At 69.2% G+C, this 57,671-nt stretch carries 42 protein-coding genes, 1 tRNA gene and 2 pseudogenes; 31 read left to right on the top strand and 14 right to left on the bottom strand.

Annotated elements, in window-relative coordinates; all coding sequences use genetic code 11:
- Positions 1-139: 139 nt before the first annotated feature.
- Positions 140-955 (top strand): DUF1206 domain-containing protein, encoded by an 816-nt coding sequence (locus ACZ7SW_RS15795; protein ID WP_470231103.1) that lies wholly within the window; start codon positions 140-142, stop codon positions 953-955.
- 5 nt (positions 956-960) lie between these two features.
- Here ACZ7SW_RS15795 and ACZ7SW_RS15790 read toward each other — a convergent pair whose 3' ends face one another.
- Together ACZ7SW_RS15790 and ACZ7SW_RS15785 are read right to left on the bottom strand one after the other, a co-directional pair.
- Positions 961-2,055, bottom strand: coding sequence for a carboxylate-amine ligase (locus ACZ7SW_RS15790; RefSeq protein WP_470231102.1), 1,095 nt, complete (start codon positions 2,053-2,055; stop codon positions 961-963).
- Between the two features lie 183 nt (positions 2,056-2,238).
- Complete coding sequence (locus tag ACZ7SW_RS15785; protein ID WP_470231101.1) at positions 2,239-3,108, bottom strand: serine hydrolase; 870 nt, start codon at positions 3,106-3,108, stop codon at positions 2,239-2,241.
- Between the two features lie 646 nt (positions 3,109-3,754).
- Here ACZ7SW_RS15785 and ACZ7SW_RS15780 point away from each other — a divergent pair.
- Positions 3,755-4,549, top strand: coding sequence for a maleylpyruvate isomerase family mycothiol-dependent enzyme (locus tag ACZ7SW_RS15780; protein WP_470231100.1), 795 nt, complete (start codon positions 3,755-3,757; stop codon positions 4,547-4,549).
- A 6-nt stretch (positions 4,550-4,555) separates the two neighbouring features.
- On the opposite strand, the gene ACZ7SW_RS15775 is transcribed toward ACZ7SW_RS15780, so the two are convergent.
- The gene (locus ACZ7SW_RS15775; RefSeq protein WP_470231099.1) at positions 4,556-5,350 is read right to left on the bottom strand and encodes an IclR family transcriptional regulator; all 795 of its coding nucleotides are present in this window, start codon (positions 5,348-5,350) and stop codon (positions 4,556-4,558) included.
- Positions 5,351-5,451: 101 nt separating this feature from the next.
- Here ACZ7SW_RS15775 and ACZ7SW_RS15770 point away from each other — a divergent pair, with 101 nt between their 5' ends.
- From ACZ7SW_RS15770 to ACZ7SW_RS15740, 7 genes are all read left to right on the top strand, one after another.
- Positions 5,452-6,402, top strand: coding sequence for a DUF1177 domain-containing protein (locus ACZ7SW_RS15770; protein ID WP_470231098.1), 951 nt, complete (start codon positions 5,452-5,454; stop codon positions 6,400-6,402).
- Entirely contained in the window at positions 6,399-7,739 is a 1,341-nt protein-coding gene (locus ACZ7SW_RS15765; protein ID WP_470231097.1) for a cytosine permease, read from the top strand. The genes ACZ7SW_RS15770 and ACZ7SW_RS15765 overlap by 4 nt, the downstream gene beginning before the upstream one ends.
- Positions 7,736-9,025: a M20/M25/M40 family metallo-hydrolase gene (locus ACZ7SW_RS15760; protein WP_470231096.1), complete on the top strand. Its 1,290-nt coding sequence runs from the start codon at positions 7,736-7,738 to the stop codon at positions 9,023-9,025. The genes ACZ7SW_RS15765 and ACZ7SW_RS15760 overlap by 4 nt, the downstream gene beginning before the upstream one ends.
- Positions 9,026-9,053: 28 nt before the next feature.
- Complete coding sequence (gene pepE / locus ACZ7SW_RS15755; RefSeq protein WP_470231095.1) at positions 9,054-9,788, top strand: dipeptidase PepE; 735 nt, start codon at positions 9,054-9,056, stop codon at positions 9,786-9,788.
- An 818-nt stretch (positions 9,789-10,606) separates the two neighbouring features.
- The gene (locus tag ACZ7SW_RS15750) at positions 10,607-11,893 is read left to right on the top strand and encodes an MFS transporter (RefSeq protein WP_470231094.1); all 1,287 of its coding nucleotides are present in this window, start codon (positions 10,607-10,609) and stop codon (positions 11,891-11,893) included.
- A gap of 73 nt (positions 11,894-11,966) precedes the next feature.
- Complete coding sequence (locus ACZ7SW_RS15745) at positions 11,967-12,467, top strand: MarR family winged helix-turn-helix transcriptional regulator (RefSeq protein WP_470231093.1); 501 nt, start codon at positions 11,967-11,969, stop codon at positions 12,465-12,467.
- Positions 12,468-12,554: 87 nt separating this feature from the next.
- Positions 12,555-13,259 (top strand): alpha/beta fold hydrolase, encoded by a 705-nt coding sequence (locus ACZ7SW_RS15740; RefSeq protein WP_470231092.1) that lies wholly within the window; start codon positions 12,555-12,557, stop codon positions 13,257-13,259.
- Between the two features lie 40 nt (positions 13,260-13,299).
- Here the strand turns inward: ACZ7SW_RS15740 and ACZ7SW_RS15735 are convergent, their stop codons facing one another.
- Entirely contained in the window at positions 13,300-13,665 is a 366-nt protein-coding gene (locus ACZ7SW_RS15735; RefSeq protein WP_470231091.1) for a RidA family protein, read from the bottom strand.
- Positions 13,666-14,310: 645 nt separating this feature from the next.
- Here ACZ7SW_RS15735 and ACZ7SW_RS15730 point away from each other — a divergent pair.
- From ACZ7SW_RS15730 to ACZ7SW_RS15720, 3 genes are all read left to right on the top strand, one after another.
- A complete protein-coding gene (locus ACZ7SW_RS15730; protein WP_470231090.1) occupies positions 14,311-14,739 on the top strand; it encodes a BP74-related protein in 429 nt (142 codons plus the stop codon).
- 400 nt (positions 14,740-15,139) lie between these two features.
- A complete protein-coding gene (locus ACZ7SW_RS15725) occupies positions 15,140-15,385 on the top strand; it encodes a hypothetical protein (protein ID WP_470231089.1) in 246 nt (81 codons plus the stop codon).
- Positions 15,386-16,425: 1,040 nt separating this feature from the next.
- The gene (locus tag ACZ7SW_RS15720; protein ID WP_470231088.1) at positions 16,426-18,459 is read left to right on the top strand and encodes an alpha-hydroxy-acid oxidizing protein; all 2,034 of its coding nucleotides are present in this window, start codon (positions 16,426-16,428) and stop codon (positions 18,457-18,459) included.
- Positions 18,460-18,828: 369 nt separating this feature from the next.
- Here ACZ7SW_RS15720 and ACZ7SW_RS15715 read toward each other — a convergent pair whose 3' ends face one another.
- From ACZ7SW_RS15715 to ACZ7SW_RS15700, 4 genes are all read right to left on the bottom strand, one after another.
- A complete protein-coding gene (locus tag ACZ7SW_RS15715; RefSeq protein WP_470231087.1) occupies positions 18,829-23,796 on the bottom strand; it encodes an SDR family NAD(P)-dependent oxidoreductase in 4,968 nt (1,655 codons plus the stop codon).
- A complete protein-coding gene (locus ACZ7SW_RS15710) occupies positions 23,793-25,160 on the bottom strand; it encodes an acyltransferase domain-containing protein (protein WP_470231086.1) in 1,368 nt (455 codons plus the stop codon). Before ACZ7SW_RS15710 ends, ACZ7SW_RS15715 begins: the two co-directional genes overlap by 4 nt.
- A gap of 1,349 nt (positions 25,161-26,509) precedes the next feature.
- A complete protein-coding gene (locus tag ACZ7SW_RS15705) occupies positions 26,510-26,716 on the bottom strand; it encodes a hypothetical protein (protein ID WP_470231085.1) in 207 nt (68 codons plus the stop codon).
- A 324-nt stretch (positions 26,717-27,040) separates the two neighbouring features.
- The gene (locus ACZ7SW_RS15700) at positions 27,041-28,399 is read right to left on the bottom strand and encodes a hypothetical protein (RefSeq protein WP_470231084.1); all 1,359 of its coding nucleotides are present in this window, start codon (positions 28,397-28,399) and stop codon (positions 27,041-27,043) included.
- A gap of 839 nt (positions 28,400-29,238) precedes the next feature.
- Here ACZ7SW_RS15700 and ACZ7SW_RS15695 point away from each other — a divergent pair.
- Together ACZ7SW_RS15695 and ACZ7SW_RS15690 are read left to right on the top strand one after the other, a co-directional pair.
- Positions 29,239-29,289, top strand: a pseudogene (locus tag ACZ7SW_RS15695) (hypothetical protein); the annotation flags it as partial.
- Between the two features lie 150 nt (positions 29,290-29,439).
- Positions 29,440-29,979 carry an IclR family transcriptional regulator domain-containing protein gene (locus tag ACZ7SW_RS15690; protein WP_470231308.1) on the top strand — a complete coding sequence of 180 codons (540 nt, stop codon included), beginning with the start codon at positions 29,440-29,442 and terminating at the stop codon, positions 29,977-29,979.
- Between the two features lie 540 nt (positions 29,980-30,519).
- On the opposite strand, the gene ACZ7SW_RS15685 is transcribed toward ACZ7SW_RS15690, so the two are convergent.
- Both ACZ7SW_RS15685 and ACZ7SW_RS15680 read right to left on the bottom strand, forming a co-directional pair.
- Positions 30,520-31,656: an SDR family oxidoreductase gene (locus tag ACZ7SW_RS15685; protein WP_470231083.1), complete on the bottom strand. Its 1,137-nt coding sequence runs from the start codon at positions 31,654-31,656 to the stop codon at positions 30,520-30,522.
- Entirely contained in the window at positions 31,653-39,149 is a 7,497-nt protein-coding gene (locus ACZ7SW_RS15680; RefSeq protein ID WP_470231082.1) for an SDR family NAD(P)-dependent oxidoreductase, read from the bottom strand. Before ACZ7SW_RS15680 ends, ACZ7SW_RS15685 begins: the two co-directional genes overlap by 4 nt.
- A 309-nt stretch (positions 39,150-39,458) precedes the next feature.
- Here ACZ7SW_RS15680 and ACZ7SW_RS15675 point away from each other — a divergent pair, with 309 nt between their 5' ends.
- Positions 39,459-39,950 carry an acyl-CoA dehydrogenase family protein gene (locus ACZ7SW_RS15675; RefSeq protein ID WP_470231081.1) on the top strand — a complete coding sequence of 164 codons (492 nt, stop codon included), beginning with the start codon at positions 39,459-39,461 and terminating at the stop codon, positions 39,948-39,950.
- A 287-nt stretch (positions 39,951-40,237) separates the two neighbouring features.
- On the opposite strand, the gene ACZ7SW_RS15670 is transcribed toward ACZ7SW_RS15675, so the two are convergent.
- The gene (locus ACZ7SW_RS15670; protein WP_470231080.1) at positions 40,238-41,128 is read right to left on the bottom strand and encodes a helix-turn-helix transcriptional regulator; all 891 of its coding nucleotides are present in this window, start codon (positions 41,126-41,128) and stop codon (positions 40,238-40,240) included.
- Positions 41,129-41,229: 101 nt separating this feature from the next.
- Here ACZ7SW_RS15670 and ACZ7SW_RS15665 point away from each other — a divergent pair, with 101 nt between their 5' ends.
- The 7 genes and pseudogenes from ACZ7SW_RS15665 (at position 41,230) to ACZ7SW_RS15635 (ending at position 46,013) form a co-directional block, all read left to right on the top strand.
- Positions 41,230-42,627: an MFS transporter gene (locus tag ACZ7SW_RS15665; RefSeq protein ID WP_470231079.1), complete on the top strand. Its 1,398-nt coding sequence runs from the start codon at positions 41,230-41,232 to the stop codon at positions 42,625-42,627.
- Between the two features lie 52 nt (positions 42,628-42,679).
- Positions 42,680-43,012: a carboxymuconolactone decarboxylase family protein gene (locus ACZ7SW_RS15660; RefSeq protein WP_470231078.1), complete on the top strand. Its 333-nt coding sequence runs from the start codon at positions 42,680-42,682 to the stop codon at positions 43,010-43,012.
- A gap of 27 nt (positions 43,013-43,039) precedes the next feature.
- Positions 43,040-43,807, top strand: coding sequence for an SDR family NAD(P)-dependent oxidoreductase (locus ACZ7SW_RS15655; protein ID WP_470231077.1), 768 nt, complete (start codon positions 43,040-43,042; stop codon positions 43,805-43,807).
- Between the two features lie 33 nt (positions 43,808-43,840).
- On the top strand, positions 43,841-44,863 hold the full coding sequence (locus ACZ7SW_RS15650; RefSeq protein ID WP_470231076.1) for a zinc-dependent alcohol dehydrogenase family protein: 1,023 nt from the start codon (positions 43,841-43,843) through the stop codon (positions 44,861-44,863).
- Positions 44,864-44,881: 18 nt separating this feature from the next.
- Positions 44,882-45,118, top strand: a pseudogene (locus ACZ7SW_RS15645) (cyclophilin-like fold protein); the annotation flags it as partial.
- A gap of 175 nt (positions 45,119-45,293) precedes the next feature.
- Positions 45,294-45,695 carry a (R)-mandelonitrile lyase gene (locus tag ACZ7SW_RS15640; protein ID WP_470231075.1) on the top strand — a complete coding sequence of 134 codons (402 nt, stop codon included), beginning with the start codon at positions 45,294-45,296 and terminating at the stop codon, positions 45,693-45,695.
- Positions 45,696-45,806: 111 nt separating this feature from the next.
- A complete protein-coding gene (locus ACZ7SW_RS15635; protein WP_470231074.1) occupies positions 45,807-46,013 on the top strand; it encodes a hypothetical protein in 207 nt (68 codons plus the stop codon).
- 136 nt (positions 46,014-46,149) lie between these two features.
- Here the strand turns inward: ACZ7SW_RS15635 and ACZ7SW_RS15630 are convergent, their stop codons facing one another.
- Positions 46,150-46,704, bottom strand: a complete 555-nt coding sequence (locus ACZ7SW_RS15630) for a helix-turn-helix domain-containing protein (RefSeq protein WP_470231073.1) — start codon at positions 46,702-46,704, stop codon at positions 46,150-46,152.
- A 66-nt stretch (positions 46,705-46,770) separates the two neighbouring features.
- Here ACZ7SW_RS15630 and ACZ7SW_RS15625 point away from each other — a divergent pair, with 66 nt between their 5' ends.
- Both ACZ7SW_RS15625 and ACZ7SW_RS15620 read left to right on the top strand, forming a co-directional pair.
- Entirely contained in the window at positions 46,771-47,691 is a 921-nt protein-coding gene (locus ACZ7SW_RS15625) for an alpha/beta hydrolase family protein (RefSeq protein WP_470231072.1), read from the top strand.
- A 399-nt stretch (positions 47,692-48,090) separates the two neighbouring features.
- The gene (locus tag ACZ7SW_RS15620; RefSeq protein WP_470231071.1) at positions 48,091-48,402 is read left to right on the top strand and encodes a TniQ family protein; all 312 of its coding nucleotides are present in this window, start codon (positions 48,091-48,093) and stop codon (positions 48,400-48,402) included.
- A gap of 172 nt (positions 48,403-48,574) precedes the next feature.
- Here ACZ7SW_RS15620 and ACZ7SW_RS15615 read toward each other — a convergent pair whose 3' ends face one another.
- A complete protein-coding gene (locus ACZ7SW_RS15615; protein WP_470231070.1) occupies positions 48,575-49,513 on the bottom strand; it encodes a helix-turn-helix domain-containing protein in 939 nt (312 codons plus the stop codon).
- 326 nt (positions 49,514-49,839) lie between these two features.
- Here ACZ7SW_RS15615 and ACZ7SW_RS15610 point away from each other — a divergent pair, with 326 nt between their 5' ends.
- Positions 49,840-50,343: a hypothetical protein gene (locus ACZ7SW_RS15610; RefSeq protein WP_470231069.1), complete on the top strand. Its 504-nt coding sequence runs from the start codon at positions 49,840-49,842 to the stop codon at positions 50,341-50,343.
- A 640-nt stretch (positions 50,344-50,983) separates the two neighbouring features.
- Here the strand turns inward: ACZ7SW_RS15610 and ACZ7SW_RS15605 are convergent.
- A tRNA-Leu gene (locus ACZ7SW_RS15605) sits at positions 50,984-51,057 on the bottom strand.
- 196 nt (positions 51,058-51,253) lie between these two features.
- On the opposite strand from ACZ7SW_RS15605, the gene ACZ7SW_RS15600 reads away from it, so the two are divergent.
- From ACZ7SW_RS15600 to ACZ7SW_RS15575, 6 genes are all read left to right on the top strand, one after another.
- Positions 51,254-51,868: an ANTAR domain-containing response regulator gene (locus ACZ7SW_RS15600; RefSeq protein ID WP_009079762.1), complete on the top strand. Its 615-nt coding sequence runs from the start codon at positions 51,254-51,256 to the stop codon at positions 51,866-51,868.
- Between the two features lie 606 nt (positions 51,869-52,474).
- Entirely contained in the window at positions 52,475-53,650 is a 1,176-nt protein-coding gene (locus ACZ7SW_RS15595; protein WP_470231307.1) for a branched-chain amino acid ABC transporter substrate-binding protein, read from the top strand.
- Between the two features lie 94 nt (positions 53,651-53,744).
- Positions 53,745-54,758, top strand: coding sequence for a branched-chain amino acid ABC transporter permease (locus ACZ7SW_RS15590; protein ID WP_037818218.1), 1,014 nt, complete (start codon positions 53,745-53,747; stop codon positions 54,756-54,758).
- Positions 54,755-55,900: a branched-chain amino acid ABC transporter permease gene (locus ACZ7SW_RS15585; RefSeq protein ID WP_470231068.1), complete on the top strand. Its 1,146-nt coding sequence runs from the start codon at positions 54,755-54,757 to the stop codon at positions 55,898-55,900. The genes ACZ7SW_RS15590 and ACZ7SW_RS15585 overlap by 4 nt, the downstream gene beginning before the upstream one ends.
- Positions 55,897-56,826, top strand: coding sequence for an ABC transporter ATP-binding protein (locus tag ACZ7SW_RS15580; protein WP_470231067.1), 930 nt, complete (start codon positions 55,897-55,899; stop codon positions 56,824-56,826). Before ACZ7SW_RS15585 ends, ACZ7SW_RS15580 begins: the two co-directional genes overlap by 4 nt.
- Positions 56,813-57,526: an ABC transporter ATP-binding protein gene (locus ACZ7SW_RS15575; RefSeq protein ID WP_470231066.1), complete on the top strand. Its 714-nt coding sequence runs from the start codon at positions 56,813-56,815 to the stop codon at positions 57,524-57,526. Before ACZ7SW_RS15580 ends, ACZ7SW_RS15575 begins: the two co-directional genes overlap by 14 nt.
- Positions 57,527-57,671: the final 145 nt, after the last annotated feature.

Genomic DNA, 57,671 nt, shown 5'->3' with positions numbered 1-57,671 from the left:
GCCGAGCCGACCCCTCCCGTCACGGCCCGAAACCGATCGCCGACCGCACGTGATCCGACCGTCCTCCGTGGATCTTCCCGGCTCCCGGATTGCGCCATCTGCCCCCATGGCACCGGCCCGCGGCGGGTACCCCCACCGCATGAACCGGATCACCCGCACGGTCGCCCGAGGCGAAAAGACCGACACCGCCCAGCTGCTCGGCCGGGCGGGGATGGCCTGCTACGCGCTCGTGCACCTCATCCTCGCCTATCTCGCCGTGCGAGTCGCGTTCGGCAGCGGCGAACAGACCGACCAGAAGGGCGCCTTGCAGGAAGCCGGTTCGACGGTGTTCGGCCAGGCGATGCTGTGGGTGCTCGCGGCCGGCCTGGTCGCGTTCGGGCTGTGGCAGTTCTTGATGGCCGCGACCGGATACACCTGGACCAGCGGCGGAAAGCGGACCCGCAAACGGCTCGGCGCGGCAGCACGGGGAATCGTCGTGCTCGCGCTCGGCGGCACCGCTTTCCGGCTCGCCGCGGGGACGGGCGGAGGCGGTTCGAGCGACCAGACCCAGCAGGAGTTCACCGCGAAGCTGCTCCAGCTGCCCGCCGGCCCGGCGCTGGTGGTGGCCGCCGCGGCGGTGGTGCTCGGCGTCGCCGTCGCCGCCGGGGTCAAAGGCGGGAAGCAGACCTTCCTCGAAGACCTCGACCCCGCCGGGTTGCCCGGCAAGACCCGCCGCTGGGTCGGCTGGCTGGGCACCACCGGATACCTGGCCAAGGCCGTCGTTTTCGCGGTGACCGCGTTCCTGCTGGGCTACGCCGGGTTCCACGCCGACGCGAAGCAGGCGGGCGGTTTGGACGCCAGCCTCAAGACTCTCGCCGCCCAGCCGTTCGGCACGGTGCTGCTGACTGTGGTGGCGCTAGGCCTCGCGGCGTTCGGCGTCTATTGCCTGGCTGCGGCTTGGGCGCACCGGCGTTGACCGGCTCAGCCGGTGCCCGCGAGGAGGTCGACGACGTCCTCGCCGCGCCCCCGCTCCGCGAAGCGCCGCCGTTGCCGGTCCGCGCCACCCCCTTCGGCACACAGCCGCGCGATGGCCTCCCGGGCGAACTCCAGGTCGCCAGCTGATCCCAACGCGGACGCGGTCAGCTCGACCAGATCAGCCAGCACGGTCTTCGTCGGTGCCAGATCGCCGGTGCGCGGGTGCGGGCAGCTGCCGACGACCCCGTCCCGCGACGCGCGCCAGAGCTGGGCGCGCAGCACCTCGTTCGGCAGCTCAGGCGGGGGAGAGCCGTCAGCCAGCGCCGTGGCGACCAGGCCTCGGGCCAGCACGCCGAGCAGGACCGCCTCCCTCGGGGTCGCGGCGACGTCGGCGATGCGGAACTCGATGGTCGGCTGCTTCTCCGAGAGCCGGACGTCCCAGTAGACCATCCCGCGGTCGAGGATCGCGCCCGAGCGCAGCCACGCGTCGACGATGCTTTCGTATTCGTCGAGCGAGGCGAACCGCGGCGGCGGCCCGGCCGAGGGCCAGCGGCTCCACTGCTGGTAGCGCCAGCTGCGGTATCCGGTGTCGTAGCCGTCGACGATGGCTGAATTCGCGGTCACGGTCAGCAGCGCCGGCAGCCACGGCCGGATCCGGCCCAGCACCTGGATTCCGGTCTCCTTGTCCGGGACGGCGACGTGCACGTGGCAGCCGCAACTCCGCGACGTCCGCGCGAGGGCCCCGAACTGCTCGGCGATCCGCTCGTAGCGCGGATCAGGCGTGACGCCGGGCAAACCCGCTTCCGCCACCGGCGGCGCGCCCGCGGGCAACAGCCGGCGTCCCTGCCGGCGCGCCGCCGCGGCGAGGTCCTCGCGCAATTCGCACAGCCGCTGCAGCGCCTCGTCGCGAGTCCGGCAGACGTCGGTCGCGATCTCGGCCTGCGGCTGGATGAGTTCGTGCTGCAGTTCGCCCTTGTCGCCGCCCGTTTCCGCGGCGTCGTCGACCACGTCGTCCGCTTCGGCCAAGCGGCCGTGCCGGTCGACGACGAAGAACTCCTCCTCGATGCCGAAGGTCAGCTGGTCGCCGGTCTGGTCGTTCACCGAGATTCTCCTGGGGTCGGAGCATCGGAATACCCCTGCCGGTGTGCACGCAAACGGCGTCTTCCGGCCGTCGCCGAAGCTCCCGGCCGGGTGCTTTCGGCGTCGAACGAGAAGGCGCTTTCGCGGGCGAGGTTTCGGTGAATCGCCTGGGGCGCCACTAGGTCCGCAAAGGACTGTCCCCGCTCAGGTGAGCTTGCTGTCGCCGGCGAGCGATTCCTTCAGCGCGCCGGTCGCGGCGGTGAGCGCCTTGGTCGCGGCGGCGACGTCGATGGCGTCGTCCCAGGTGCTCATGACCGCGACGGCGAAGGTCCGGGACCCGGTCCGGACCAGGCCGGTCGTGTTGAGCACCCGCCGGCCGTCGGAGGTGCCCCATCCTTGTTTGACCGCCCATTTCGCGTCCGGGAACGAGCGCGGGATCCCGAAGTGCTGGTCGAACCCGTCGGCGGCGGTGCGCGGGGCGCTTTCCAGGGCCTCGGTGAGGAATTCCCGTTCGTCGTCGGGCCGTCCCGAGGTGAGGTGCCGGTAGACCGCGACGACGTCGTCGGCCGACATCTGGGTGGAACCCCACTGGCCGGGGTCGGCGGGCGGCGAGGTGTGCGCGAGCCCGAGTTTTCCGGCCTGCCGCCGGACAATCTCCGGTCCGCCGAGCTGCTGCCAGAGACGGCTGGCGGCGCGGTCGTCGCTGGCCGAGAGCATGGCGCGGACGGCGCTGGCGTCGCTGTCGCCGGGGACTCCGGAACGATCGAGGAACTCGAGCGCGATCAGCAGTTTCACCACGGACGCGGTCGGCTGCGGCTGATCGGCTTTCCAGCTCACCTCGACGGCGCACGCGTCGAGATCGACGACCTCGATCTCGAGCCGGGGATCGTTTCCGTTGCTCAGCAACGCTTTCCTGGCTTCGGCGACCGCTCCCGGATGCTTGCCCGCCGCCGCGGCCGGAGCCGCTTTGCACGCGGCCTGCCAGTCAGTGCCACCGGAACCGACGGCCACGGCGATCGCGGCGACCACACCTCCCACGACCGCGAGCGCGGCGACCCCCACGAGCATCTTCATCGATGCGAACTCCTTCGGCGACGGTCCGCTTCCGAGGGAAGCGGGAGCGATCCCGAAGGTATTGAGACCGGGGGAACAGCAGGATCGTCCGAAGAGTCCGTCCATTCCGGCCAGTCGGCGGGCAACCCTTTCCGGGCATCGGCCATCTGGCCGATCCGGGACGCTCTGAACTGCGACGACTCGACGGCCGCCGTCGACGCCGCGAGGACGGCCGGGAGCCCGCGCGACTCGACGGCGGCGAAAGCCGGAGGACGTTCAGGCAATTCCGCTTGCCCGATCTTGCCTTTTCGCCATCGTGCGCCGAAGACCTCCTGGCCGACGCGGACTTCTCGACCCCGCGGCAGTTCCGTGCCGGGTCCGGTCCACGACCTGCTCGACAACGTGCTCGCGCTGGCCGCGGAAACCCGGGAGCGGCTGGCCGGGAGCACCGTGCTGGGAGACGCCGAACTCCTCGGCCCAGGCCGGGCAGACGACCGGGATCCTCGACGTGTCCGAACTCGGGTGCTCCGGCCGAGGACGCGACAGGACGGCCCCGGCAGAGACGTTCGAAAGATTTGTGCGGGGGCGTGTCGATCGCCGCTAGGGTCGTTCGACGCGTAGTCGAAGGCCCCGCGAAGGGGGCTGCCGAGACCCCAAGGACCGTCCCATGACTGAACTGAACGCGGACCTCGTCCGTCAAGCGATCGTCGACCACACCCGGCGGCTGGCGGAATCGGCCGTCGCGGCCGGGCCGGAGGCCGCCGTGCCGACCGCTCCGAAGTGGACCGTCGCCGACCTGGTCGCGCACGTGGGCCAGACCCAGCACTGGGTCGCGGAGATCATCGAGCGGCGCATCGCCGACCCCACCCAGTTGCCCACGGAGATGGCGACCCCGCCTTCCGACCACAGTGAGTGGCAGTCGTGGCTGTCGGAATCCGCGCGACGGGTCGCCGACGCGTGCTCTGCCGACGCGCTCGACGCGCCGGTGTTCAACGCCTCGGGGGACGCGCGGTCCGGAACGCGATTCTGGATGACCAGCATGCTCAACGAGGCGGTCGTCCATGGCTTCGACGCGGCCAGCGCGGCGAACCAGCCGCTCGAGGCCGAGGCCGACGTCGCGGCCGCGCTCATCACCAACCACCTGACGATGCTCACCTCGCCCACCTGGGAGATGCAGCGATCCGAGTCCGCGCACGCCATCCGGGGCATCGGGCAGACCCTGCAGTGGCTGGCCACCGACGCCTCAGGCGCCTGGTCCGTCGAACGACGGCCGGAGGGCGCGACGTGGCAGCCCGGAACCCGGGAAGCCGACGTGACGGTGACCGGCCCGGCGCAGTCCCTGCTGCTGCTCTTGACCCGGCGGCTCCCGCTCGCCGACCGCGAAACCGCCGCGATCACCGTCGACGGCGACCTCGAGCTCGCCCAGCACTGGCTCGACAACACCGCCCACGCCAGCGACTGAGCGCGTTCACCGGCGCGGGACCGGCCGGGAGAGCCGCAGCTCGATCAGGTCCGCGCCGCGCCGCAGCAGATCCACCCACTGCTCGGGATCGTGGTCGAAGCGCTCGGAGGACCAGCCGACGGACAGGCTGCCGTACGGTTCGCCGCGCAGGAAGACCGGCACCGCGAGCGTCGCCACGCCGGTGTCGTATTCGCCGGTGGTGAACGCCCAGCCCCGGTCGGCGACCTCGGCCAGCTGCTCGCGCAGGACGGCGAGGTCGGTGACCGTGTCCGGCGTGAACCGCGCCATCGGCCGGTCGGCGAACAGCCGGTCGCGCTCCTGCTCGGGCAGGAACGCGAAGTACGCCTTGCTGGTCGCGCCCGCGTGCGCCGGGTACAGCTCGCCGACCAGCGAATAGCCGCGCAGCCGCCCGTCGGCGCCCTCCGCGGCCAGCACGCACCGGGTGTGCGCGCCGTCGGGCAGGGACAGCAGGGCGGCGTGCCCGGTCTGGGCGGCGAGGTCGGACAGGACCGGGACCACCAGCAGGTCCAGGGCGCCGGCCCGGTCCCACAACCGGCCGAGGTGCAGCGCGGCGGGCCCGATCCGGTACCGGCGGGTGCTGTCGTCGCGGACGAGGAAACCGCGATGCGCCAGCACCGCCAGGAGCCGCTGCGCGATCGAGGTGTGCAGCCCGAACTCGCGGGCCACCGCGGTGACTCCCCACTCCGGGCGGGCGCGGTCGAACGCGAGCAGCACCTGCAGCGCGCGGTCCGCGGTCTGCGGCAGACCGGGCGGGGTGACGCGGTCGTCCGGGTCCGGCATCCCGCCATTGTGCGAATAACGGGAAATGTTTGTAAAGCCGGTGCACCCGGACCGAGTCTGGTCGGACCACCCCCGGCGGTCTGACTTCTCAGAGGAAACACATGCTCAAACACGTCCTGGAACTGCTCGAAATCCTCGACGACCCGGCGGTGACCGGGAAAGAGGCCGTCGCCTATCTCGACGCCGTCGCCGGCGGCGCGGGCAGCGGCGCGGAGATCACCACGGTCACCGGCGACGCGGGCCGGACCGACTTCGTCCGGGTGCGGGTGCCCGGCAGCCGCGGCCGCACCGCGGGCGGCGACGCGCCCACCCTCGGCGTGGTGGGCCGCCTCGGCGGAGTCGGCGCCCGGCCGGAGGTGACCGGCTTCGTGTCCGACGGGGACGGCGCGGCCGCCGTGCTGGCCGCCGCCGCCAAGCTGCTGTCCATGCGGGCTCGCGGGGACGTGCTGGCCGGCGACGTGCTGATCGGCACGCACATCTGCCCGGACGCGCCCACCTTGGCACACGACCCGGTGCCGTTCATGAACTCGCCCGTCGACATCGCCACGATGAACAGCTACGAGCTGTCCGACGAGATGGCCGCCGTGCTGTCGATCGACACCACCAAGGGCAACCGCGTGATCAACCACCGCGGGCTCGCGCTGTCCCCGACCGTCCGCAGCGGCTACATCCTGCGGGTCTCCGAGGGCCTCGGCGACCTGCTGGAGACGGTGACCGGCGCGCCGCTGGTGACCTATCCGATCACCACGCAGGACATCACGCCCTACGGCAACGGCGTCTACCACCTGAACTCGATCCTCCAGCCGGCGACCGCGACGGACGCGCCGGTCGTCGGACTGGCGATCACCTCGGCCGCGACGGTGGCCGGCTGCGCGACCGGCGCCAGCCACGAGACGGACATCGCGGCCGCCGCGCGCTACGCGGTCGAGGTCGCCAAGCAGTTCGGCGCGGGCGCGCTGCGTTTCCACGACGAGACGGAATTCGCCAACCTGCGGGCCCGCTACGGCTCGATGGCGCACCTGCAGACGCTGGGCACGGAGGTGGCCGGATGAGCACCGCGACGAAAACCGCGAAGCAGGCCAAGAAGCGGATCGGCAACGACGACTACGCGCTGCGCCGCGTTCCCGAAGACGCCCGCTACGGGTTCGGTTCGATGCTGCTGCAGTGGCTCGCGCAGTCCGGGTCGCTGTCCCAGTTCGTGCTCGGCGCGACGCTCGGCGTCGGGATGCGGTTCTCCGATGCGTTCTGGGCGTTCACTCTCGGCGCGGTGATCCTGGAGGCAGTGATCTTCCTGATCGGCCTCGCCGGGCAGCGCGAGGGGCTCACGATGACCATGCTGACCCGGTTCACCGGCTTCGGCCGCAACGGGTCCGCGCTGGTGAGCCTGGTGATCGCGATCAGCCTGGTGGGCTGGTTCGGCGTGCAGAACGGCATCTTCGGCAACAGCATGCACGCACTGGCCGGCGGACCGCCGTGGCTGTGGTGCGCGGTGTCCGGCGTGGTGCTGACGCTGCTGGTGATCTACGGCTTCAAGTACATGATGTGGCTGGCGAAGATCGCCGTGCCGCTGTTCTTCGGGCTCGTGGCGTGGAGCGTGGTCTCCACGCTGTCGGAGCATTCGCTGGGCGCGCTGATGTCGGCCGCGCCGACCGCGACGGCGATCTCCGTCCCGGCCGCGGCGACGATCATCGCCGGCGGATACATGACCGGTGCTGTGGTCGCTCCCGACATGACCCGGTTCAACCGCAAGGGCTGGCACGTCCTGCTGCAGAGTTCGGCGTCGATGGTCCTGTCCGAGTACATCGTCGGCATGACCGGCGTGCTGCTCGGGCACCTGGTCGGCAGCTCCGACGTCACCCACATCGTGCTGTCCACCTCGGGCTTCGTCGGGCTGATCGTGGTGGTGCTGGCCACCGCGAAGATCAACGACTGGAACCTGTACGGCTCTTCGCTCGGCGTGGTGAACTTCGTGCGGACCGTGTTCGGCCGCCCGCTGCACCGCGGCGTGGTCACCCTGGCGATCGGGATCGCCGGGACGGTGCTGTCCGCGGTCGGTTTCCTGCAGCACTTCACCGCTTTCCTGTCGCTGCTGGGCGTCGCGATCCCGCCGGTGGGCGGGATCATCGTGGCGGAGTACTTCCTCGTGCGCCGGCTTTCCACGCCGCTGCGCGAGAGCCGGGCGGCCGGGCGGGTGCCTGCCACGATGCCGGTCTGGGTGCCCGCCACGCTCGCGGTGTGGGCAGCGGCGTTCTGCGTCGGCAAGTTCGTGCACTGGGGCATTCCCGCGCTGAACTCGCTGCTCACCGCCGCGATCTTGTACACGGTGCTCGGCTGGGCCGGGCTGATCCGGCCGGTGGGTTCGGTGGAACTGGAGGAGGTGGCCCCGTGACCAGTGCACAGGACGAGGTGGTCGGCCTCTGCCAGGACTTGATCCGGATCGACACGTCCAACCCGGGCGCGGCCGAGCGGCCCGCCGCCGAGTACGTCGCGGAGAAACTCTCCGACGCCGGGCTCGAACCGACTCTGGTGGAAAGCGCGCCCGGCCGGGCCAGCGTGTTCGCCCGACTGTCCGGAGTGGACTCTTCGCGGCCCGCGCTGCTCCTGCACGGGCATCTGGACGTGGTGCCCGCCGACGCCGACGAGTGGAGCGTCCCGCCGTTCTCCGGGGAGATCGCCGACGGCATGCTGTGGGGCCGCGGCGCGATCGACATGAAGGACTTCGACGCGGCGATCCTCGCGCTGGCGCGGCAATTCGGCCGCACCGGCGAGAAACCGCCGCGAGACGTCGTGTTCGGCTTCCTCGCCGACGAGGAGGGCGGCGGGAAGTTCGGCTCGCACTGGCTGGCCGAGAACCGCCCTGATCTGTTCGAGGGCGTGGGCGAGGCGATCACCGAGGGCGGCGGGGTGTCGTTCGACCTCGGCAACGGCAGCAGGCTGTATCCGATCGAGTGCGCGCAGCGCGGGCAAGCGTGGCTGCGGTTGGTCGCGACCGGCCGCGCCGGGCACGGCTCCTCGCCGAACGACGAGAACGCGGTCACCGATCTGGCCGAATCGCTCGCCCGGATCGGCCGCCACCGCTTCCCGGTCCGGCTGATCGAACCGGTGCGGGCGCTGCTGGAACGCGCGGCGGAGCTGCTCGGCGTCCCCTTCGATCCGTCCGATGTGGACGGAAGCCTGGCGCGGATGGGACCGGTGGCCGACCTGGTGAACGTGATCCTGCGCAATTCGGCGAACCCGACCATGATCTCCGGCGGGTACCAGGTCAACGTCATCCCCGGCCGGGCCACCGCCGCGGTCGACGGCCGGTTCCTCCCCGGGTACGAGCAGGAACTGCTGGACACGATCGACGAGCTGCTGCTGCCGTCGGTGCGCCGCGAGTTCATCCACCGCGACATCGCGATGGAGAGCGGCTTCGACGGCCCGCTGGTCGACGCGATGTGCGCGGCCGTCACCGCGGAGGACCCCGGCGGCCACCCGGCCCCGTACTGCAACGCCGGCGGCACCGACAACAAGGCGCTGTCCGCGCTCGGCATCCGCGGCTTCGGGTTCAAAGCGCTGCGCGTCCCGCCGGAACTGCCCTACAACCGGCTGTTCCACGGCGTCGACGAACGGGTGCCGCTGGAGTCGCTGCGGTTCTCCGCCCGGGTCCTGGAACGGCTGTTGCGGACTTGCTGAACAATGGCGGGCGAACCAAGGAGAATCCGTGACTGACTTGCTGTTGCTGTCCAACTCCACCAACCACGGCCGCGGTGCGCTCGAACACGCGCTGGACGCGGTGGCCGAGGTGCTGGACGGACGCACCGAGCTGGTGTTCGTGCCGTTCGCACTGGCCGACCACGACGGCTACACCGAGCGCATCGCGACCGCGGTGGCACCGCTCGGCGTGCGGGTGCGCGGACTGCACACCGCCGCAGACCCGGTCGCCGCGGTGCGCGCGGCCCCGGCGGTGTTCACCGGCGGCGGCAACACTTTCCGCCTGCTGGCGGAGCTGTACCGCCGCGAGCTGCTGGAACCGTTGCGGGAACGGGTTTCCGCCGGAATGCCCTACCTCGGCGCGAGCGCGGGAACCAACATCGCCGGTCCCACGGTGCGCACCACCAACGACATGCCGATCGTGGAGCCGCCCAGCCTCGCCTCGCTGGGCCTGGTGCCCTTCCAGCTCAACCCGCACTACGTCGACCCCGACCCGGCCAGCAGGCACATGGGCGAGACCCGGGAGAAACGGCTCGCGGAATTCCACGAGTGCAACGACATCCCGGTGCTCGGCCTGCGCGAGGGCACGTGGCTGCGAGTACGCGGCGACTGGGCGGAGCTGGCGGGCGTGTCCACGAACGGCGGCGCACCCGGACGGCTGTTCCGGCGCGGCCGGTCCGGTGAGGACGTTTCTGGCGACGTCAGCGATCTGCTCGCTCCCACGAGCGAACCGGTGTGGGGCTGATACCGGGCTGGTTGTCTGAAGGGGAGGGCTGGGCCTGCGGGCTCAGCCCTTTCTTTGTTGCGTGGGGGATGATCGGCGTGCTCTGCCGACCCGCCGATTGCCGACCGCTGACCGCGGGTCTGCCCATCGCGGACCCGCCGCCCTGCGGTCGGCGGTCCTCGCCCCGCCGACCGCCGACCGCCGACCGCCGCCCCGCCGACCGCGGTCCTCACCCCGCCGACCGCCGCCCCGCCGACCGGTCCTCGGGTCTCGTTGTCGTGCCTGTGAAACCGATCCCGCCGCGAACCAGGCCGGTTGAGCCTGCCCCGGCCCCAGAGCGCCACTCGCGACCTGCCACGGGAACCGGCCTCCCGAGAGAATCCTGCCGTCGGCCCTCCGCCAGAAGCCCCGGGTCTCTTGTCGTGCCCGCGGAATCGATCCCGCCGCGAGCCGGGCCGGGAGGAGCCGTGCCCCGGCTCCAGGGCGCGGCCCCTGACCTGTCACGGGGACCGGCCTCCCGAGAGGATCCTGCCGCAGACCCGCCGCCCGCAGTCCCGAGGTCTCGGTGTCGTGCCCGCGGAACCAAACCCACTGCGAGCCAGGTCGGTTGAGCGTTCCCCAGCCCCAGCCCCAGCCCCAGCCCCAGCCCCAGCCCGCCACCCTTGATCTGCCCCGGAAACCAGCCTCCCCAAGGATCCCGCCGAGATAGCTTGACACAAGCATCTTAGGACAAAGATACTTCCCGGCGACCCCGCCAGTCGAGGCGGCCGGTCCGGCGACGCGGCGGGTCCGCGCAGTCCGGGCCGCCTCGCGATGGTCCGGCTCGGAAAGGAACCGCTGTGCCCGTGCTGAAGGAAGACCGCCGCCCCGGCGCACCGCTGTCCGCGTGGCAGGGAGTGCTGGCGCTCCTGGTGGTCGTGGCGGTTTCCTACGTCGACCGGGTCAATGTCTCCGTGCTGATCACCGATTCCGCCTTCACCCAGCATTTCGGGATCGCGGGCAACCGCGCCGCGCAAGGCGCCCTGATGACCCTTTTCCTGGCCGGCTACGGGATCGCGGCCATGCTGATCACCCCGTGGTACGAAGCGGTGTTCGGGGTGCGGCGCGGGCTGCTCGTCAGCCTGGTGTGCTGGGCGCTGTTCACACTCGCGTCCCCATACGCCGGGGGCGCGATGGTGCTGCTGACGCTGCGCTTCCTGCTCGGTGCCAGCGAAGGCCCGCTGTTCTCGCTGAAAACCATGTACGTCAAGGACAATTTCGCCGAAGGCACCTGGGGCAAGCCCAACGCGGTCAGTTCGATGGGCGTTTCCCTGGGCACGGCGCTGGGCATCCCGGTGATCACCTTCGCCCTCGCGCACTTCGGCTGGCACGGTTCGTTCCTCCTGCTCGCGGCCCTCAACGTGGTGGTCGGGCTGCCGTTGGTCGCCGTGTTCGTCCGGGCGACGCGGCACCGGACGGCCGCGCGGCAGCCGGCGTTGCGGCGGTTCGCCGGAGCGCTGCGCACGCCCAAACTCGGCTGGATCCTGCTGATCGAGGTGGCGACGCTCGGCTATCTGTGGGGGAGCACGTCCTGGCTTCCTTCGTATTTGCTGCAGGCGCGGCATTTCTCGCTGGCGCAGATGAGCGCGCTGTCGGCGCTGCCGTTCGTGGTCAGCCTCGGGTCCGGTTTCCTCGGCGGGTACCTCATCGACCGGATGCCGGGTCGCCGGGTGCCGCTCGTGCTGGTGATCGGCAGCGTCGGCACGGCGCTGTGCGCGACGGCCGTGACCCTCGCCGATTCGCGCTGGCTCGCCGCGGCGACGCTCATCCTCGCCAACGCGTTCTGGGGCCTGCAAGGACCGGCGATTCCGACGCTGGTGCAGCAATACGCGCCGGCGGGCACCGTCGGGAGCGCCTACGGCCTGATCAACGGCCTCGGCAATCTCGTGTCCGCGCTGCTTCCCACGTTGATGGGCGTGGCGATCGCCGCCGGCGGTGACCACGGATTCGCCGCCGGGTACGCGCTGCTCGCCGCGACGCAACTGCTCACGCTGCTCGGCGCCGTTGTCCTGCTCCGCGGCCGCGGCCCGACCGGAAAGGAACCCGCTGCGGCCGATCAGCCCGCCGTCCCGGAAGAGTCCCGTTAGGACGGACGCGGCGGCGTCGCGTGAACACCGGATAGGCTCCGTCCGCACCCTGGCGAACAAGGAGTCGATGACGATGGACACGGTCGATCAGGTGGTGGCGGACTGGGCGCGCCAACGCCCGGACCTGGACGCCTCGCCGATCGCGATCTTCGGCCGGATCCGGCGGATCGCCGACCTGGCCGCCGGCAGCCTCCGCGGATACCTGGCCTCGTACGGCCTGACCCCGGGCTCGTTCGACATCCTGTGCAACCTGCGCCGGGGCGGCCGGCCCTACCGGAAGACGCCGTCGGAACTCGCGGCCTCCGCGCTCGTCACCTCGGGCGCCCTGACCGGACGGCTGGACATGCTCGAGCGAGACGGGCTGATCCGCCGCCGCGACCACCCGGCCGACCGCAGGGTCAGCTACGCCGAACTGACCCCCGCCGGTCGCAAGCTCATCGACCGCGTCCTCGAAGGACACCTCGACCGGGAGGAATCGCTTCTCGCCGGCCTGAGCGAAGCCGACCGCAAGGACATCGAACGGACACTCGCACTGCTGGAACACACGGTCCGGGAAACGGTTCCGACGCGGTAGCCGACAGGTGTTCATTCGGGCAGACAACGAACCCGCAGAGGCTCGGCGAACCCCCGGGCCCCCGCAGCCGTGGCTAGCGTGATCATCATGAAAGACGAGAAGCCGACGACGTTCGTTCTCGTACACGGAGCCTGGCACGCCCCGTGGTGCTGGGAGCGGGTGAGCGAGCACCTGATCGCGCGCGGGCACGAGGTGATCTGCCCGTCGCTCCCGTGCGACGACGCCGAGGCAGGCCAGGACGAGTACCTCGCGGTGATCGAAGACGCGCTCCGCGGCCGGTCCGACGTCGTCCTCGTCGCGCACTCGATGAGCGGCATGGTGGCGCCGCTGGCGACCGGCAACCCGGCGGTCAGTTCCCTGATCCTGCTCGCCGCCCTGCTGCGCAAGCCCGGCACGACGTCGACGGACGACGGGGCAGCGCCGCTCGCCGAGCCGTTGCAGAAGGCTGTAGCCAGGGCCGTCGTGGACGATCTCGGACGCGTGTTCCTGGACCCGACCGACGCGACCGACGTGCTGTACCACGACTGCACCCCGGCGGACGCCGCCGACGCGGTCAGCCGATTGCGCCCCACCGTGAATATCGTGGGCCAGCAGATCTGTCCTGACCTGCCGCAGCGCCGAGTGCCCACTACGTACGTGTCTTGTCGCGACGATCGCGCGGTGAACGGCGACTGGAACGCCGCCCGGGCCCAGGACCTGCTCGGTGCCGCGGTCCGTGAGATCGACGGCGGACACTCGCCGTTCTGGTCAGCGCCGGACCAATTCGCCGCACTGCTGGTCGAACTGGCCTGAACGGATCGCTCGTCAGGCCGGTCCTCGTTCGCGGCACCGGTCAGGCGGTGTCGCCGAGCCACGCGACGACGTCGAGTTCAATGCGAAAGGGCGAGACCAGCTGCACGCCGATCGTCGTCCGGGCAGGAGGTTCGTCGGGGAACTCCTCGATCCAGACCTCGTTGTAGCCGGAGTAGTCGCCGAGGTCGGTCAGATAAGCGGTGACCTTGAGTATCTGGTCCGGCCGCGCCCCGGCCTCGGCCAGCACCCGCCGCACGTTCGCGAAGGCCGCGCGGGCCTCGTCGTGAAACGTCCCGGTCACCGGCCGCCAGCTCTCGTCGACCCCGACCTGGCCCGACAGCAGCAGAAGATCCCCCTGCCGCCGAAACGCGGGCGCGGGCGGTGGCTTGAACGCGTCGCGACTCAATTAAGCCTCCTGACGAGCGGGAGGGGAGCACCGTCCCCTCGGGCCGGATCGGTGCTCGGCCGTGCTGGCACCGGTCCGGTGCCAGCATTCCCGATCGGCGGCTCCCGGCCAAGAGTTCAACTGCGGCAGAGCGGATCGAACGGCAGCCGCGTCGCCGGGGTGGTGCCGCGTGATGGGGACCGCTCGTGGTCATCGCGCGTGCAGTGTGGCGCCCAGTCTCGTCGCGGCTCGCCCGGCGACAACGGACCTCGCGGCCGCCCACCGCCTCCGTCCGGTACCGGTTGAGGCCGGTGATCGAGCACGCCGCAGTTGTGCGGCAACGGCGTCAACTCCGCCCGCCACCGATCGCGTGCCGACGATTCCGCCAGGAATTCTGACGACACCCCGCACCCAGAAGTCCCCAGCAGCGCACGGTACGTCCGGAAACCCTGCCCGAATGAACAAAAAATGCAATTTCAGTAACTTTTCCGGCGAAGATCCACGCATATCGTAAAGACCTGAAATTGACCACTCTGATGGCTCTCATTTGTCGGGACGAATATGCAGTCAAAGTGCACGGAATCCTGATTCCTCCCCGACGGCCCGGCGCTACGGTCGGACACGGGCGGCATTCGCCCCGAGAAGGACGACAAGGAGGATCTGCACATGCGAACGCTCACTGCGGTTTTGGCGGGTACGGCGGCCATGGGCGCACTGCTGGCGGGAACCGGCCCAGCGGTCGCGGCTGCGCACACCCAGCAGACCGGCGCCCACATCGCCACGATCCAGGTCTTCTCCAGCGGTGACATCTACCGCGTCGAACTGCTCAAGCAGGCCGACGCGGACCAGGCGGTCAGACTCATGAACGGCCAGGTCGACCATCCGGGAATTCCCAACGGCGACATCGTCCGAGGTTCCTCCGGCGTCAACACCGGCTACGACTGGCACATCGACCCGGCCACCTTCCACTGGGCCGACAGCACCACCGAAGCGTGCGACGGCCAGCCGCACGAAGTCAGCAACGCCGGGGAATGGAAAGTCAAGCAGTACTGCCCGTGGACCATCAAAGTCCTCTCGGTCGTGCCGGAAAACTGATCAGGTCGAACTGGGGGCGGTCGCGGAAGCCGCCCCCAGTTCGACGCAGGCCAGCATCGTTGATGCGACCTGAAGTGTGTCTGTATAAATGACGAGAGCCGGTCACCGAACGGAGTGTCGGCGCCCGGCTCCTCATGCAACCAGCCGCGCGGCCGAGAAGCATTCGCGTCGGTTGAAAGACTCCATCGTCCCGAACCCGTCGAGCCCTGAGGCGGCGATAGTCGGTTTCGTGACGCTGTCGTCTTGATTGCAGTCGGGTGACGTAACACTCGATGCGGTTGCACTCCTCGTGCCGTGCGCGACTTGCAGGTCAGCTCTGTCGTCGAGTTGGTCGAGGTCGCAGCATGACAAGGATGCGGTTCTGCGGAATTATGCTCACTGCTGGCTTGGCGGTGGCTGGGTGCGGTGGTGCGCCGGCGATACCCAGTTCGCCGACACCGGCGAATTCACCCACCGCAACCAGCTCCACGCCCTCTCCTGGGTCGTCCGGCCCGGCGGCGACAATGACGACACCGCCGGTGTCGACCAGAACCTCGGCGAGCGCACCGGCGGTGCGAATCCCTGCGACTACCAAGACTGTCCCGGTGCGAAAGACTCCAACGCGAAAACCTCCCCAGTACGGATACCAGTGCAGGGACGGCGATGAGCTGAAGTACAACGTGTGTGCGGGGCACAAGGCGTGGGTGGACGGTCAACGCGAGTTCAGTGATTGCTTGAACAGCGGCGGAAGCTGGGACATCGACAAGCAACGTTGCGTGCATTCCTGAGCCGGGCGGTGCTGAGAGGGCGAACTGGCCGGCAGTCTGTGCTGGCGAGACGGTGACAGCGCGGCGCGGTTGCGGTGTGCGTCAATGACTGTCCACAAGGGATTCAGCGTGTCCGGCCACTGTCTCGATTCGGACTCCGCAGCAGCGGATTGGCACCAGCGAGTGCTCCCAGCGCCAGATGCGGCTCCGGTCGGCCGCCCGTCCCGGCCTCGGGTTCTGCCCGCGCTGCGCGGCTGCCCCAGTCCTCGCTGCGGGGCAGGAGCAGCCGTTCGTCCCGGTCGGGAGACGGCGTTCTCGTCGGGGTCCGCCTGCCGAACAGGTCGGCAGCGATTGAGCGAACAGGAAGTCCTGCCGAAGCTGTGGGGGATTCGAGCTCACTGGCTGACCTGCAGGAATAGGTTCTGCTCAGCTGTCCGCTACTGCGTGCAGGTGCTACGTCAGCGGAGAGCCGCGAGATGCCTGGAGACGCCCGCCCGCCGCGGACGGTTCCCGGGAACTTGTCAAGGCTGGTTTGTGCTACCCGCGGCATCCGGCAGGCCGAAATTCGCGGCCTGAGAATTATCTCCGAAATCGCGTCATGGCAAACGGACGATTCTCGGAATCCGGGACGAACCCCATCCGGCAGCTGTTCGCGTCTCAGGCGGGCGTGCCGGCGAGCTGAGGCGGATCGTCCACAACGGACTCTCTCGTGGCGGGACGGGAGCCGCTTCCCGCCGTGCGGAACCGCGCTGTCCTCCGCTGCTCGGGCGTGGTTCTCTCGAATGAGTTGCGACGGCCTACTGCTCTCGCGATACCGGATCCCGGAGCAGCGCACCGGCTCCGGCCCGGCCAACGCTTCGACCCGCCGGCAACAATCATGTCGCAGGCGAGTCGGTGGCCCTGCCAGCGGGGTGCGCACGCACGGAAGTTATGAGGAATCATGGGATATGCGGGCAGCTACCAGAGCAAGGTGCTTGCCGACGGTGGTTCACCGTTCCCGTTCACGGCTGCCGAATTGGAGGCCGCCGCGCGGGCGGCGTTGCCCGCGCGCTCTTTCGACTACATCGCGGGCGGGGCGGGCAGGGAACGGACGGTGGCGGCCAACGCGGAGGCCTTCGCCCGGTGGGGGTTGATCTACCGGGTACTTCGGGACGGCGGCGCCGGCGACGCGTCGTGCACCCTCCTGGGCACGCCGATGAGCATGCCGGTCCTGCTCGCCCCGGCCGGGCCGGCGAGCCTGGCCGATCCGCAGGGCGAGGCGGCCGTGGCACGGGCAGCCGCGAGGCTCGGCGTGGTGCAGGTGCTGTCCGCGGTGACGTCGATGCCGCTGGAGCAGGTCGCTCAGGCGGCACTCGATGGGCGGCGGTGGTTCCAGTTCGCCTGGCCCGGCGACGAGAAGCTGGCGCGTTCGCTCGTCGAACGGGCCGAAACGGCCGGCTACCGCGCGATCGTGGTGATGGGCGACTGCTACGCCGCCGGATGGCGGCCGCGCGAACTCTCCTCCGCGTTCTTCCCCTACGAGCACGGCCATGGACTGGGCAATTACCTTTCGGACGCGCGGTTCTGCGAACTGGCTGGGCTGGACGACGCGATGCCCGCACCAGAGGAGAACGACATCCGTGTCGCGGCGGCCGCCTGGAACCGGTTGTTCGCCAAGCCCTCCCTGGTCCCTCACGACCTGGATCTCCTGCGCTCGTGGACCAGCTTGCCGATCGTGGTGAAGGGCGTGTGCCGCCCCGACGAGGCCCGCGCGCTCGCCGACGCCGGCGCCGACGCACTCGTCGTGTCCAACCACGGGGGACGCCAGCTCGACAACGGCGTCGCCGCCCTTGACTGCCTGCCGGCCGTCGTCGCCGCGGTCGACGGGCGCATCCCGGTCTTGTTCGACTCCGGCGTGCGGACCGGCACTGACGTGCTGATCGCGCTGGCGTTAGGCGCGAGCGCGGTGATGATCGGCCGCAGTTGGCTGTACGGACTGGCGATCGGCGGGCAGGCCGGTGTCGAACACGTGCTGCGGTGCCTCCACGCGGAATTCGCCTCCGCGCTGACCCTCACCGGCCACCATCGTCCCGACACGCTCTCCCCGGCCGACGTGTTCCCTGTCCCGCCGTCGACGTTGCCTCCGAACATCCCTTCCCCCGCGGACGCACCCAGCGGAACCGCCACGACCACCCGGGCCGAACGGTACGGCGACGAGATCTTCAGCCATGCCGACGACGCGGAACAGGAACGGCTGCGCTTGCTGGCAGAAGCACTCGACCCGGTGACCGTCGAAGCTCTGCGACGCCTGCCGCCCATCCCCGGCCCGCGCTGCCTGGAGCTGGCTGCGGGCAGCGGAACCGTCGCGCGCTGGATGGCCGACGATCTGCCCGGCGCGACCGTCCTGGGCACCGAACTCGACCTGCGTTTCCTGGACGCCGACCGCGACAACCTGGAGTTCGTCCGCCACGACGTCACCCGCGACGACTTCCCGGAAGCGTCGTTCGACCTCATCCACGCCCGCTACCTCCTGCACCACCTGCCCGAACGCCAACACGTGCTGACCCGGCTCGCCCGCTGGCTGGCGCCTGGCGGCTGGCTTGTCGTCGAGGACCCCTCCCTGTTCCCGCTTCACTCCGCGGCCGACCCGGCATACGCCAAGGTGTCCCTCGCCGCTCTCACCGTCCTCAACCATCGGCTCGGCACCGACTGCGACCGCTGGGCGAGCTCCATTCCCGCCGCCTTGCGACACCTCGGCATGACCGACATCGAGCAGCACACCCATTGCCCCACCGCCACCGCGACCAACTCCTTCGGCCGTTTCTGGCGCCTCACCCTCCGACAACTGGCCCCGCACATCGCCGAACTGCCGAACATCACCCCGGACGACGTCAACGCCGTGATCGACAGCTTGTCCCGGCCGGGTTTCTCAGACGTGGGCATCGCGACCATCACTGTCACCGCACGGAAACACCCGCTCCGCCAACGGCCGTGATTCCCGCCAGCCTTGCGCGGCAAGAGCGTTGCCAGCTGCGAGACAGACGCTGTCGACAGCCGTCCGCGAAAGGACCGTCGACGGAAATCTCCGGTCGGTGACCACGACGTCAACGCGGTCCGCAGGACCGTGGCAGCGCGTGCCCGGGGAGGATGCTCTTGTAACAGAACCACCGGCGGGCCGCGGCAGCGCGCACCAGCATTCGGAACGGCGTATTCCCAGCGAGATCGGGACGAACCTCACGGAAGGGGAACAAGGGGGTTGTCCGAACCCCGCGCAAGCTGGTCGGAATCGACCCGTCCGGGCCGGCAAGGATCGCGCATTGAGGTCGTCGGCGATCCTGCCCGCCACTCGGCTCGGTCGATGGGCTCAGCCGGGCATGGCGCCGGGGATTCGCACTGCCCCCTTGCGATAGCCCACCAGCCCGGTGATCTCGATGACCGGAATGTTGTCGTTGTCGACGGCGACGCAGTGGTACGACTCGTCGTCAGAAGCGCCGTCGGACGCCTGTTCCGCGAATCCGTACAGATGAATAGGGGCCGCGGCGCTCGTATGGACGAAATGGTCCGGGCCCAGGCGGTGGAACGCGATGCGGCGGAAGCCTTTCAGTGCGAAGAGGTCGATGGAATTCCCGGTGCTGGTGTGAAGCGCGCAGACGCGGGCCAGGCCGTCCAGAAGAAGTGCTGGGATGCGGAAGGTACTCAATGGCGCCCGTGACAGGTGCGGCGGCGCGGAGAAGCGTCCGTAGGCGGTGTTCGCGTGCAGTGCTGTATGCGATGTGGTGACGAAGGCACCAGTCAAAGCGATGGCGGAGTTGCTGAAATAGTAGGGATCGGGCGTGGCTCCCTCGCGCACAGGGGCCAGCCCTGGGCGTGGTTCGGGCGGCGTGGGCTGAGCAGCCAGGACAACGGTGCACGTGGCGTGCGGCAGCGCGGACTGGACCAGGATCCCGCCGGGGGTGCGGATGTCGGAGGAAAAGGTGATGGCCACCTGTGTTTCCTCCGCGCTGGCGTGGGTGGCGCGCGCGGTGATCTGGAAGTCCGTGCGACCGGTGCACGGATGGGTGCGCAGGAATCTGGAGAAGACGCCGTCTTTGACGGCGATCGGGGTCAAACCGGGGTGGAGGTGGCAGGCCGCCTCCACCGCCATCTCTACGAAGAAGGTTCCGGGAACTGTGGGACGGCCGTCGACGAGGTGGTCGCTGAGGTAGCGGTCCTGGTCGACGTCGATGCGGCAGTTGAACACAGTCGCTCCGTCGCCGAGGATGCGCGGTGCCCCGCGGAACGGGCGAGGAAGCACGGAGGGGCGCGCTCTCGCGGGACTCGCCGGCCGGGCTGCCGCGCGCAGGCCGGGGAAACGGGCGTCGGCGGAGGTCATGTCCTGGTCGGTCAGCAGCACGGTATACGAGGGGTGCGGCACCAGCGCGAGCTCCGCGTCAAAGAGACGGACGCCTTGGTCGTTGCTGATGGCGCCGAGCCCGATGCGCTGCAGGTGCTCCCGCATGACTGGGTCAGACGCCAATCCTGTTTCCCGCCAAACCGGCCAGCCGATGGTGAAGTGGTCCCAGCCCTCAGCGTGCTGCTGGGCGGCGGCAGTCGCCAGATACTCGTTGGCCGCCGCGTAGTCGAGTTCGCCAGGCTGGCCGGCGAGTCCGGCGACCGACCCGAAGTTGATCCATCTCCTGGGCCTGTGCGCGCCGAGCGCTCCCAGGACGTTGGCGTGGCCGCGTGCCTTGATGTCGCGCACCAGGCGGAAGTCGTCCAGGCTCTTGCGGAGGGTGTCTCCGGGACGGTTGGCGCCGGCGGCGAAGAGCAGCAGGTCGATATCGCTGTCAGTGCCGAGGACGCGGCCGATGGCGGCGTTGACGGCATTCCGGTCGCGTACGTCGCAGGCCAGGTAAGTCACGTTCTCCTTGCCGCACAGGCTCGCCAGAGTGTCCAGGGTGGCGCAGGCGGAGCGCAGCCTGGTGGTGCGCTCGTACTCCTTGCTGGCCTCCGCGGGTGTTACGGAAGGCGTGGCTGCGCGGACGGCGCGGATGAATTCCGCACGATTCGTCTCGGCCGGCATTTCGGAGCTTCCGCCGATCTTGCTGGTGCCGAGGATCCAGATCCGGGGGGCGGCGGTTCGGGCGAGGTGGATGAGGAGTTCGGCGGTGATGCCCCGGGATCCGCCTACCGCGACGACAACACGCGGCCGGTACGGGGCTGGCTCGCCGGCCGGCGTCGGCACCGGGACGAGCCGGCGTTCCAGCCGCTGCCCTGACCGGGGGCGGACGACGACCGGGGTCATTCGCTCGGTCCGCAGTTCGCGGTCCAGCTGGGCCAGAGCCTCGGCCCCGCCGTCCATGCCGGTGATCAAGCAGAGCACCTGAGCCTCGGGCAGATCGCAGGCGAGACTGTTGGCGAATCCGGTGAACAATCCCGTTTCCGCGGTGGGCAAGCCGTGGGCGACTGCCTCGTGGACGACGATGGCCGCGCTGCCTCCGGCCAGGCTGTCGGAAGCTTCCTTCACTGTGAGGAAGGCCAGATCGTGCAGTGCCAGGAGTCGCTCACGGGCTTCTGCGTTGCCGACGGGGTGGGCCAGCACCCGGAGATGCCGCGGCTTCCACGTCAGCGATGTCAAGATCTCTCGTACGGCTTCGGGAGTCGGGTCTGGGATGTGTCGTATCCCGCTCTGGCTCCCCGCCGTGACGGCCAGTACAGCGCGGTGCCGTCCCGGTGCCGCGCCGCTCGGCAGAGCCTCCGGCGCATCGGTGAGGATCACGCAGTCCGGCGGAATCGCCGAAGTAGCGTGCGCGGCGGGCGTCGCGGCGATTGGCACGTGGTCGACCCGGTAGCTCCTGGCGCCCGTCGTTTCTGCCGGATGCGTCGGGGCCTCGAGCGTGACGCGGGTGGTGCGCGAGGTTACCGGGTCTTTCCAGCGGAGAGTTCCGGAGCGACGCTGGAGGATCTGCGCCAGCGCCGCCCAGGCCGAGTCTGCCCCCAAATAGCTGCGGGCGTCCACGCCTTGTGCGGCGATCTCGGGTGTTCCGGCCTGGTGCTGACGCGGGAGTCGGGCGAGAACCTTCAGCCGGGCCTGAGCGGCCAGGCTCTGCCGAGTCAGCGCGAAGCACACGGCTCCGTGGGCCAGTTGCGATTCCGGTGATCCGACCGCCGGCCGGACCACGCGATTCCACGCCGGCAGAGCGTTGCCGTTGGCCGCCGCTACGAGAGCGACATCGAGGCTGCCGGTAGCGAGGTAGTCGCAAGCCAGCCTGATCGCGTCGATGCCTGACGCTGTGCCCGTGTCGGTGGCGAGAACCAAGCCGTGGAAGTCCAGGGCGGCCGCGATACGGGCCGGGATGAGACCGGCCATGCCGCCCGGATAGGTGTCTTCGGTCGCTGCGGCGACATTCTTCCGGGTGCCGTCGGCCAGCGCGTCGAACGTCTCCCGTGCTGTTGTATCGGTGCCCGCGAGCTCGGCGGCCACGTGCTGTTCCAGGTCGTCCAAGGCACATCGGATGCTGTAGCGGCAGGCCTGAGCCGTCAGCCCGGTGTGCCCGGCGATGACGCCCGCCGTGTCTCTGAACGAGTCCCAGAACGCGTGGACGGACTTGTCCAGCCCGTCCACGGCGAGCAGCGCCAGGCGCTGAGCGAGATCGACGGAACTTTGGGCGGAGGGCGGCAGGCGCAGCATGTGGAAGGGGACGGCGGGGACGATGTCGTACGCCGCCGGTGCGGGAGGTGTCGTGTCCTGGCCGGTCAGCCAGCGCGCGATGGCGTCACGGGACGGGCTGCCGGGAAGTACCGCGTGCCAGCCCACGACGACCACGGGGTCGTTGTCGAGGTGGCGGCGGGGATTGCTGACGTAGGCCTGATGGTGGTCGGTGACGACCGCGTGGGCGTTGGTTCCGCCGAAGCCGAAGCAGTTGATCCCGGCAACGCGAGGTGCGCCGGAGGGAGGTTTCCAGGTCAGCGTCTTGTGCGGGATGGTCACCGAGGCCGGCAGCTTCCAGGCGGTCGGCGGCGCAGGGAAGGGATGCTGCCGGGGGATCTGGCTGTGGCGAAGACCTAGCACGGCGTGGATGACCGACAGGACTCCGGCTGCCCAGCCGGTGTGGCCGATCAGGGACTTGTTGGAGGTCAGGGCCACGGGGTTCTTGCCGAATGCTGCTGTGATCGTATCGACCTCGACGGCATCCCCTGCGGGCGTGCCGGTGCCGTGAGCGATGGTCCAGCTGACGTCGGAGAGGGGAGGGCCGCTGCGGTAGGCGCGTTCGACGGCCATTCGCTGCCCCTTGCCGTGGGGGGCGTAGATCGCCTTGCCCTTTCCGTCGCTGGAGACGCCGACCCCGGTGAGCAACCCGAGTATGCGGTCTCCGTCCGCGCGCGCCCGCTCGAGCGTCTTGAGGACGACGATGCCGGCTCCGTCGGAGAAGAGGGTGCCGTCAGCCGCAGCGTCGAATGAGCGCACCGACCCTGTGCGGCTGAAGCCTTTCATCTGGGCGAACAGGTTCACGGGACGGGGTGCGAGGGCGAACACGCCGCCGCATACTGCGATGTCGCATGTTCCGGCGCGCAACCGGCGCATGCCGACATCGATGGCGTACAACGAAGAACTGCATGCCGTGTCCACGGTGACGGTCTCGGTGTCCTGCGGCAAGGTCCCGGAGGCTGCGGCCCATGCGCTCGCCTGCGGCAATGCCTGCTCCGGCCGGTCCAGCCGGTGGCGCAGGCACGCGTTGGTCCGCTCGGCCAGTCCGGCGGACCCCGGACGGCCGGCGCAGAACTCCTCGACAGCTGCGGCGATGAACGATTCCTCGAGGTGTTGGCTGCCGTCCGTGGTGGCGCCGACGTACAGGCCCACTTTGTCGTCCGGCCGAGGCCGCTGACCCTGCCACGCCTGTGTGAGAGCGGAGCGCAGCCAGGTCGTGGCGTACTCCTCGGGACGGTCGGCGCCGTCTGTCCGCGTGGCGGTCGCGAAGCCCAGTTTCGGCACCGTGCACTTGTCGGGGCGGTCCGGATCCGGCGAGTAGTAGGTATCCAGATCCCAGCGCTGTCCTGGCTCGCTGAATGCGGGCTCGCCCTCGGTGAGCAGTCGCCACAGGGCATCGACGTCCTCGGCTCCGGGGGCGACCGCGCCGATGCCGACGATGGCGATCCCTTCGCCCGCATCGAACTGGAGGTCATGGTGGCCCGCCACGATCCGTCCCCCGTCCCCGGGGCGGCTGGCCTCATCGGAAGCTGTGGGCGGGGCGACGCGCTCCGGTGGGAGTTCTTCATCGATCGTCGCCCCGGCGACGCGCTCGCCACCCGCGATCGATACGGCGCGTCCGTCGAACTGTGGCCATCGCGTCATCGGGACCCCTCTTTCGCGGCGCTTTGCCGGTGCACTTCGTCGGCGATCAACTCCAGCGTGTGGAACCGCGTGACCGACATCTGCTGGTCCCTCGGCAGTCCGAAGCGTGTCACCACCTGGTCGAGCAGCGCGGTCTGTTTCAGCGAGTCGATCCCGAGGTCAGCTTCCAAGTCGATGTCCTCCTCGAACGCCTCCAGCGGGTAAGACAGCGCCCCCGCGTACATCTCGCGCAAAACCTCGACGATCTCCGCCGGGCTTTCCTGCCGACCTTCGGCCGGTTCGGGCGCAACTGCGACCGAACCGCTCGTGGGCGTCGCCGGAGCGGGGGCGGAGTCTGGGACGACTGCCAGGGACTCGCCGCTGTCGGGGGGAATGTCTCCGGTCGAGCCGGATTGAGGGTCAACGGCAATTGTTGGAGATTCCGGCGCGGACGGAGGGTCGGCCGGGACGCTTGACACCGGAGGCTCGTCCCAGGTGCGGGTGCGCACCGCGGGCACGGTTTGGAGGACAAGCTCGACGGTGGCGCTTCCCGCTCCGCATTCGACGAACGATGCCGCACCTCGGGAATGCACGGCCCGGACCGCCGACAGCAGCGGCACGGGGGCTACGAACTGGTCGGTCAGCAGCGCCGCCAGGTCGTCAGCGTCGGTGACGTACCTCCCGCGCAGTGGAGAGAACACGCGGTAGAGCAAGGGAAGCTGGCGGATGCCGACGATGCCCGCCCGGTAGTGCTCCACCACTCTCTCCATCAGCGGACTGTGGAAGGCGAAAGGCGAGTTCAGGCGAGTACATGCGATGCGGAGGTCTCGCGCGACGTCCGCGAGCCGCGACAGTGCCTCGCCGGAACCCGCGATGACGCTCTGCCGAGGTGCGTTGACACAGGCCAAGGTCAGTGTCGGGTCGTCCACGAGGCGCAGCACGGCTTCGGCGCGGGCTGCGTCCAGTTCGAGGGCGACCATGCCGCCGCGTCGTTTCTCCAGCCTCGCCAGCGCCGCGGAGCGGGCCAGGACCACCCGGGTGCCATCCGTGATCGAGTAACCGCCCGCGCAGGTCAGCGTGGCGATTTCCCCGAGGCTGTGTCCCATCAGCACGGTTTCGTCGGCGGTGTCCGGCCCGTGGGCCGCCCACATGGCTACCGAAGTCGCAAAGATCCCCAACTGGAGCAGGCCCGGCTCGTTGTGCATCAGTTCGCTCGTCGACGACCGCGTGTCCTCTCGGAGCAGACGGTCCAGTTGACCCTCCGACGCTGCGGAGATCCGCTCCAGAACCGAGTCCGCCGCCGTGTACCGCTGGCGCAACCGCGCCAGCGACCCAGGCCGGTAGGCGCCCTGTCCTGGAAACATGATCACCGTGAACGCTTTCACACTGGCTCCTCGTCGCGATGTCGATACGTCAAGCAGGGCAGTTGGTTGAACCGCGAACAATCGCAGCGATCTCACAACGCCCTTGCCGAGAAGTCGCCAGCGCCAGATTGTCCTTTTCGGACACTCAATGTCATCGTGATGAGCATGCGACGAGTCTCGGACATCGCAACCCTGGCACGCGCCGCATGATCTATCCACCATTGTTTCGCGGCGCGGAACGAGCGGTGCTCGCGAGAAGGTGGGGGCTCGCAACTACGAGCGGCGTATCCTCCGACAGTGGAAAACCGCAGGTCGCTTCGACGCGGTCGCGGAATCGAAAGCGGTGCATCCATACGCGGGGCTCGCCTCAAACATGATCAGCCTCGGCACCCTCGGAATCATTCTGCCGCAGGGCGCCGCCGCCGTCTCCATATTGGCATTCTTCCGAGCGCGACCCGACCGGCACTGGCGCACCGTCCTCGCGCCAGCGCTCGGAGCAGCAGGACTGCTTGCCGCCGCAGCGGCAGGAATCGGTTACACAAGCTGGCTTCGAACCAGTCGCCCTGATCGATACCGCAAGCTGGGCGCCAGGTCGAACGTCCCGAGCAGCGGTCCCGACTCGGCCAGCGCGAAAGACTGACCTGTAGGTGGATGCTGATACTTGACCAGTCAAATCTTCGCGGCTCTGTCAAATGAACGGCGTTGTCCAAAGCGTAGTGTGAGACGCCTGCGAAGCCGGAAATTCCCATCCTTCGCTGAGGCCTGGGAACGGACGTGTTCATCACAGGTCCGCCCGCATAACCGGGTAGTGGCGTCGGTTTCCCGGTCGGCGTAGCTGGCCCGCAGGCTGCGGCGGATCGAGCGCTGGACGTGAACGCTGGCCACGCAATTCGCCGTACGTCGACAGGGTGTCTCGTTTCGGCGGCAGTTATGTGCCGTTCCAGAACAGATCGAAGGACAGTGCGGGTGTTGCCGCGGAGATCGAAACGCGGACCGCGGCTCGTAGCAGCCGGATTCGTAGCCGCCAGCCGAGGGACGACCATCAGCGGGTCGGTCAGCTCCGGACCGGAGTACCGGTACCTCTCGCTCTGGTCGTAGTCCCGTTCGGCATCCGCATCCGAGCCCGGAAACAGAAACGCGCCGCTGGGCAGCGGTTCTGCCGCGGCGCCGACGCAGCCGACCGCGGTGAACGCATCGGCCGCTTCCGAGGGCCTGCGGGCAAATTCGGCGAGTCGAACGCTGGTCAAAGCGCGCACCACGTTCCGCGGTTTTGTCAGTAGCCAGTGTGTGTCGCCCTCGCCGCGGCGCACCGCTGGGCCACGACTGGCGGGCCCGAGAAACCTCAATGTGCGGCCGTCCGCCGCCGATGCTTACGGCCCGGGCGGCAGTCGCTTGAGGGTCACGTGCGCCTTGATGCCGTGCATGCCGAAAAAACTGATCGCGGCAGGGCGCGGTGCCGCGAGCCATTCGGACCAGCGGAGCGGGGTGACGGTGCCGCCGACCGCCAGCAAGCCGTCATGGACGACGGTCTGGCCGAACGAGTGAAACAACAGTTCGGCGTCGGACGACCGGAGCATCGCCGGGAATGGAGGCGGGGCGCTCAGGACGGCGAGCGGCTTCCGCATCGGGGAGCGCGGCCAGGCCGTGCGCGACCACGGGCGTGCTCGGTAATGACGTCGACCACTTCGAACTTTCCGTCCACCTCCTCGCCTAACCGGCTGCGGCCAGTGGTCATTCGAGTTGAACGCGGAAGTTCCTCGCACTGGCAGTTCCAGGCGCGCGGCAGCAACTCGTTCGAGTTCGGCGGCTGAAGTCTCTGTCTCTTCGGCGCCGCCCGGCTGAGGGCCGGACGGAACGGGTCTCTCGCGCTGCCTCCCTCCGGCCGATGCTGCCGGGGATTGTCAGGCGGGGCGGCTGGTGTGCGTGCGGGAGGTGGCGATGGACGCGTGGCGGAGCAGCCGCTGCACGCGGATGTGCCGTTGAAGGGGGCGCAGGCGTTGCCGCATGGTGGTGATGGCTTTCTCGGCGCGAGCTGAGTCCACCCAAGGGTAATGGTCGATCAAACTCTTCCAGGCTTCGCAGGCTGACTCGAGATCGCCGGTGTCGAGGTGAAGTTCGGCAAGCGCTGCCAAGGCGAGCGCGCGCGGAAGGTGGTCGGTGCTGGGGAATTCGCGCAGGGCGGCGTGGAGAGCGTTGACGGCGGCGTCACAGTCGCCCAGCAATTGGTGGACCTTGCCGGTGCAGTAGGCCAGATACGGGCGGGTGCACACTCCGACCTTCGGGAAGGCCTCCTCGCGGCCAGCGAGATCGCCGGACCGGAGCGCGTGCTGAGCGGAGGACAGGTGCCGGTGGGCTGTCTGGTGGTGACCGAGAGCGGCATGGCAGAGCGAGGCCTGGACGTGCAGCAGAGCCTCGGTCGCGGGCGGGGCGTGGCTGTCGGTGACGGCCAGTGCCGCGGTGTTGAAGGCGAGGGACCGTTCGCAGTGGTCCAGATGCATCGCCTGATCGCCGAGCGCCCACAGCCCCAATGCGTAGCGGATGGGGTCGTCGAAGTCGACGGCGAGCGTCACGGCGGCGTGGTAGTAGCGCTGGGCGAGGCCGTGGTCCTCGGCATCGGCGCCCATCAGACCGGCGACGATGGCCAGGTCGACGGCAGCGGTGATTCGCGAGCGGCGCTCGTGCGGGGGTTGCCAGGTGTGGAGTTGCTCGCCGATGTCGTGGGCGAGGTGGGCGATCAGGGCCTTGTAGGCATGGCGTCCGCCGATGGTGAGAACGGCAGTGGAAAAAGCCGGCAGCATCGGGGAGTGGGCGGCGGATTGCTCGGCGGCGCCGGTGCGGCTGGCGACGATCGGCTCGCGGCCGGTGGAACGCGGCAGTCCCGGTACCGGGAGTTCCAGTTGGTAGATCGTGCGGTGCAGCACCAGATGCTGGGTGGGGTCCAGGTCGGCGCGAGCCAGCGCGACGAGGGCCAGGACGGGGTCGGCCGGGGCGGCCGATCCTGGTTCGCCAGGGCTTTCGGAGGGGGCGAACCCGACGTCGGCAGGACTGACAAGGCGATGCAGGCGACGGGAGAGTGCCTCGGCGACGAGGCGGGAGGCCGCGCCGCGGGGTCGGGTGCCGGTCAGCCAATGGGCGACCGCGGTGCGGTCGTAGCGCACGTCGAACCCGTTCTCCGCGCCGATGACGTTGACTGCGTGGGCGAGCCCTTCGTTGGTCCAGCCGGCTTCGGCGATCCAGGCGCGAAGCCGGGTGTTGGACACGGTTTTCCGTCCGGCGTCTTTTCCGGAAAGATCGTTGTTTTTCTTCACAAAATGCCCTTCGCCCAGGGTCTTGGGGAGAAGCGTTCGCGATGTTCGACGTCTATGCTGCTGATCAAGAAGTTCAGTCGCCAGAGGAGTCGGTCGGTACCCTGCAAGTCTTTGGTGTGCACCCCCCCGCAACCCTCGGTCGATTTCGTGTTCGGCACTGTGTCGATTGTCGATGTTCCGTCCGGCGGAGGCGATCGGCTGCACTGCGGCGCACCTCCGTATCCGCGGACATCAAGCTCTCGCGCACCCGGTGCGCCACGGGGCGAGTGTACCGGGGAAATCGGAGGTGGCGCCCGTTGATCACCCCGGCGCTGCCGCGTCGTCGGCCGGCACGCGACCACGCACGCGAAGCGCAGTCGCCGGGGCGCGGGCGAGTCTTTGTGATCCGTCAGCGAATATCAATGTTGCTCAGACGGCGGGCTGTGCCGCGAGCGGCCCCGATCGTGCTCGAAGGCGGCTCGAAAGCACGACATGGCGTTCTTGCCAACTGGGGCACGTGTTCAATCTGTTGAAGATGATGAATCCTGGTTCAACGTCTTCAACGGGGGCGTCCTCGCCGAGCTGTATTCGAATCGCGGAATCTGTGCGAGGCTGTGACTTGCGGGCGCTGCTTCGACCAGACGGTTTCATTGCTGGTGAACAGCGTCTTGCGCGATCCCGGTGCTGTCTGTTGTCAAGAAAGGCCCGCGACTGTGAATTATGTCGGTGAGCACGTGATCTTGGAGGACGGGAGCCGTCCAAGGGGTCGCCTGTTGAGGCGAACCCTCGGCGTACTCCAGGCCATCCAGGCAATGGATGGGCGGGCGACATTTATCGCGATCGTCCGAAACACCGGCCTCCCGAAGAGTACTGTGCATCGAATCCTCGCCGAGCTCGTAAAGCTCGACCTGGTACGAAAGTCCGCCGATTGCTATCGGCTCGGCGGAGCGATGCGGGAAATAAATGAAATTCAATCCGGTAGGCTGACGTGCATTCGCCGTAAACTGAAGCCCATGCTGATCCAGTTGCATGAGCGGACTCGATACCTGGTGGGTCTCGCTGTGCCGGACGAGAAGACGACAAAATTCGTGGACACATTTTACAGCAGAGAGTACGGCTCATGCATCCAGCAGGTCGAAGAAATGTCTCCGCTGCATGTCAGCGCGGCCGGGAAAGTATTTCTTTCCTTTGATTATGTGCTCGCCATGGAGTTTGCGGTGAAGGTGGGCTGGAAAATCTCCGGATCCTCTGTCCGGTCGGCATGGCGTCAGTTGCAGAACGAAGCGTCCGAAATCAGGAAACGGGAAATATCGTGGAGCGCGCCCTGTCTTCCCCTGGGGATCACTGCGGCGGCCATCCCGGTGTTCGACGGCGGCAGCACTCCGGCGGCGGCGCTGAGCGTTGGCGCATACGCGGAGCGATTTGACAAGGCCGTGGCTCAAGACGTGCTGCGCAGGGCGCGGGTCTACGTCGATCAGATCGTGTGCCCGCTCCGCGGCATCGCTCGAACGCGCCCGCGAGAGCTGTCGGTGTCCAGCCGGACTGACGTGTGACGCGACTGGCCTGGTCGCCAGCCAGGACGCCGCGCTCCGCCGAGAGGCTGGGGAAGGCGCGTGAGTACGGCAATCTCGGTGTCCGCGGCAGTCGCCCGTCGAGCTTCGCCCGCCCTGGTGCGGTAAGCATGACCGACCTGTCCGGTGGGGCTGCCCGGCTCGGACAACGGCGCCCGGGACGCGAGGAGAGCGGAATCGAGGACTGAACTGCCCTCCCCGCGGCCGCCGATGGCAGAGGACTGCGCGCCAGGGGTGGGACGGGCGGGTTTTCGTTGGAGTACTGGTGTTCCGCCGCCGAGACGCATCGCTGCGTTCCCGTCCGGAACGAAGTGATCAGCGGCTCCCGCGAGCCGAGTCGCGGGTGGTCCCCGGCCGATGACGGGGATCGTCGTTCGCGAGCGTCCCTTCCCGCTAGGTGCCATGACCGGCATTGAGCCGGATGTCCCCGGCCGGCGTGGTCCCCGCGGGGCGAGTCTCGTGGGTGGGCGGCTCCGCGAGCCGCTTCCGCCCGACGGCCAGGTTCTTGGCCTCGAACCGGGTTCACCTCCTGCCCGGCCCTGGGGCAGGAAGCAGCCGATGGGTGACGAGGGCGGTGACGAGCCGGTCGAAGTAGTCGTCGTCCAGCGGCGGTTGGAGAACTCCCGCTGCTTTCAAGGCGGTTTCGGTAGCGGCCGAGCGGACGCGGGGGACGGCGGGGCGTACTCCGTCGGGGCGTGCCGTCGCCCGCGCCATGGCGGCGATCGCCAGCGCCGCCGGGCCGGAGTGCCAGTGGAGCCGCCGGTACCAATGGGCTTCGGGCCAGCTGGCCAGGTGGTATCCGGCACGGCGCAACGCGTTCCACGGCCGGGACAGCGGGACATCCCGGACGTGGTGATACACCGTCGCTCCGCGGCCTTCGCCGTCCTGGCTCAGCGCGGTGATGCCGCGGGCCACCGTGTCGACGGTGTCCATGGGAAGGGCCGCGGCGGTGGCGGGCACATGGCGCAGGGAGACGGCCGCGCGCAGCATGGCGACGAGCAGGTCGGAGTCAGGAGAGGTCGTGCCGGTTCGCCACTCGCCGGTGACGACCCCGGGCCGGTGGATGGTGACCGGGACGCCGGTGCGCGCCGCCTGCGCGAGGATCCGTTCGGCGTCGGTCTTGCTCGACATGTAGCCGGCGGCTCCCGAGGTTTCCCGGGACGGCTTCGAGTCCTCGTCCACTTCCCGGATGCCCGCCGCCTCGGCACGCAGGAACACCGCGATCGTCGAGACGAAGGCGAACCGGCACGGGGGCATGCCGAGCACCACGCGGCGGCGTGCCAGGTCGAGCAGGCGTCGGGTGCCGAAAACGTTGGCAGGGGCGGATTTCTCATGAGCTTCCCGCAGGTTGGTCGACGCCGCGCAGTGCTGGATGGTGTGCACCGCCCCGGCGAGCTCGTCGCGCAGTCCGGCGCTCAGCCCCAGGCCGGGGGCCGCCAGATCGCCGGGCACGCCGACCGCCCGAGCCAGGAGGTCCTCGCCGGCGCCGGTCGCGCGGAGGCACGTCGTCAGCCGTCGCTGCGCAGCGGCCCGATCCGGAGCGCGCACCAGGCAGTACACCGTGGTCGCGTCGTCCCGGAGCAGTTCCCGGCACATCCGGACGCCAAGGAATCCGGTGGCGCCGGTGAGCAGCACGGCGCGAGGGCTGCTCCCGCTCATGTGCTGCCGCCCGGCTTCTCGGAGTTGCCGCCGTCGGCGCGGCCAAGGCGGGCCAGAAGCCGATGGGACAGCGCGTGAATGTGCGGCGCGCCGAGGATCTCCACGGGCGGCAGCCCAGTGCCGAAGGTGTGCCGCATGGCCGAACTGATCTCGGCGGCCATCAGGGAGTCGACACCGATTTTGTCGAGTCCGCGGTCTCGGCGCAGTGCCTCGGGCGAGGTTTGCAGGATCCGGCCGAGCACCGCGCACACCATGTTCTCCACGAGCGGTTCCGCTTCGGCGTCGCTGGCCTCGGCCAACTGGTCTCGCCACTGGGGTTCGCCGGAGTCGTCGGGGGCGCCGATGAATTCGGCGGCGCGGGGCGCGCTCAGCCCGGGAAGGAATCCCGCTACGACCGGCCAGTCCACTTTCGCGATGACGACAGTGGATTCGGGGGAGGTGGCCGGTGGACGGGCCGCCGCCTGGTCGAGGGCCTTCAGGATTCGTGTCGAAGGCACTCCTGGCACGCCCGCCGCGGTCAGAGACTCGCCGATGTCGGTGCGATGCACGTAGCCGACGTCCTCGACTTGCCCCAGCTGCACGGCGAGCGACGGCGCCCCGGTGCGCCTTCGCCGCTGGGCGACAGCTTCCACGGCGAGGTTGGCCGCCGCGTACGCGGCGTGGCTGATGTTGCCGAACAGCCCGCTCACGGAGCTGTAGTGGATCTGGAAGTCGAGCGCGCGGTCCCTGGTGAGCCGCTCCAGCACCAGGGCGCCGGTCATCTTCGGGGCGAGCACCGCGCGGAGACGCTGGTCGTCCAGCTCGGGGAGCACGCCTTCGTCCATGACCATCGCCGCGTGCACCACGCCGCCGAGTCGTCGTCCGCCGTTCTCCCATTCCGCGAGAACCCGGGTCATGGCGGGCAGATCGGCCGCGTCGGCGGCGTGCGCGGTGACCTGAACCCCCTGCGCGGTCAGTTCGGCGACGAGTCGCTTGCTCTCCTCGCGTCCGGTTCCCGACCGGCCGACCAGGACGAGATGCCGGGCGCCCCGGCGGGCCAGATGCCGGGCCGTGGCCGCGCCGAATCCGGAAAGGCCCCCGGTCACGAGGTAGCCCGCCGCCGGGTCGAGCCGGGCGGGCGCCGGGCCCGACCGCACTGGCACCGGGTCGGCGAAATCCACCACCACCTTGCCGAAGTGCCGCGAACGCTGCAGGACGCGGAACGCCTCGTGGACGCGGGCAGCGGGGAAGATCTGGTGCGGCAGCGGGTGATAGGCGTCCGAGCGCGCTATTTCGCGGATGTGCCCGGCGGTGATCTCCTTGGCTTCGGCGAACATCGCGGCGACGTCCACCCCGAAGAAGGAGATGTTGCGCAGGAACGGGCCCTGGGGCAGCGTGTTGTCGTCCAGGAAGTCCCGCTTGCCGATCTCGACGAACCTGCCGTGCGGTTTGAGCAGCCGAAACCCGCGAAGCTGTGCTTCCCCGGCCACGGAGTTGAGCACGACGTCCACGCCCTCGCCGCCGGTCAGCTCGAGGACTTCGTCGGCGAACCGCGGCGTTCGCGAGTCGAGCACGTGCTCGACTCCGAGCAGGCGCAACGTCTCGCGTCTGCTCGGGGTGCCAGCGGTGGCGATCACCGTGGCGCCCGCGCGCCGGGCGAACTGGAGCGCGGTCAGCCCGACCCCGCCCGCGGCCCCGTGCACGAGCACGGTCTCCCCGGCCGTGAGCCTGGCGAGATGGGCCAGCGCGTGATGCACGGTGAAGGTGGTCACCGGCAACGTGACGGCCTCGGTGTACCGCGTTCCGTCCGGAACCGGGACGAGCTGGTCGGCCCGCAGCAGCGCGTGGGAAGCGAGCGCGCCGCCCGCCGTCACGCCGGCGACCCGGTCTCCGAGCGCGACCGAATCGACTTCGGCTCCGATCGCGACCACTCGCCCCGCGCACTCGCCGCCCAGGCCGTGGCTCGGTGCGCCGGATGCCGAGTCCTCGGAGGGCACAAGCCCCGTGGCGACCATGATGTCGTGGTAGTTCAGCGCGGCGGCGGCCACGGCCACCACGACTTCGCTGGGGCCGGGGACAGGCAGGTCGGCCGGCCGCCATTCGAGTCGATAGCGCATCCCGGGGTCGAGGTGCTCGAGCCTGAACGGCACCGCGTCGTCGACGCCGCGGTCTGCCGCCCTGACCCACGAGACGGGCTCGGAGAGCGGCCGGAGGCGAGGCACGAAGCGTCCTTCGCCGGTCAGATAGACCTCGTCCTCGTCGGACCGGGCAAGCAACTCGGTGACGAGATCGTCGACGAGCGCCGCCTCGTTCGGAACAACCGCTGGCACCGGCAGGGAGATCCGGTGCACGCTCGCGCCGAGGAGTTCGTTCGCCAGAGTCCGGCAGGCGCCCCACACCGCGGCCGAGACAGTGCTTTCCGGCACGGCCGCAGCGGTGCCGTTCCCGCCACGAGTGACGAGCCACAGGTGTACCTCGCCGGTCCCGGTGCGGCCCTCGTAGGCCGACGCGAACTCGCGCAGCACGCCGATCCGCTCTATCGCGTGTTCGGTGACCTCGGCGGGGGCGAGCTCGTCTTCATTCACTTCCGGCAGCAGCAGAACGATCTGCGGCGGGGGAGCGTGGTCGAGGACATCTGCCCAGTGCGTCCCGGCCGCCGTCGCGCGGCGCGTTTCGGGTCCGAGGGCGGCGGCGAGCCGGTCGGCCATCCCGTCCGCAGGCACGGTAGACGACTCCACGGTGACCACCAGCCATGGGCTGACGCCCGTTTCGGAGACGGTTCCGACCGCGTCGGCCGGCGCCGGGCTCGCGTCGCGGGCGGTTCGCGCGGCGAGCAGTACCGAGAAGTCCTCCCCGTCCGGGTCTGCTGGATCCCCGACCTGGACCGTATCGCCGGTAAAGCCGCACTCGCGGAGCAACTCCAGCCAGTTCGACGGGGAAAGCAGGGGAGAATCCGGCCGCAACGGGTCGGCGCCCGTGCGGTAGCTGTCCAGCATGCCGAAGACCGGTTCGAGCAGGTCCTCGTTGTGGTTCTCCAGCACGAGCAGGTGCGCGTGGTCGGCCAGCAGGGTCGCCACGGCGGAAACCGCGCCGCGGATGTCCTTGGCCGTGTGCAGCGAGTTCGCCGCCACCACGAGGTCCACACTGGACTCCGGGAACCCTTGCGCGGCAAGGTCCTCGTTGAGGTCCAGGGTCCGGTAGTCGAGGAAGTCGTGGCAGGCGAACCGTTCCCGGGCCGGGGCCAGGAACGCGGAAGAGACGTCGGTGAAAGCGAACCGGGTGCGTTCGGGAGGGAACTCCGGCAGGATCGCGGCGGTCAGCCCCCCTGTCCCCGCACCGATCTCCAGCACCCGGAGCGGGCGGCCGGGCGGCAGGCGCCGAACCAGTTCCCTGACGAACGCACGGGCGACGCCGTTCTGGCAGCGCGACATCCCGGAGAGCTCGTAGTAGCGGGCCGCCAGGGTGTCGGTCTCGGAGAACAGCAACTCGAGCGGGTCCTGCCGGTCCAGGAGCACATCGGCCATGGCGCTGCCGCAGACGGCGTAGAGCTGAAGGCTGGACGCGTCCGCCGGACTCGCTTCGACGCCCCGCTGGAAGAAGGTTTCCGGTTCCGGCGACACGATCGGCGACCAGGCATGGTCCTCGCCCGGGGCCAGGACACCGCGCCGGGTCGCGATTTCGGCCATGGCACGTACCCAGGGCACTCGCCTGGCCGGAACACCCGCGGCGGTGAGGTCCGCGACGCGGAAGGCGTCCTTGCCGGGCAGAATCTCTTGTACAGCGCGCAGGAAACAATGCGCGGCGATGTCCAGCGCGTGTTCCCGGAACACCGGCTGCCGGACGCTGTGCTGCTTGTCGGCGAAGAGCTCGATCTCGGACGCGCACGCGGCGCGGATCTCCGGCGGCGAGGCAAGTGCGGTCGAACCGGTCGTCGATCCGGGCAGCGGTATGGCCCGCAGAGTCTCGGAGAGCATCCGCGGTCCGGCCGGATCCGCGTCCGCCAGCCGCCGTAACCGAAATCCCCGCACGGCGAGCATGATCTTCCCGTGCGGGTCCGCGACGTCGAGATCCACGACCGCTTCCACGTCTCCGGCGTGGCGCAGCCGTACGTGCACGAATCCCTCGTCGGGCATCGGCGCCCAGCAGCGCACGGATTCGGCCGCGATCGGCAGCAGGGGCGCCTCGCCGGGCACGAGAGCGGCCAGCATCGGGATAGCGGCTTGGAACGCGCCGTCCAGAATCGTCGGATGCGCCAGGTGGTTCCCGACCGGGATGGTCGCGCGGTACTCGGCGAGCACGTCCGCGTCCCCGACAGCCAGTGCGGTCAAGGTCTGGAAGGCCAGGTCGTAGTGCAGGCCCCTGCGCGCACACCGCGCGTAGTGCTCGGCCGGGGCGACAGTCTCCGTCAGCCTCTCCCTGATCTCGTCGAGGGCCAGCGGCGCGAGGCCGGGGCTGGTGAGCTTGGTGAGCCAGCCCCTCGCGTGCTCCAGCCATTCGGCGCTCTCCTCGCCCCGGCTCCCGATGATCACTCTGGACTCCGGGGACACTGCTGTGTGCAGGAGCAGTTCGGCGGACGAGTCGTCGAAGGGCAGCACAAGCGCTCGCTCGATGGAAAGCCCGGTCAGTTCCGCGGGTTCGCCGATCGCCTGCCGTCCGGCGTCGAGGGCAAGGTCGATCAGGGCCGAGGCGGGCAGTACGGCGCTGTCGCCGACACGGTGTTCGCTCAGCCAGCGCTGCCGGGACGGTTCCAGCGTTCGCTGCCACGAGGGATACATCGTCTGGGCCCGATCGCCGAGCACGGGGTGCGCGGGGATGTCTTCCTCGCCACCGGCGCCGTCGACCCACCAGCTCGCCGCTCCGGACCAATGGCGTTCGCGCTGCCACGGATAGGCAGGCAACCGCACGGTGGTGCCGCGACGCGGGAACGACGCCGTCCAGTCCGCCTTGGCCCCGGCGGCCAGTGCCTTGGCGATCGCCGAGCGGACCTGCTCCGGGCCGCTCTCGTTCCTGCGGAGCGTGGGCACGACGGCGACGGGAGTGTCGCGCTGTCCCGCCGCCCGCTTCAGGTAGGTCGCGAGCACCGGATGCGGACCGATCTCGATGACGACGTCGCAGCCGGCCTCACTGTCGCCGAGCAGTGCGGCCGCGGCCTGGGCGAACCGCACCGGTTCGCGCACGTTGCGCCACCAGTACGACGCGTCCATCTCCGAGCCGTCGATCCGGCCGCCGGTGACTGTGGACAGCAGCGGCACGTCGCCCGGCTGGACGGCCAGTCCGCGCAGTCCGTCGGCGAGGGGCGCGCGGGCGATCTCCATCGCCGGGCTGTGGAACGGGTAATCCAGTGCCAGCCTGCGAAAGAACACCCCGCGCTCGGCCGCCTCGGCGCCGAACTCGTCGAGCACCGCTCCGGGACCCGAGACAGTGACGTCCTGATCGCTGTTGAGGCCGGCGAGCACCAGGTCCTCGTACCGCTCCAAAGCTTCGAGCGCCTCGGCTTCGCCCAGCCCGACCGCGGCCATGCCGCCGGTTCCCGCCGTCAAAGCCTGCGCTTGGCTGCGCGCGACGATCGTTTGGCAGGCCATGGCCCGATCAAGGATGCCCGCGCAGTAAGCCGCGGCGATCTCCCCGACGCTGTGTCCCAGCACCGAACAGGGACGGATGCCCCGGCCGGCGAGCGCGGCGGCCAACCCGGCCTGCACGACGAACAACAACGGCTGCGCGTACTCGGTGCGATCCAGCGTCCTCGCCGCTCGCGGCCGGGCCAGTTCGTCTGCCACCGACCACCCCAGCCGCGGGGTCAGCTCCGCGTCCAGTGCCCGCACTTCCTCGGTGAACCACGAGTCCGTGTCGAGCAGATCGCTTGCCATCCCGGTCCATTGGGATCCGTTGCCCGAGAAGGCGAATCCGACGGCTCCGTGCTTGACCGCGGTGTCGGCGGCGGTTCCGGGGGCCTCCCGGTCGGCTTCCGTGGAGCGCAGCGCCTCGGCGGCTTCCGCCGCGTCATGTGCCAGGACCACGATCCGGGACTCGTGCTGCTTGCGGCGGCACACGGTGGTGTACGCGACGTCGTACCACTCGTCCCGCGCGGTCTCGAGGTGCTCGGCGAGACGCCGCGCCGATTCGGCTGCCGCCTTCGGCGTTGTCCCTGTCGCGATGATCGGAAGCAGGCCGGTGCCAGGCTGGACGGATGCGGGGACCGCGGGCGGCGCGCCGAGAAGCAAATGCGCGTTGGAGCCGCCGACGCCGAACGAGTTGACTCCGACGATTCCGTTGGGGGACTGAAGCTTTCGAGCCGTCGTGACCGGTTCCAGCCCCAGGCCGGCGAAGTCGATCCCGTCGTTGAGCGGGAGCGCGTTGAGCGTCGCGGGAACGGTCCCGTGGCGCAGCACCAGAAGGGCCTTGAAAAGCCCAGCCATTCCCGCGGCGCCTTCCAGGTGCCCGAGATTCGTCTTGACGGAGCCGATCGGGAGCGGCTCGGTGCGTGCGCGGCCGAGTGCCCGGCCGAGCGCGAGACACTCCGCGGGGTCGCCCGCTGGTGTTCCGGTGCCGTGCGCTTCCACGTAATCCACCTGGTCCGGGTGGATCCCGGTGCGGGTGTAGACCCGGGAAAGCAGCTGTTCCTGCGCGTCAGTGCTGGGCAGGGCGTATCCTGTCGTGCGGCCGTCGGCGTTCAGTTCCGAGCCGAGAATCACCGCGTGCACGAGGTCCCCGTCGGCCAGCGCCGCGGCCAACGGCTTGAGCACCACGACCCCGGCGCCCTCCCCGCGGACGAAACCGTCGGCGTCGGCGGAGAAGGTATGGCACCGCCCGGTCGGCGACAGCATGGAGGCCTGCGCGTACCCGATGTAGTCCGCGGGGTCGAGCAGCAGGTTGACCGCGCCCGCCAGTGCGATCGGACTGCGCCCGGTCCACAACGCTTCGCACGCCTGATGGATCGCGGTCAACGACGACGAGCACGCCGAGTCGAGGGCGATGGACGGACCGTGCAGGTCGAACGCGTAGGACAACCGGTTGGCGATACCGCAGCCGGCGGTGCCGACGATGTTGTACGCGTTCCAGCTCTTGAGCCTGCGACGTTGGAGCTCGTCGTAACCGCGAGCGCAGAAACCCATGGCCACCGCGACGTTGTGGTCCGCGATCGTGCCGGGATCGAGCTGAGCGTCGTCGAACGCGTCCGCCGCGCACTCGAGCAGCAGCCGTTGCTGCGGGTCGATCCGCGAGGCCTCCCGGCCGGAGATTCCGAAATAGTCCGCGTCGAAATCGCTGATATTGCTGAGAAAGCCGCCCGCGAATGTGTAGGACCGTCCTGGCCGCGGGGGTCCGTCCGCGTGAAACCGCTCGAAGTCGAAGCGATCACCGGGAAGGCGGGACAGCACGTCTTCTTCTTTTCGCAGCACATCCCAGAGGTCGTCGAGCGAGTCCACCCCGCCCGGGAGGCGGCATCCCGTTCCGACGATGGCGATCGGGTCGAGATTCGCGGTTCTGGCGGTTGCCTGGATGGTCGGCGCGCTCATGCGGGGCGCCGCGTCAAGGCGTGCATCCGAATCGCCTTCTCTGCTTCCGTGGAGTGTTCCCGTCTTCGATCGGGCAACTTTATGGCCGGGAAACAGGTTCCCCAACAGACGTTCCGCGCGGTGGAACCGCGGGGCGAGCGGCCCGGCGGTCGGGCTCGTCGGCATCCATGTCGCCACCGGCAAAACAGCGTTCCGCACCGGACATAGGGCCGATCATCGTGGCGGTGCAAGTCAATTCGCGATCAACCTTGGCCCCGGGAGCAAGAACGGCGGACTCCCGCAGTTGGGCGCCGGCTCGGTCGCGACCGGTTGCTCGGCGAGCGGGAGCCGGACGGGACGGACGACAGCCGGAACGCCGTCAAGGCGAGGGTCGCCGGAGAGCGAATGGGCGTGGCCGTGCTGGCGTTGGGCATCATCGGCGAATGTCAGCGGCTTTCCCCCGGCTACGCGAAACAGCGCGAGCTGTGGGGCAAACCGATCGCCGATTTCCAGCTGATCCAGCTCAAGCTGGCGAAGATGGAGATCGCCCGGGTCACCGTGCAGAACATGGTCTTCCAGACGCTGGAGCACGTCCGGGAGAAATCGCTGCCGTCGCTCGCCGAGGCGTCGGCGATGAAGCTCTACGCGTCCGAGGCCGCCACTGAGGTGGCGATGGAAGCCGTGCAACTGTTCGGGGGCAACTGCTACATGGCCGAATACCGCGCCGAGCAGCTCGCCAGGGACGCCAAGTCTCCGATGATCTACGCCGGCAGCAACGAGATCCAAGTCACCCACATCGCCAAGGGCCTGCTCGGCCGCTGACCGGGCATCGCGAGGAGCGCGACGTGCGCGGGACGATCAGCTTCACCGATGCCGGCGACGGGGATATGGCCCAGTGCGTATGCCACGGATTTGCCGGGCTCTGACGGGATGCTCGTGCGGAGCAGTGGTTTCTGCTGTGGGCTGGGCAGGGCAAGCGCGCCGACGATCTGTTCTGCGGTCAGTTCTCAACCGGTCACGAGGTCCTCCGCGGCCGCAGTCAGGGCGGTTCTCAAGGCACGCGATTTGGCCGCGGAACTCATGCGGCGGTCTGCACCAGAGCGGCCGTCTCAGGGTGCGGTGATGGTCTCGGTGGCGGCCCAGCTGGCGAGGAGCCGGAGCGATTCCTCGGACGCGGTGTCGGGTGCGGCGGTGTAGGCGGTGAGGGTGAGGCTGGGGTCGGTGGTGAGCTGCATGGCTTCGAAGTCGAGGGCGAGTTCGCCGACCGCGGGGTGGCGGAATTCCTTGACGCCGGTGCGGTGGAGGCGGACGTCGTGGGCGGCCCAGCGGGTGCGGAAGTCGTCGCTGCGGGTGCAGAGTTCGCCGATGAGGTCGGTGAGGCTCTTGTTGTGCGGGTCGCGGCCGGCCTCGGTGCGCAGGATGGCGACGGAGGTGTGGCAGGACTTGGGGTGGTCGGGGAAGAAGTCGTGCGCGGCGGGGTCGAGGAAGCCGAAGCGGGCGAGGTTGGGCGGGGAGTGCTCGCTGCTGCGGGTGGGGCTGTCGAAGACGGGGGAGTAGAGCGCGCGGGCGAGCGGGTTGGTGGCGAGGATGTCGAGCCGCCCGTTGCGGACGAACGCGGCGGTGGTGGTCATCGAGTCGAGAATGCGCTGCACGATCGGGCTGACGCGCTGCGGGGGACGGCGCCGCTGACCGGTGCTGGGGGGCCGTCCCGCGGCGTTGGCGGTGCGGGCGAGGTCGAAGAGGTAGCCGCGTTCGGCCTCGTCGAGCTGGAGCGCGGCGGCGACGGCGTCGAGAACGCTGTCGGAGACACCGGCGAGATTGCCTTTCTCCAGGCGGGTGTAGTAGTCGGCGGAGACGCCCGCGAGCAGCGCGACCTCCTCCCGGCGCAGGCCGGGCACCCGGCGATTGCCGCCGTAGAGGGTCAGCCCGGCCTGCTCGGGCGTGATCTTGGCCCGCCGGGTGACCAGGAAGTCCCTGGCCTCGGTGCTCTTGGCGCTCATGCCCTCCACGGTACGACGGGGCCGCGAGCGGAGGGGGGTTCTGCCGGAACCCGGTACGACGCGACCTGCCGCGCGCGGAGAGACGGGCGTTGCATCGTGGGGTGACCAACACGTCCGCCTCAGCACCCGAAGTCCTCCGTCCTCGGGTGACCGGCGCGGTGTCGGGCGGCCGACCGGCCGCGGCGACGCTGGCGGCGGCGCTGCTGGGGTTTTTCGTGGTCACCTTGGACGCGGTCATCGTCAATGTCGCCCTGCCCGCGATGCGGGCCGAGCTGGGCGGCGGGATCACCGGGTCGCAGTGGGTGGTCGACGGCTACACGCTCGCGTTCGCGGGTTTTCTGCTTTCCGCCGGTTCGCTGACCGACCGGATCGGCGCGAAGCGGGCGTTCGGCTGGGGCGTGGGCCTGTTCGTGGCCGCGTCCGCGGCGTGCGGCCTGGCCCCGTCGCTGGGGCTGCTGGTGGCGTTCCGGCTGGTGCAGGGCACCGCCGCGGCGATGGTGATGCCGTCGTCGATGGCTCTGATCGGCCAGGCGTATCCCGATCCGGCGAAACGGGCGCGAGCGGTCGCGGTCTGGGCGATGGGCGGCGCATTCGCCTCCTCGGCCGGGCCCGTGCTGGGCGGTCTGCTGACGCAGGCGAGCTGGCGGTGGATCTTCCTGGTCAACGTGCCCGTCGGGGTTCTGGCGCTGGCGCTGCTGGCCCGCACGCGACGGTCGGTGCGGCGCCGGGTGCCGTTCGACTGGGCCGGGCAGGCGACCGGGGCGGTCGCGATGGCCGCGCTGGTGTTCGGGGCGATCGAAGCCGGGCGGGCTGGGTTCGCCAACCCGTCGGTGGTGGTGGCTTTCGGGCTGGCGGTTGTGGCGCTCGTCGCGTTCGTCGCCGTCCAAGCGCGGGTGGCGCATCCGATGGTGCCGCTGGCGTTGGTGCGCTCCTGGACGCTGGTGGTGTCGGTGGTGATCGGGTTCGCGTTCATGGTCGGCTACTACGGCATGCCGTTCGTGCTGAGCCTGTTTTTCCAGCACCAGGGTCTCTCGGCCGTGCAGGTCGGCGTGGTGTTCCTGCCGATGATGCTGGTCGGATTGGTGCTGACCCCGATCGTGCCGCGGGCGGTGGAACGCACGGGCGCCCGGCCGGTGGTGGCCGCGGGCTTGGTCTTGATGGTGCTGGGCCTCGCGGCGGTCGCGCTGACCGCCGGCGGCGCACCCGTCTGGGTGACCGCCGTGCTGATGGTTCTGGTCGGTTTGGGCGGGCCCACGGTCATCCCGCCGGTGATCGCGGTGCTGCTCGCTGCGGTCCCGGACCGCCAGGCCGGGACTGCCAGCGGCCTGCTCAACACCAGCCGTCAGCTCGGCGGTGCGCTCGCCGTCGCCGTGTTCGGGGCGTTGCTCGCTGCACCGGCGGGCATGGCGGCCGGGATGCGGGTCAGCTTGCTGCTGGCCGCCGGTGTCACCGCGGCGGCCGCGTTCGCCGCGTTCGCCGGGCTGCGCTCCCGGCGCTAGAAAGGGATTCGATCACGACGGTCCACATCGGACAGTCTGGAAAGGACAGACAATGACTGAGGAAAACACCGGCGGGGAGCCGTCCGGGGCGGCGAAGATGTTCGGCGATTTCGCGCCGGGGCTGGTGCGTTTCACCGACGACGTGCTGTTCGGCGAGGTGTGGAAACGCACCGAGCTGACGCCGAAGGAACGCAGCCTGGTCACCGTCGCCGCCCTGACCGCGAACGGCAACACCGAACAGCTCGTCTACCACCTGGGCCTGGCCAAGGAGAACGGCAACACCGAGGCCGAGCTGATCGAGGCGATCACCCATCTCGCGTTCTACACCGGCTGGCCGCAGGCAATGGCGGCGATGGCCGTGGCCAAGAAAGTCTTCCGCGAGTAACTACCGGATCGAGAGGCATCGACACACGTGAATCCCACTTACGATTTCACCGGGCAGGTCGCCTTCGTCACCGGCGCCGGCTCAGGCATGGGCCTTGCTGCCGCGCGGGCCTTCGCGGAGGCCGGCGCGGCGGTGACCCTGGCCGAGGCTGATGCGTCCGCGCTGGAGGCCGCCGAACGCGAACTGGCCGGAGCGGGGCACCAGGTGCTGGCGGCGCACTGCGACGTGCGCGACGAGGACCAGGTCGCCGCCGCGGTGACCGCCACGGTCGAGCGGTTCGGCAGTCTCGACCTGGCCTACAACAACGCGGGCATCCAGTCCCCGGTGACCGACGCCGCCGAGGAGACCGCGGAGATGTTCGACCGGGTCAACGACGTCAACCTGCGCGGCATCTGGGTCTGCATGAAACACGAACTGGCGCAGATGCGGACGCAGGGTTCCGGCGCGATCGTCAACTGCTCCTCGCTCGGCGGGCTGGTCGGACTGCCCGGGCGGGCCGCCTACCACGCGTCCAAGCACGGAGTCCTCGGCCTGACCCGCAGCGCCGCCCTGGAATACGCGCCGCGCGGGATCCGCGTCAACGCCATCTGCCCCGGCACCATCGAAACCCCGATGGTCACGGCCATGTTCGACGCCGGCGACCTCGACCGCGACCAGGCCGCCGCCGACCAGCCGATCGGCCGGCTCGGCACCGCGGAGGAGATGGCCGCGGCCGTGCTGTGGCTGTGCAGCCCCGGCGCGAGCTTCGTCGTCGGCGCCGCGATACCGGTCGACGGCGGTTACACCGCCCGCTGACCCACCACCGAACTCCAGAAGGGAGCGCGCACCATGCGCGGAGCAGTCATCCACGCCCCCGGCGACGTCCGTTTCGAGGATCGCGCCGACCCCGGGATCCAAGCCCCGACCGACGCGATCATCCGCATGTGCGCCACCTGCGTGTGCGGCTCGGACCTGTGGGACTACCGCGGCGTCAACCAGGTCGCCGCGCCGACCCCGATGGGCCACGAGTACGTCGGGATCGTCGAGGAAGTCGGCGGCCAGGTGAGCACGATCAAACCCGGCCAGTTCGTCATCGGCTCGTTCTTCGCCTCCGACAACACCTGCGCGATCTGCCAGGCCGGATTCCACACCTCCTGCGTGCACCGCGAGTACGTCGGCGCCGGCGGCGCGCAAGCCGAGTACCTGCGCGTCCCGCTGGCCGACGGCACCCTCGTCGCGACTCCGGAAGTCCCGTCCGACGACCTGATCCCGAGCCTGCTCGCCGCGTCCGACGTGCTCGGCACCGGCTGGTTCGGCGCCGTCGCGGCCGATGTCCGGCCCGGCGGCACGGTCGCGGTCGTCGGCGACGGCGCGGTCGGCTTGCTGGCCGTCCTGGCCGCGCGCGAACTCGGGGCGGAGCGGATCATCGCGATGAGCCGCCACGAACCCCGTCAGAAACTGGCGACCGAGTTCGGGGCCACCGACATCGTCGCCGAACGCGGCGACGCCGGCGTGGCCGCGGTCAAGGAGCTGACCGACGGGCTCGGCGCGCACAGCGTGATCGAGGCGGTCGGCACCCAGGAATCCATGATGCAGGCCATCCGCTCGGCCCGCCCCGGCGGCGCGGTCGGCTACGTCGGCGTCGCCCACGGCGTCGCCCTGCCCGGCGAAGAACTGTTCTATTCCCACGTGCGGCTGCTCGGCGGCCCCGCGCCGGTGCGCCGGTTCCTGCCGGACCTCGTCGAGCGCATCCAGACCGGGACGATCAACCCCGGCAAGGTGTTCGACCTGGAACTCCCGCTGGACCAGGTCGCCGAGGGCTACCGGGCGATGGACGAACGCCGCGCCGTCAAAACCCTGCTGCGTCCCTGAGCGCAGCCACGATCCACTATGGACATCCGGATCCTGTTGGGCGACAACGATCTGCACGGGACTCTCGAAGACTCCGTCGCAGCGCGCGAGTTCGCCGCCTTGCTCCCGCTCCACGTGACGCTCGCCGATTCCCACCGCACTGAACGCGTCGCCGACCCGCCCCGGCGGATCACCACCGCAGGGGCACCGACCGGCACCGAGGCTCGCGCAGGCGACATCGCCTACTGCGCCCCCTGGGGCAACCTCGCCCTTTCTACCGCGACTTCCCGCACTCCCGCGGGCTGGTCCGCCTCGGCACCCTCCGTGCCGGAGCCGCGGAAACCCTCGCCGCACTGGAGCCAGACACCGCGGCAACCATCACCCTCGCCGAGCCGGACGGATCCGCTCGCTGACCACACATCTATTCATACGTACCGAAAAGGAGAATCCTGTGGAACTCAGCCCCGTCAACGACACCGCCAAAGCTCCCGCCGCCCTGTTCACCGGCGACGTCTACGTCACCCCGATCAAAAAGGCACAGCCGCCTTCCCGGCTGATCGCCTCACTGGTCCGGTTCACCCCCGGAGCCCGCACCAACTGGCACTCCCACGCCTACGGCCAGACGCTGCACGTCACCGAAGGCGTCGGCTACGTCGTCAACCGCGACGGCCAAGTCATCCGGATGCGCGCCGGTGACACCGTCTGGACCCCGCCCGGAGAAGAACACTGGCACGGCGGCGCCGAGACGACCTGCATGGCCCACATCGCCATGCTCGAAGGCACCGACGACGGCGACGGCACCACCTGGCTCGAACCCGTCACCGACGAGCAATACGCCGACGCCCAGAACTGACACCGCTTCAAGCTGCTCGCCGTCTCCGCCGTCGCACTGCGGCGACGGCGAGTGTTGTTTGGGGGACAGGCTGCGCTCAAGCCCGAGGGTGCCCGCGCCGCCCTGGACCAGATGCTCGCGGCGTCTGAGGTCGGTGCCGGGCTGACGTCCAGCCAACGGTATGACGTCCGCTCGGCGGTGGCGGCCGGGAACACCGCGATCCTCCGCCTCACCTGGAGCGGTGTGATCGCGCGTGACGCAGGCCCTTTCCGCCGCGGCGACGAACTCGTCGCGCACATCGCCCAGTTCGTCGAGACCGCCGACGGCCTGATCACCTAGATCGAGACCTTCGACTGCTACGAACCATTCGACATCCAGTCGTGAACCTCCCGCGGTCGCGCTCCTCGGCATGGTGCCGTCATCGGGCAAATGCCACCGCCGCCTGGCCTGGTCGCCTTTGGCGGTCTGCGGTGGTTCAGGGTTGCCGCTGCGAGTCCTCGTCCTGTTCCGCGGCAGGGAAGAAGATCGCGGCCATCAAGTGGGGACGGCGGGAAGGGGCCGGTTCGTTGCGCCACCGCGCCTGGAAAACGGCCCGCAGTTCGCCGATCATCTCGGCGAGTTCGTTGGGGCTGAGCCAGAAGGTGTCCTGCTTGTAGCCCACCGAGTCGTTGACGGGGTTGGCGTCCGGCTGGTCGAGGTAGGCGTTGAACTCGGCGTGGAGCGCGGCCATCGAAGCGGTGAACGCGTGCCGATGGTCTTTCAGGGACATCGATTTCGCCGTGTCCTCGTCGATCACCGTCTGCTCTTGGCGCAGGCGATAGTAGCGTTCGAGAACCCCGCGCACGGGCTTCTCGTCGGTGATCTCCAGCAGCCCGGCCTCGGTCAGCAGGCGGATGTGCCGGTACGCGGTGGTCTTGGGAACGTCGGGCAGGGTCGCGCACAGGTCGGAGGCCGTGCGCACGCGCCCGCCGGACATGGCCCACACGATGCGCAGCCGGACTGGATGTAGCAGCAGATCGAGAATGTCCACCACTCCAATGGTGCCATAGTTGGTACCATTGCCAAAGTTGGCACTATTCGAGATGGGGAGGGGCTCATGCGCGAAACGGAGTTGACGGTCACGACGGACACTGGTCTCCCGGTCGCGGGAACCTGGGCGCGGCCTGCTGGGGAAGGACCGTTCCCGACCGCGGTCCTGCTGGGCGCGGGGAAGCTCGACCGGGACGGCAACACGGGCAAGACACGGGTCGCGTTCGGCCCGCCGCTGGCGCTAGCGCTGGCCGAGCAAGGAATTGCTTCCTACCGCTACGACCGCAGAGGCATAGGCCGCACGCCGGGCAACTGGGGCGACGGCGGCATCTACGGGCACCGGGACGACGCCGCCGGGGTAGTCCATGCGATCGCGGACCGGCCCGATGTCGCGACGCTCGGCCTGGTCGGCTGCAGCGAGGGGGCCGCGGTCCACGCCTCCTGGCTCGCCTCGCGTACCGATGCGCAAGCCGTCGTCCTCGTCGGCTGCGTCGCCAACGGCGGCTGGGAAGGGATCGCCTACTGGGCTGAGAGCCTGCGCGAGGACGAGATTCCCGCCCCGCTCCGATGGCTGCTCCGCCTGCGGGGCCGCGCGGCAGGCGAGCAGATCCACCACGTATGCGATCGGATCGCTGCCGGCCGCACACGGATCTACGGGTTCACGGTGCCGCTATGGCTCCGGCAGTTCGTCCTGCACGATCCGAAGCCGGACCTGGCGAAGATGCAGTTGCCGGTCCTGGCGATCACCGGCAGCAAAGATCGGCAGGTCAACCCTGGCGACCTGGAGATCATCCGCGACCTGGTGCCCGGTCCGGTCGACATCCACCGGTTCCCCGATCTCACGCACATGATGCGGTGTGACCCCGGTTCCGGCTCGCTGCGTGCGTACAAGGAGCAGCTCGTGCGGCCTGTCGAGCCGGAACTTGTCACCGAGATCGCCGAGTGGCTCGCTGCCCGGCTGCTGAACGAGGCGCAGCCGCAGACCTGAACGAGATCGGCGGCAGCTATTCAGCGAAAGCCGGAAAGAACATGTTGTGGCACAACGATCTCAGCAATCAACCCCACGCCGCCTAGCCCGCGCGTGCAGAGCCGCCCACGCTGTCATCAGCGTCGCCACATGCCTGTTCAGGCTCCGCATCTGCCGCGTTGAGTCCGCGTCGGCTCTTCTCCAGGGAAGGCAGCGCCTGAGCGTCACGCTGGCCAACTAGCATGCTCAGCTGACCAACCAAAGCACTCAGTCACACATGCCTGTCACCGAAAACATGCGATTGCTGCCACCTGGGCGGCGTGGTGCCAGGGCGGGGAGCGCGGCTTAGGCCCACGATGCCCCGCGTGGCGACGACTGCGTCCGGCTGAGGCACCGGGTCCAGGGTTCCGCTGCGGCCGCATGTGTGCGGTTGGACCGATCTCGCGATCGCCGAGACTCGCGGGCGGCTGGATTTGTCGGCTGGCTGGCGCGGGTCGTGACGCGTGGGCAGATTTTCATGGCAGCCGAGCGTGTCCGTTGTGCCTCGCGGATTCGGGTGGGGTTTGGCCGGCGTGGTGGAAGCTGGGCGTCGCCGCCGTTTGCCCGCGACACGATGTCGTCCTGGTGGGTACGTGTGCCGGGTGCGGGGTCGAGCTGCGGCGTGGATCGGCGGCTTCCGCGCTCGGTCTTCACGTAAACGGTTTCGTGCGCCGCTGCAGTGCGGGTCGGTAATCGGGAATGCCGCGGGTGATCGGCGGATCGACCAGGTGGCCGCCGCGGCGGCGCCTACCGGTACGGCTGTGTCGCAAGGAGATCCGCGCCACCGGTCTCGCCGCGGTGCAACGCACCCGCCAGGCCAACACCGTCCAGCGCGGCAAGGCGAACCGGCCGCCCGGGCAAAGCGTCAGCCAGAATCCCGGCGGCGACCGGAACCGGGCGCACCGCCGACTCGGCCCGGATCCCCTCGATCTCGCGCATCGCGCCGGCCATCTCGAACCGCCGCCGATCCGGGCGGCCGGACAGTGCCGCGCAACTGGGTGGGCGTGCATCCGGCCATCGTCCGGACCTCTTTCGCGAAGTGCGCGTGGTCGGTGTATCCGCATTCGTGTGCGATCGAGGTCATCCCGCCCTGGCGATCCTGTTCGAGCAGGCGCACGGCGTGCTGGAAACGCAGGATCCGCGCGGCGTTCTTCGGGGACACCCCGATCTGTGTCCGGAAGCGCAGTTCCAGGGTGCGGGTGCTGATCCCGAGTTCGTCGGCCAGGGCGGCGATGGGTATCGCGCCGTGAGCCCGCCGCAGGCGGTGCCAGGCGGCGTCCGTCATCGCGTCGCCGCGCTGGATCTGGAGCGCACCGAGCAGGAACTGGTCCAGGATGGCGAACCGGGACTGCCAGTCCGCCGCCTCCGCGAGCCGCTCGACGACGTCGCGTGCCGCGGGGCCGAGCAGGTCGACGAGGTCGGCCCGCATGTTCGCGAGTTCGGTCATCTTGACGTCCAACAGGGTAAACGCGGCTCTCGGGGGCAGCACCACCGCGATGCCGCTGTGCGGTCCCGCCTGGGCGAACCGCACGACCCGGTCGTGCAGGCCGAGCACCGGGACAGCCAAGCTGCGCGGCAAGGGTTTCCCGTCGAGCGTCCAGCGCAGCGGCGACTCGAAGTCGAACAGCACCACCACGAACCCGCGCGGGAACAACTGCCGCGCCGTCGGTCGCGGGGTGAAACTCCGGTACCCGGCATATCCGGCGACCGTGTCGCGCAAGGCCGCGTGCGGAGTTCCCCGCACCACCTCGCGAGGCTCGACCTGCGTTTGGTAAGCGGCCATGATGGTCCGCCAGTTTCGCATCGACACCCTCCCCTGGCATCGAAAGCTCGACAACCGGCGCAGTGCGGCAGGCTGGCGAGTTCGTTTCCGAGGATCCCACGATGATCTCCTTTTGGCCAGGACAAAGGCCGGACCCGCCAATTCCTGCCCGCTCGGCACCCTGGTCGTCCAGCGCCGCACCGCAGTGCAGGACTCTGCTGCCTGCTCATCGCGAGGGCGACGTTGATTCGCATTTTTACAAGGCCGACAGCCGATTCGGCGTTAACGTCCAAGGCAGCCCTTCGCCGAGCGCCCGCGAGTGCTCCGCGTGCGGCTATCCGGCCCGGAAAGCATCCCCGAGGAGAAATATGTCCACATTTATTCGGCGAACTCGATTCGGCCTGCTCGCGATCGCGTTGATGGGCGCGATCGGCCTGGCTGCCGCACCGGCGCAGGCCGCCGCTTCGCCGGAACTCCATTCATCTGACAGACATGCGGCGCAGCCCGCCGGCAACTACACGGGATGGGACGGATCCCGAGTCAAGGCGGCGGACAATCCGGAGGTGTATCTGGTCGTATGCGGTTCACGCAGATGGATCCCGAACCCGGCCACCTACGAAAACCTTTTTGTCGACTGGAACGGCATAGTGACAACCGATCTGAACAGCATTCCACGCGGTTATGATGTGTCCGACGGCGCCGCGCTGGCGAAAGGCCCCAGCACGGACGCCACGTTCCTGATCAGCAACGGCGTCAAGAGGTGGATCACCAGTCCGGCAGCCTTCGACCAGTATCACTTCGCCTGGCCGAAGATCCGCATTGTCGACCAGGCCTGGCTGGACGGATTGCCCCGCGCGTGCGATCTCTCCTAGAGCACGCCGGCCGTCCTGACGTGGCGGTGATCAAGTCGAGCGTTCCCTGATTCTGAGTGCTTTCACCCGCGCACTCGGCCTCGGCCGTCTTCTGGGCAGCCGGGGCCGAGTCCCGCATCGGCTCCTCCGGTCGACCGCGGTCTGTTCGCCGCCAGACGTGCCGGATCACCGCAACACCCTCGCGTGTTGCACGGATTGTCGGCTGCGCTGGCGGGCTGCGGTCCTCCCCGCCGGTGTGGGGAGCAGGGAACCTGCCGCCTTGCCGAGCAACGCCGCCCGCCTCTCAACCGAGGACGAACGCCGCCGCTGCCGGTAGGCCTCGTCGGCGCGGTCGAGCTTGGCAGCTAACTCGCCGTCCGAGAGCGCGGCGTACTCACGTCATCCTTCTTCCACGATCGCCTGGCAGGTGGGCCCACCTTGGGCGATGAGATGCGGCCGAGTACCTGGGCACGGCAAGGAATGCCGGCCTGGGGGATGCGCAAGCACAGACGGAGCGTCGCGAATCAGGTCTCGTCGAGCGGCCGCTCGAGAGTCCCTGGGGGATTCGAACTCACACAGTTTGACCTGCGGAAACGCTGTCCGGCGCGGAGACGCGAGCCGCCAGAAATTCGCTGACCTGCGAAAAGAAGAAGATTCCGGGTGCCCCCGGTGAGATTCGAACTCACACTGGACGGGTTTTGAATCCGTTGCCTCTGCCAGTTGGGCTACGGGGGCGCAGTGCCGGAAACTCTACGGGACCCGCCCCTGTCTCCCTCGACCGGGTCCGGTGATCGATTTGGGGCCGGGGCTGGGTGTCTCCCGCCACTTCGTGGTGAACGCCATCGTGGGATCTGGATCGGTCCCGGTACGCTGGCCTCTCGCGGGTGACCGCGTGTCGAAGACGTCCCGCCGAGCCTTCAGGAGGACACCGGTGACCGAACAGGCTGCCGAGTCGAACGGCGCCGCCGCCGGCGTGCCGCAGCGACGGGTGCTCGTCGCGGAAGACGAGGCGCTCATCCGGCTCGACCTGGTGGAGATGCTGCGCGAAGAGGGCTACGAGGTCGTCGGCGAGGCCGGCGACGGCGAGGAGGCCATCGCGCTGGCCACCGATCTCAAGCCGGACCTCGTGATCCTCGACGTCAAGATGCCCAAGCTCGACGGCATCGAGGCGGCCGCGCGGATCACCGGCGACCGGATCGCGCCGGTCGTCATTCTCACCGCGTTCAGCCAGCGCGACCTCGTCGAACGGGCCCGCGACGCGGGCACCATGGCGTACCTGGTGAAACCGTTCGCCAAACGCGACCTCGTGCCCGCCATCGAGCTGGCCGTCAGCCGGTTCTCCGAGCTGCAGGCCCTCGAGGCCGAGGTCGCCGGGCTCACCGACCGGCTCGAGACCCGCAAGGTCATCGACCGGGCGAAGGGCCTGCTGATGAGCCGCCAGGGGCTCACCGAGCCGGACGCGTTCCGTTGGATCCAGCGCACCGCGATGGACCGGCGCACCACGATGAAGGCCGTCGCCGAGGCGGTCGTGGAAAGCATCGGCTGAGCCACGGGCAAACACCCGGAAAAGCGGGCGTGACCAGGGGGTCGCGTCCGCTTTTTCGTTCCCGACGCCGGAGAGTCACCGCCCGGCCCCGCAGTGCGCTCCCGTCCAGCGGGAACCCGTCCGGTTCGCCGCGTCCGTCCCGCGCCGCCGTGTCGCGCCGAAACCTGGCTGCTGACCAGCGAAAACCCTTCTGCCGCATCGGCATCGGACCCACCCGTGCGGGTTGATCTGCCCTGCGCGAAAGGGCAAGGTTGCTACCTTGGAGTCCGGGGGATCGTGGTGTCGGTCACGATGACGGAGGGGATGTTCCTAGACTGCCCCCATTGATCGGACGTCTGGTCAAGGTCCTTTCGAGGGGTGCTCGGACACGAAGAGTCATTCACTCGGTCGTTGCAATAAGACGATCGAGTGTAAATCGTCCGTTAATTCTCGTGACGACCGTCACGATGTGGATACAAGACTCGCTGTGACTCTGTGCAACACCTCACGCGGCGGCTACGTTCAGCGCCCAGTCGAAGTCCCACGCAGGGACCCGCCGTTCCACAGGAGCGTGGCGGGTGGCATTTGGAGGAACGAGTGCAGAGAGCACGACTCACTAAGGTCATCGTGCTGGCCGCGGCGGGAGTCATCTCCCTTGGCGCCTGCTCGGCGCGGACTGGCGGTGACTCGGGTGGCGACAGCGGCGCGCCGCAGGCCGCGGCCCCGTCGGCGGCGGCGAACGCGGCGGACCCGGCAGGAGACGGCAAGGCGCAGTGCGCGCCGACCTCGATCGCCTACGCCGGCACGATCAACGGAGCGAACGCGGCGCTGGGGCAGAACATCCTCAAGGGCGCGAAGCTCGCGGTCGACCAGCACAACAAGGCGAACCCGGGCTGCCAGGTCAAGCTGGAGCAGTTCGACACCGAGGGCACCCCGGACAAGGCGCCGGGCATCGTGACCCAGATCGTCAACACCCCGGGCATCATCGGCGTCATCGGCCTCCCGTTCTCGGGCGAGTCGAAGGCCGCGGGCAACATCTTCAACTCCGCGGGCCTCGTCGCCGTGACCCCGTCCGCGACCAACCCGTCGCTCGCCCAGAACGGCTGGAAGACCTTCTTCCGCGCACTGGGCAACGACAACGCGCAGGGCCCGGCCGCCGCGAAGTTCATCACCGGCGAGCTCAAGGCCAGCAAGGTCTGCGTCATCGAGGACGACTCGGAGTACGGCACCGGCCTCGCCGCCTCGACCGTCAAGGCGCTCGGCGACAAGGCGAGCTGCCAGGACAAGGTCAAGACGAAGCAGACCGACTTCTCCGCCGTGGTCAACAAGATCAAGAACGAGAAGCCGGACGCGATCTTCTACTCGGGCTACTACCAGGAAGCCGCTCCGTTCGCGCAGCAGCTGAACGACGCGGGCGTCAAGGCCAAGTTCGTCGGCCCGGACGGCGTGAAGGACGACCTGTTCGTGAAGGGCGCGGGCGACGCCGCGGCCAACGCGTACTTCACCTGCCCCTGCGTGCCCGCTGACCAGTTCACGAAGTTCACCGACGCCTACAAGGCGGCGACCGGCGCCGACCCGGGCACCTACTCGCCCGAGGCCTACGACGTCGCGACGATCCTGCTGAGGGGCATCGACGGGGGCAAGAAGGACCGCGCCGGCCTGCTGGACTTCGTGAAGACCTACGACGGCCAGGGCATCACGAAGCACTTCAAGTGGGACGACCACGGCGAGCTGTCCGCGACCACCGTGTGGACCTACAAGGTGGACAACGGAAAGATCGTCCGCAACACCGAGATCAAGTAGCTCACCGCTTTCGGTTCCAGTACCGGGGTGCGGGCCAGGCGGCTGATCCCGCCCGGGCCCGCACCCCGGACCCACATGGAGAACTAGTGTGTCGATGACCCCTGACCTCAGTTCGCTCGTCCTCGCGCAGGGCGGCGGCAGCTGGATCACCTTCGACGTGAATTCGTTCCTGAACCAGTTCTGGGACAACACGATCGACGGTCTTTCCTACGGCAGCATTTACGCGCTCGTGGCGCTGGGCTACACCCTCGTCTACGGCGTGCTCAAACTCATCAACTTCGCCCACTCCGAGGTGTTCATCTACGGTGCCTTCGCGACGTGGTTCACCTTCTACGGCTTGGGTTTCCGCCCCGGCGCGACGCCGGATCTGCCGATCTTCGAACTGATCGGCTTCCTGCTGCTCGCGCTCATCGCCTCGATGGCGGTCTCCGGCGGCACCGCGGTCGTGCTGGAACGCGTGGCCTACCGGCCGCTGCGCAAACGCAAGGCGCCCCGGCTGGTCTTCCTGATCACCGCGATCGGCGCTTCCTTCGTGCTGCAGCAGATCCTGTTCATCTGGCGCGGCGGCAACCCGGAGAACAGCATCCGGCTGCTGCGCAACGACGAGGTCTTCACGATCTTCGGCGGCAGCGTCACGATCGTCACCATCATCACCGTGGTGGCGTCGATCCTGCTGATGGTCGGCACGGACATGTTCGTCAACCGGACCAAGTTCGGCCGCGGCATCCGCGCGGTGGCGCAGGACCCGGACACCGCGACGCTGATGGGCGTCAACAAGGAACGCGTCATCACGCTCACGTTCCTCATCGGCGGCCTGCTGGCCGGCGCGGCGGCGCTGTTCTACATGATGAAGATCCCGCAGGGCGCCTCGTACCAGGGCGGGTTCATCCTCGGCATCAAGGCGTTCACCGCCGCGGTGCTCGGCGGCATCGGCAACCTGCGCGGCGCGCTGCTGGGCGGCCTGCTGCTCGGGGTCGTGGAGAACTACGGGCAGTCGCTGTTCGGCGGCGCGTGGCGCGACGTCGTCGCGTTCGCCCTCCTGGTGCTGATCCTGATGTTCCGCCCGACCGGCATTCTCGGCGAATCGCTCGGAAAGGCACGGGTATGACGACGACTACGACGCCGCCCGCCGCTCCGGCGAAGGTGCGCCGCCGTCCGGTCTCGGACTGGTGGAACAGGCTGTCCCGGGTCCAGCAGTGGGGGGTGCTCATCCCGCTGGTGGCGCTGGTCTACCTGCTGCCGGTGCTGAACCCGCCGCTGATCACCACCCAGCCCGGGTACGACTTCCCGATCGCGATGTTCGAGGTGGCCCGCTACGCGCTGGTCGCGATCGGGCTGAACATCGTGGTCGGCCAGGCCGGTCTGCTCGACCTCGGTTACGTCGGGTTCTTCGCGATCGGCGCCTACGTGATGGCGCTGTTCACGAGCCCGGACTCATCGCTGTCGAAGCTGCCGTTCCTCGTCGTGCTGCCGATCGCGATGGTGGTCACGATGATCTTCGGGGTGATCCTCGGGACGCCGACGCTCCGATTGCGCGGCGACTACCTGGCGATCGTCACGCTCGGCTTCGGCGAGATCGTCCGGCTGCTCGCGGACAACATCGACCCGCTGCGCGGCAACCGCGGCTTCCAGGGCGTCGGGCACCCGCCGGGCACGAAAGCGGACGGCAGCCCGCTCTTCAACAACACCGACGGAATTCCGTGGTACTGGCTCTGCGTCACGATCATCATCGTGATCCTGTTCGTTGTCGGGAACCTGGAGCGCAGCCGCGTCGGCCGCGCGTGGGTCGCGATCCGCGACGACGAGGACGCGGCCGAGATCATGGGCGTGCCGACGTTCAAGTTCAAGATCTGGGCGTTCGTCGGCGGCGCCGCGGTCGGCGGCCTCTCCGGCGCGCTGTACGCGGGGCAGCTGGGCTTCGTGAACAACCAGAAGTTCGACGTGGTCACGTCGATGCTGTTCCTCGCCGCGGTCATTCTCGGCGGCGCGGGCAACAAGGTCGGCGTGCTGCTGGGCGCGATCGTGGTGGCGTACGTGCCGCTGCGGTTCCAGCAGATCGCGGAGTACAAGTACCTGATCTTCGGCCTGGCGCTGATCGTCCTGATGATCTTTCGCCCGCAGGGCCTGCTCGGCGCGCGGCAGCGGCTGCTCGCCTACGGCAGGCAGGCGTACCAGCGGCTGCTCGGCAAGGGCGACCAGGTCAGCAGCGACGGTTCGCTGGTCACCGATAACCCGGGGGAGAAGGCATGACGGTCCCTGGCAACGGAAACGGGCCCGAGGTCCCGGCCGAGGGCGGCCTCGTGGCCGAGGTCGCGAACATGACCGCCGACGAGCTCGCCGAGCACGAGGCCGAGGTCGCCGAGGTCGTCGCGCCGGACCGGGAGATCCAGGCCGAGGTCGGGCAGACGCTGCTCAAGGTGGACGACGTCACCGTCCGCTTCGGCGGGCTGGTGGCGCTGGACTCGGTGTCCTTCGAGATCCGGCGCGGCGAGATCCTGGGCCTGATCGGGCCGAACGGCGCGGGCAAGACCACCTGCTTCAACGCGATGACCGGCGTCTACCGGCCGTCCTCGGGGCAGGTGCTGCTCGAGGACAAGCCGCTCGCCAAGACGTCGCGGCACGGGATCACCCAGCTCGGCATCGCCAGGACGTTCCAGAACATCCGGCTGTTTTCCGAGATGACCGCGCTGGAGAACGTGGTCGTCGGCACCGACGCGCGGCACAAGACCAGCCTGCTCGGCGCCCTCCTGCGGGTCCCTCGCCACCACCGCGAGGAGAAGCAGGCGATCGAGAAGGCCATGGCGCTGCTGGAATTCGTCGGCATCGCCGACCGGGCCGCGGACCGCGCGAAGAACCTGCCGTACGGCTATCAACGGCGGCTGGAGATCGCGCGGGCGCTGGCCACCGAGCCGAAGCTGCTGTGCCTCGACGAGCCTGCCGCCGGGTTCAACCCGGCGGAGAAGGAAGAGCTCATGGGGCTGATCCGGACGATCCGCGACGACGGCTACACCGTCCTGCTGATCGAACACGACATGAAGCTCGTCATGGGCGTCACCGACCGGATCGTGGTGCTGGAGTTCGGCAAGAAGATCGCAGACGGGCTGCCTGCCGAGATCCGGGAGAACCCCGCCGTGATCGCCGCTTACCTGGGAGTTCCCGACGATGACGTTGCTTGAGCTTTCCGACGTGTCCGTCCACTACGGACGGATCCAGGCCGTGTCCGGGCTGTCCATCACGGTCGACGAGGGCGAGATCGTCACCCTCATCGGGGCGAACGGCGCCGGGAAATCGACCACGATGCGGGCGATCTCCGGCATCCGGCCGATCTCCGGCGGCGCCATCCGGTTCGACGGCGAGGATATTTCGCGGCTGCGCGGGGATTTGCGCGTGGTCCGCGGGATTTCCCAGGCTCCGGAGGGCCGGGGGATTTTCCCGGGGATGACGGTGCTGGAGAATCTGGACATGGGCGCTTATGCGCGCAAGGACCGGAAGAATCTGCAGCCGGATTTCGATCGGGTGTTCGAGCTGTTTCCTCGGCTGGCCGAGCGGAAGACTCAGGTCGGCGGGACGATGTCCGGGGGTGAGCAGCAGATGCTGGCGATCGGGCGGGCGTTGATGGCCAAGCCTCGGTTGTTGTTGCTGGACGAGCCTTCCATGGGGTTGGCGCCGCAGTTTATTCAGCAGATTTTCCGGATTATCACGGAGATCAACCGGCAGGGGACGACCGTGCTGCTGGTCGAGCAGAACGCGCAGCAGGCGTTGTCTCGGGCGCATCGGGCGTATGTGCTGGAGACTGGGCAGATTACGAAGACTGGTACTGGGCAGGAGTTGTTGGCTGATACCAGTATCAAGGAAGCTTATCTCGGGGTTGGGTGAGGTGGTCTCGGCTCGTCGCCTGGCGGCGACCTTGCCCCAGTGGTTGCGTGGGGCACCCCGAAGCTGATTGTGACGACGGCGCGGGGGTGCTTGTCAAGGCGGGGGAGGACGCCTTGCGAACAACCCCATACCGGGTTTTTTTCTT

Source organism: Amycolatopsis sp. NPDC114484 (assembly GCF_055633755.1).
The sequence above is the reverse complement of the archived record's forward strand: the minus strand, read 5'-3'. Positions and strand labels throughout refer to the sequence as shown.

Bases quoted from the DNA above. Each gene is read 5' to 3' on its own strand.
- ACZ7SW_RS15715 (WP_470231087.1), bottom strand. From the start codon at position 23,796: ATGACGCGATGGCCACAGTTCGACGGACGCGCCGTATCGATCGCGGGT.
- ACZ7SW_RS15765 (WP_470231097.1), top strand. From the start codon at position 6,399: ATGAGCACCGCGACGAAAACCGCGAAGCAGGCCAAGAAGCGGATCGGC.
- ACZ7SW_RS15580 (WP_470231067.1), top strand. From the start codon at position 55,897: ATGACGGTCCCTGGCAACGGAAACGGGCCCGAGGTCCCGGCCGAGGGC.
- ACZ7SW_RS15660 (WP_470231078.1), top strand. From the start codon at position 42,680: ATGACTGAGGAAAACACCGGCGGGGAGCCGTCCGGGGCGGCGAAGATG.
- ACZ7SW_RS15590 (WP_037818218.1), top strand. From the start codon at position 53,745: ATGACCCCTGACCTCAGTTCGCTCGTCCTCGCGCAGGGCGGCGGCAGC.
- ACZ7SW_RS15670 (WP_470231080.1), bottom strand. From the start codon at position 41,128: ATGAGCGCCAAGAGCACCGAGGCCAGGGACTTCCTGGTCACCCGGCGG.
- ACZ7SW_RS15730 (WP_470231090.1), top strand. From the start codon at position 14,311: ATGCGAACGCTCACTGCGGTTTTGGCGGGTACGGCGGCCATGGGCGCA.
- ACZ7SW_RS15615 (WP_470231070.1), bottom strand. From the start codon at position 49,513: ATGCGAAACTGGCGGACCATCATGGCCGCTTACCAAACGCAGGTCGAG.
- ACZ7SW_RS15690 (WP_470231308.1), top strand. From the start codon at position 29,440: ATGCTGATCCAGTTGCATGAGCGGACTCGATACCTGGTGGGTCTCGCT.
- ACZ7SW_RS15575 (WP_470231066.1), top strand. From the start codon at position 56,813: ATGACGTTGCTTGAGCTTTCCGACGTGTCCGTCCACTACGGACGGATC.
- ACZ7SW_RS15745 (WP_470231093.1), top strand. From the start codon at position 11,967: ATGGACACGGTCGATCAGGTGGTGGCGGACTGGGCGCGCCAACGCCCG.
- ACZ7SW_RS15680 (WP_470231082.1), bottom strand. From the start codon at position 39,149: ATGAGCGCGCCGACCATCCAGGCAACCGCCAGAACCGCGAATCTCGAC.
- ACZ7SW_RS15795 (WP_470231103.1), top strand. From the start codon at position 140: ATGAACCGGATCACCCGCACGGTCGCCCGAGGCGAAAAGACCGACACC.
- ACZ7SW_RS15635 (WP_470231074.1), top strand. From the start codon at position 45,807: ATGCTCGCGGCGTCTGAGGTCGGTGCCGGGCTGACGTCCAGCCAACGG.
- ACZ7SW_RS15620 (WP_470231071.1), top strand. From the start codon at position 48,091: ATGTGTGCGGTTGGACCGATCTCGCGATCGCCGAGACTCGCGGGCGGC.
- ACZ7SW_RS15650 (WP_470231076.1), top strand. From the start codon at position 43,841: ATGCGCGGAGCAGTCATCCACGCCCCCGGCGACGTCCGTTTCGAGGAT.
- ACZ7SW_RS15685 (WP_470231083.1), bottom strand. From the start codon at position 31,656: ATGAGCGGGAGCAGCCCTCGCGCCGTGCTGCTCACCGGCGCCACCGGA.
- ACZ7SW_RS15610 (WP_470231069.1), top strand. From the start codon at position 49,840: ATGTCCACATTTATTCGGCGAACTCGATTCGGCCTGCTCGCGATCGCG.
- ACZ7SW_RS15785 (WP_470231101.1), bottom strand. From the start codon at position 3,108: ATGAAGATGCTCGTGGGGGTCGCCGCGCTCGCGGTCGTGGGAGGTGTG.
- ACZ7SW_RS15720 (WP_470231088.1), top strand. From the start codon at position 16,426: ATGGGATATGCGGGCAGCTACCAGAGCAAGGTGCTTGCCGACGGTGGT.
- ACZ7SW_RS15625 (WP_470231072.1), top strand. From the start codon at position 46,771: ATGCGCGAAACGGAGTTGACGGTCACGACGGACACTGGTCTCCCGGTC.
- ACZ7SW_RS15780 (WP_470231100.1), top strand. From the start codon at position 3,755: ATGACTGAACTGAACGCGGACCTCGTCCGTCAAGCGATCGTCGACCAC.
- ACZ7SW_RS15775 (WP_470231099.1), bottom strand. From the start codon at position 5,350: ATGCCGGACCCGGACGACCGCGTCACCCCGCCCGGTCTGCCGCAGACC.
- ACZ7SW_RS15705 (WP_470231085.1), bottom strand. From the start codon at position 26,716: ATGCTCCGGTCGTCCGACGCCGAACTGTTGTTTCACTCGTTCGGCCAG.
- ACZ7SW_RS15740 (WP_470231092.1), top strand. From the start codon at position 12,555: ATGAAAGACGAGAAGCCGACGACGTTCGTTCTCGTACACGGAGCCTGG.
- ACZ7SW_RS15770 (WP_470231098.1), top strand. From the start codon at position 5,452: ATGCTCAAACACGTCCTGGAACTGCTCGAAATCCTCGACGACCCGGCG.
- ACZ7SW_RS15585 (WP_470231068.1), top strand. From the start codon at position 54,755: ATGACGACGACTACGACGCCGCCCGCCGCTCCGGCGAAGGTGCGCCGC.